The following is a 56,129-nucleotide window of genomic DNA, read 5'->3' as shown; positions in this document are numbered from 1 at the left end:
GGGCGGCGACGGTGACGTCGGTCGTGGCCAGACGACGCCGGGCCTCCAGGGCTATTCGTTCGTCGAGGAATCGTTTGGCGCCGACACCTCTGCTGTCCCGCACCGCGCGATCGATGGTTCGGCTACTCGCGTGGACGATCGGCTCGTAGTCCCGCACATGGTGATGCCGTTGATGGTCGGCCTCCACCGCCGCGGCAAAACGCTCGAAGACCGTCGAACCGCTGCCTGGGACGCCCATGGCCGCTGGGATCAGCGGCCCGAGGGCGAGCCGGAGCGCGTCCCTACCATCTCGTGTCGAAAAGTCAACGGCAAGAAGGAGTTCCAGATGCCGCAGTGCCGCGGCAGCGAGCCGGTCGCGCGGGTCGACGGACCATTGGCTCGGCCGCAGCCCATCCTGGGCGAAGGCGGCGACAGGCGTGCCCGGAGCGAGCGCCGCGGGGGCGAACAGCAGCAGCGCGCCACGCAGACCGGAGTCGCCCAGAATGCGATGCACCTGCCCCGGACGCAACCAGAACACGACGCCCGCACTCAACTCCAGCCGCTGGAAGTCGATGGCATGCAACCCTTTTCCACCGGTGATCACGCCGACGACGTGGAAATCCGGACGGACCGGCCGCCGCCGCACCTGCCCCCGCAGCACATCGGTCTCGGGGAAACGCAGCACCTCGACCGGCAACGAGCCGACGATCTCCCGGGTCGGCGAATATCCGACCCCCAGGACAGTTTGACGTGATTCGACCATGACTGGTTGCCAAACTACCTCGCCACATTCGAATCGACGGACTGGAATGGAGATATTCGACCATTCAGGAGCACGATGTACCCGATCACCACGCACGGTCAGCATTTCCACGTCACCGACAACGGCGCCGCCGGTCCCGCGATCCTCTTCCTGCACGGCAACCTCATGGATTCGACCATGTGGGACGGCGTGGTCGAAGAACTCGCCGAATATCGTTGTCTACGTCTCGATTTCCGACTGCACGGCGGCACCGAGGACGACGGCCTGCCGTACACCTACTGGGATGCCGCCCGTGACACACTGTCCGTCCTCGACGCGCTGGAGATATCCGAAGCCCACTTGGTCGGCCACTCCCAGGGCGGATTCACCGCCCTGCGCGCGGCACTGCTGGCGCCCCACCGCATCACCAGCACGACCCTGATCGACACCTCGGCCGCTGCGTTCCCGGGCCCCGCACTGGAACAGATGGCGCGCATCCGGGACGGGTTCGCCGCCGGAGAGGTAACGGCCACCGCCTCGGCGGTCCTGGACCTACTGCTGGGCGTCGATGCATCGGCAACGCCCCAGTGGCTCAACCGCATTCGACGTCAACCCGCCGAACGCCTGGCCCGCGCGGTCGGAGTACTCATGGGAGCCGACAGCATCGAGGAACGGCTGTCCGAGATCACCGCCCCGGCCCTGGTCGTACACGGCAGCGCCGACCTGCCCATATCACCCGAAGCGGGCGCTCGGATGGCTGCCATGCTCCCGGCCGCCGAGCCCCTCGTCCTGCTCGACGACGTCGCCCACACCCCACCGGTCACCCACCCCGCCCAGATCAGCGCCCTGCTGCGCTCCTTCCTCGGACGCTGAGCGCCGCGACGACGGCCCCGGATACGACATTGGGCCGCCCCGGTTCGGAAACCGGGGCGGCCCAATGGAATTCGCATTACATCTGGGGCAGCTGATCGCCCTGGACGAGTTCGATGTCGAGATCGATCTTCACCGTGGTGCCGACCGCGGCGATACCCGCGCGCACCATGGCGTTGTAGTCGATCGCGAAATCGTTGCGGTGCAACTGCATCTCGGCGTGGAACGCCGCGCGCACACCGCCCCACGGGTCGGGGCCGTAGCCGCCGTAGGTGATGTCCAGCTCGATCGGACGGACCTGGCCGTGCAGGGTCAGCTCGCCCGCCATCACCAGCTTGTCACCGCCGACGCGGCGGAAACCGCTGCCGCTGAACGAGATCACCGGATACTCCTCGGCATCCAGGAAGTCCGGCGACCGCAGGTGGTCGTCGCGCATGCCGATGCCGGTATCGATGCTCGCGGTCTTGATCTCGGCGAAACCCGTCGAATTCTCCAGGGTCTCGGCGATGTTCAGCCGACCGCTCACCTCCGCGAAGCGCGCCTTGATACTGGCGATGCCCAGATGCCGCGCGGTCGCGATGACCGTCGAGTGCACCGGGTCGATGGTCCACGGACCGGCCGGCGGGGCCGGATTGGTCCCCGCCTCCGGAGCCAGGACGATCTGTCCCAGCCGACCGGAGCCGTCCGCGCCGACCCGCGCCACCTGCGCCACCGGCTGGAAGCCCGGCGCGGTGATGATGGCGGTGCACACGCCCGCGGGCAGCGGCTCGGTGGCCACTTCCCCGGTCGCTCCGGCCGTCGCCCGCGCGAGCTGACGGCCGCTCAGATCGGTCACCGTCAGCACCGCGTCCGGTACCGGCCACCCTTCGGTGGTGTGAATACGTGCCGTCAGTCCACTCATGACTGCTTCGTCGCCTCCTCGTAGCCGAGCCGCACATCGTGGTTGATCTCGCCGCCCGCGACGGTGACCTGACTGGTCACCGGCGGGTAGCCGCTGGCCACCACGGTGTACTCGCCCTCGGGCAGATCGGACACCAGGTAGTGGCCGTCCGCATCGGTGCGGGCGGTCGCGACCGGCGTTCCGCTGACATCCAGCACGGTCACCTGCGCATCGGGCACCGCGTGTCCGTTCGCCCAGGCCGCACCGGACAGCACCGTCATCGCCGAGAGTTCGATGTCGTGCCGCAGCAGCCCGCTCTCGGGAACGGTCAGCGTCAGCGCGTTGGGCCGCATGTGGTCGGCGACCGCGACCAGGGTGTAGATACCGGACACCACGCCGTGGCAGACGTACGTGCCGTCCTGTCCGGTGACCGCCGCGCCGACGACCTCGCCGCGCATATCGGTCAGGGTAACCGTCGCCGAGGGCAGCGGCTCACCGCGTCCGGCCGAGCGCACCACGCCCGACAGTTCGCCCGAACCCTGCAGGGCCACGTCCAGCGACTGCGACCCGTTGCCGACGGTCACGTTGACCGCCGACGGCTGGTGTCCGCCCGCCGAGACGATCAGCACATAGCTGCCCGACGTGGGCGCACCGATCGTGTAGCCGCCCTCGGCGTCACCGGTCGCCCGGGACACCTGGTGACCGCGCGTATCGATCAGCGTGAGCGCGGCGCCGGCGACCGGCCGCCCGTCCTCGCGTCTGATCCGACCGCCGATCGTGCGAACCTCGCCGTCCGCCGAGGCGAATCCGGCCGACGAACTCCTTATGGCCATCTGTGACACCGCCGTTCCATTCGTATGCGCAGCCGCGCCGTTACCGTTGCGCTCGATCGCGGCATGCCTGCCCGCGACCGCACCGGCCAGCACCGGCTCCGGCTCGGAGAGTGCCTGTGCCGCACCCTCCCAGACCTGACTTTCCTCCCACGAACCCGTGGTCGCGTCGATCGGCTCGCTCGCCTTCGCCGCCTCGGCCTTGGGGTCCGCCAGGGGGATCTCCTTCATGAACAGCAGCACCAGGCAGGCCACCAGGGCCACCCCGGCAGCGGAGTAGAACACGCCGTGCAGCGAGTTGGTGAAGCCGATCAGGATCGGATCCTTCACCACCGACGGCAGCGAGGCGATGCTGCTGGTATTGCTCTGGATGCTGCCGAGCTTCGAGGTATCGAACCCGGCCGGCAGACGTCCGCCGAACGCGTCGATGATCTTGTGCGGCAACAGGTTGAACATGATCGTCAGGAAGACCGCGACACCCAGGGTGCCGCCCATCTGCCGGAAGAACGTCGCCGACGCGGTGGACACACCCATGTCCGAGCGCGGGCCCGCGTTCTGCGCGGCGATGATCAACGTCTGCATGCAGCAGCCCAGACCCAGGCCGATAATGCCGCTGAACAGCAGCGGCTGCCAGATCGCGGTGTCGTAGTGCACCTGCGAGTACAGCAGCGCGCCGATCGCGATGATGAACGTGCCCACCACCGGCAGCACCTTGTACCGGCCGGTGAACCGGGTGACCTGCCCGGAGATCAGCGAACCGATCATGATGCCCGCCACCAGCGGCAACATCAGCAGACCAGCCGAGGTCGGCGAATATCCGCGCACCACCTGCCAGTACAGCGGGACCATGGAGATCGCCCCGAACATCGCGATACCGACGATGAAGCCGCCCGCGATGACGACGCTGAAGGTCGAGTTCTTGAACAGCCGCAGCGGAATCAGCGCCGCGTCCTTCATCAGGTATTCGATGAAGATGAACAGGATCAGCCCGACCGCGCCGATGGCGTAGCAGATGATCGACTTGCTCTCGCCCCAGCCCCAGCCGCGGCCCTGCTCGGCCACGATCAGCAGCGGCACCACACATATCGCGAGCGCTATCGCGCCCCACCAGTCGACCTTGTGACTCTGTTTTCGATGTGGCACGTTCAGCACTCGCGCCACCACGCCCAGGGCGATGATGCCGATCGGCACGTTCACCAGGAACACCCAGCGCCAGCCCTCGAGGCCCCACAGGTGGTCGAAGCCGGAGAACCAGCCGCCGAGCACCGGCCCGAGCACCGTGGAGATGCCGAACACCATCATGAAGTAGCCCTGGTAGCGCACGCGCTCACGGGCCGGGACGATGTCACCGATGATGGTCATCGCCAGCGACATCAGACCACCGGCGCCCAGGCCCTGGAAGGCACGGAATCCGGCCAGCTCGTACATCGAGGTGGCGAACGTACACGCCGCCGAACCGATGACGAAGATGCCGATCGCGGTGAGGAAGAACGGCTTTCGACCGTAGATGTCGGCCAGCTTGCCGTACAGCGGGGTGCTGATGGTCGCGGTGATCAGATAGGCCGTGGTGGCCCAGGCCTGCTGATCGAATCCGTGCAGGCTGTTGGCGATCCGAACGATCGCCACGCTCACGATGTTCTGATCCAGCGCCGCCAGGAACATGCCCAGCAGCAGTCCCGACAGCACTGTCAGAACCTGGCGGTGGGAGAGGAACGTACTCTCTTCCTCCACTGGTCCGGACCGAGCCACCGGCGCCTCGGTTGTCGAAGTCGTCATAATTGTTCAAACCCTATTTCGGTTCGGCTGTACACAGCGATGGGGTTGTCTCGATATCGGCGTTGAGCCGGTCGAGAAGTGTGATGAGATCGGACCGCTCCGTCGCGGGCCAGTCGGCCAGGATTCCGGCGAGCCAGACGTTCCGTTGCCGGCGGGTCTCTTCGAAGACGCGCACTCCCTCCTCGGTGGCGGCGAGCACGCAGGCGCGGCCGTCGACAGGGTCCGCCCGGCGTTCGATCATGCCGTGCGTGACGAGGGATCGTGTCTGCCTGCTGATGGTGGAGATCTCGGCGTGCAGCTGCTCGGCGATCTTGCCGGTACGCTGCGGGCCGTCGTGGACCAGGCAGAACAGCACCGCGTATGCGAGTCTGTCCAATCCGTCCGGACCGTGCTTGGACATCTGTGTCTTCGCACGGTTCAGTGCCCGCATGAACCGCACCAACTGGGTGCCGAGCCGATCGGCGTCGTCGAGGACGGCACTGCCGGAGCCGGCGGCAGGTACCTCGGGGTCGAGGCCGATAGTGGTCATGGGGATTCACCTTCTCCCATAGATCTGCAGACTTGGTTAGCGCATACAACTAGTTGCCAAAGCCAACTATACATACGCCCAGGCACCCAATCGCAAACTGAATTTTCGGCCTCCGCTCCGCTCCGGCGTGCCGCGGCCCCCAAGGGCCGATTCTTCCCTCCTCCGCTCCTGCGCTTCGCTCCCCCACTCCGTCAGTCCAGACTCGACCCGGGCCGCGGGCTCGGAGTTGGCGTCATCGGGCGTGGATGCACAGTGTGACCTGGGGTTGGCGCCTCGTCGGTCCGGCTACGGCCTGGATGTCGGCGCTGTCCGAGGCGGGTGGAGCTCAGATGATGCCGAATGCGTTGTTGCTGGTTCGGTCGATATGCAATTGTGTCGTTCCCCACTCCGGCGATCCGAGATCGGCGCGCGCCGCAGCCCACCGACACAGGTCATTCGTTACCGGTCGGCAAAAGGATGAACACTTGTCCAACAGCTGCGTGCCATGAATTCATCCCGGCCCGCCGCACCGGGGTGTGGCCCGCTACTGCGCCGGGATCTCCCGGGCCGCCTCGACGACGAACCGGTGGACCAGGGCGAACGGCAGCGGCTGGTCGGTGAAGGCGGTGAACACGAACTCTCCGGAGGCGTCCTGCCCGAACGCCTCGAGCACGATACCGCGACCCGGCGAGGGACCCACGTCCTCGAGTTCCCAGCCCAGGGTGTCCTGCTCACCGCTGTCGGTGACCCGCCACACCACGTAGTAGCGGCCGCCGTACTCCCACCGCGGCGTAACCGCTTGCGATAACGCGGGATCCGACATCGCGACTCAATCCGATCCGGTGCCGCGCAGGAACAACACCCGGTCGCCGTAATCGGCCAGCGCATGCGCCTGCCCGGCCTGCCGGATGCCGCTGGTCGGCAGATTGGTGAGCTTGGAGAACGTCGCGGTGTTGCCGAACGCCGCACGGACCTGGGTCTCCGAGGCGTAGTCCGCGCCGTAGTCGGCCAGGACCGCGAAGTTCAAGGGAGCCAGGGGTTTGTCCAGTGCGGGCTGTCCGGCCGGACGTCCCAGCGCGGCGTACTGCGCGGCGACACCCTCCGCGTACCAGCACAATTCGTAGGACATGTGCTCGGTGGTGTTCACCGTGATCACCGGCCACTTCTGCGAAAGCCGCAGGGCCAGCGGGTTTCTACCGCTGGGAGTGAGCTCCCAGTAGAGACTGGCCACCGAGATCCAGCTACCGCCGCAGCGCTCCACGAGCACCACGTCGTCACCGAGGTTCTCGGTGAGATTCATCTCCGGATCCGGTATGTGCCAATGGGTTTCATGCACACCCTGGAAGGAGGTGCTGGTGGTGGGCTGCACGCCGTCGGCCGCGTAGGCGGCGATCACGGCCGCGCGAACCTGCGCCACCGCATCGGGACTCGCGCAACGCACCGCGATCGCGCCGAAGGAGGTGGCGATCTCCACCGGCTTGGACGGCAGGTCCGGAAGCGCCCCGGCCGCAAGGGGTTTGAGCCCGACCAGGCCGAGCTTCCAGTTGATCTCCTCGATCGTCGACAGATCGCCGGAGGTCTGGTAGAGGATCTGCTGCTGGGTCAGATAACCCGCGCGCTCGAGTGTCTGACACTCCAGCTTCCCCAGTGCGGCAACGGTTTTGCTGGTGAAGTCGAGTTCGGCGATGGGAGTCGCGCGCAACCGGCTCGTCATCGGCTGGCTGGTCCAGGCCGAATACCGTTCGCGGTACATCGCCAGCGCCTGCTTGCGTGAGCGGCCGATCATCAGCGTCCGCAGCAACATGTTCAAGCTCGCCAGATAGTAACGGCCCGACTGGTCGGGGTCGGCCGCGAACAGACCCGCGCGAATGCGCACCGCCTCGGCACTGGCGTCCACCGCCGCGGACGGATCCAACCGGCACAGCCACACACCGCATTTGGACAGCCCGTCGGCACAGACCGCGGCCGCGGCCGGATACTTCTGGGCCACCTGGTGATAGGCGTCGCAGGCCTGCCGAATGGTCGAGGTCGCCAGCTCACGATGACCGATGGTGCGCGCGGCCTCCTCGAACAGCCGCAGCGCCTCCTGCACCTGCCCGGCGAACTCCGCGGTGACCTGTCCCCGGATCAGCCAGCGCAGCCGGATCAGCACCGCCTCCTGCGCCGGTTCCAGCGAGGCCGGGGACCGATCCCGGTCCGAACCGTCCTTCTTCGTCGCGATCAGGGCGCGGGCGAAATCACACAGCGAGGCGGCCAGGCGCAGATCGGCCTCGGCCGAGCGCTCCTGGGTGGCGGCACGCCTGTCCTGCGCCACCTGGCGCTCGATGGTGCTCAGCTCCATCGCAATCCCAACTCCCGCATACCCTTCCACGCACGGTCGTCGAGCGGCCGCATCGTGCGGTGCCGAGTCTGCCACAGATCGCCGCCGGGCATGGACCGGACCGGGGCCTGCGAGCACCTGCCGATGCCCCGGCAGCGGGGCCTGGATCACCTGCCGAGGTCCCGGTGACGAGGGCCCGCGATCACCCGCCGATCTCTCGGCAGCGGCGGCAACCGCGACGGTTCGCGGCGAGTACCCGTCCGGCCACCGGTGATCGACCGGCCCGACAGATCGAAGGAGGGCGAACCCGTGTTAACTTAACCCCGAGATCATCGTTCCGCATCATCGAGAAGGCTGGGTCATGACGGTTGTTCGCAGCGCACTGGTCACCGGCGGCTCACGGGGCATCGGCGCCGAAGTCGCCCGCCGCCTGGCCGGAGAGGGATACGCGGTGACCATCGCCGCGCGCACCGCCGAAACCCTCGAGCAGACCGCGCAGGAGATCCACGCGGAGACCGGCGCGCAGATCCACCCGTTCGCGGCGAACATGGCCGAACAAGCGCGAATCACCGAGCTGGTCGACGCGCACGCCGAGCGGTTCGGCGGCCTGGATCTGCTCGTGCTCAACGCAGGTACCGGCAGCGTGGGCACGGTGGCGGAACTGACCGCCAAGGCGCGCGACCGGATGCTCGACGTCAACTTCCGCGCCCCGCTCGCGCTCATCCAGGCGGCGCTGCCGCTGCTGCGCTCCAGGGCCGAGGCCGACCCGCGGCGCGGGGCCAAGATCGTCGCGCTCGCCTCGATCACGGGTGTCGCCGGGGAGGCCGGCCTGGCCCTCTACGGCGCCACCAAGGCCGCGCTCATCTCGCTGTGCGAAACGGTCTCGCTCGAGGAATCAGCGCGCGGCGTCAGCGCGACGGCCATCTCCCCCGGCTACGTCGACACCGATATGACCGCGTGGAAGCACGGTGAACTAGAGCCCTCCGCCATGCTCCCCACCGCGGACATCGCCGAGATGGTGCTCGCGGTGTCCCGGCTGTCCGCCCGCGCGGTGGTGCCCAACATCGTCATCTCCCGCTCGGGCGATCAGCTCTGGCGCGCCTGAGACTGCGGCGTACCAGGGACATGCGGCGCACGCGAGGCGGCCGCTACTCCGGTTCGACGTCCGGGAACTCCTGCTGACGACGTCCGCCGCGCAGCGTCCCCTCCAGATAGGCCGCCTTGCACGCCCGTCGCGCGATCTTCCCGCTGGACGTGCGGGCGATGGACCCGGCCGGGACCAGCAGCAGATCCCACACCGCCACACCGTGTTTGGCCGCGATCGCCGCCCGGACCACCTCGGCGATCGGCTCGGGCGCCAGTTTCGCCGCGCCGGTGCCGCGCTCGGCGACGACGACCAGGTGTTCCGACCCCGCGGACACCCCGTCCGCACGCATCGCGGCGGGCAACTCCTGCGCCCGCACCGAGAACGCCGCCACGAATCCGGGCCGTAGCGCGTCCGACGCCTCCTGGGCGGTCTGCTCGAGATCCTGCGGATAGTGGTTGCGCCCGTCCACGATCACCAGATCTTTGACCCGGCCGGTGATGTACAACTCGCCGTCGTAGTACGCGCCGAAATCGCCGGTGCGCATCCAATCCGCTTCCGGCACAGTACCTTCCGCGTGACTGTTCGGCTGCCGCGCGGTGAGCCGGTTGCGGAAGGTCGCCGCGCTCTCCTGCTCCCGGCCCCAGTAGCCGATGCCCATGTTGTCCCCGTGCAGCCAGATCTCGCCGACGTGGCCGTCGGGGCGTTCGGCCCCGGTCTCGGGATCCACGATCGTCGCCCACTGCGACAGCGCGACAAAGCCGCACGACACCTGCGCCACCGCGCTGTCCGAGGTCGGATCCACCTCGATCATCCGCCCGGCGTTGAGTTCGGTCCGGTCGACGTGGACGACCATCGCCTCGTCCGCGCGTTTGGTCGCCGAGACGAACAACGTCGCCTCCGCCATGCCGTAACACGGCTTCATCGCAGTCTTGGACAGCCCGTACGGGGTGAACGCGTCGTTGAACTTCGTCATCGAGGTCACCGACACCGGCTCACTGCCGTTGATCAGGCCGATCACGTTGGACAGATCCAGCTCCTCGCCCGGCTTGGGCAGGCCGCGCACCGCCGCGTGCTCGTACGCGAAATTCGGTGCGGCGGCGTAGGTCGACGCGCCGTCCGAGGCCGCGGCCAGTTCCTTGATCCACCGGTACGGGCGGCGCACGAAGGCGCTCGGCGACATGATGGTGATGAATCCGCCGCCGACCACCGGCAGGATCACGCACAACAACCCCATGTCGTGGAACATCGGCAGCCAGGTGACCCCGCGCGCGGTCTCGTCGATGCCGAGAGCGTCGATCATCTGCAGCAGGTTGGTGCCCACTGCGCGATGGGTGATCTCGACACCGGCGGGCGCGCGCGTGGAGCCCGAGGTGTACTGCAGATAGGCCACGTCGTCGATCTTGACGTCCGGGCGGATCCAGCTCTCGCCGACGCTGTCCGGGATCGCGTCGACCGCGATGATGCGGGGACGTTGCGCGGCCGGGAGTTCGCGGAATATCTCGCGCACCCGCGCCGCGGCCGAACTCGCGGTCAGAATCGCCGAGGGTCTGCAGTCGCTCAGCACCGAATGCACGCGACCGGTATGTCCCAATTCTTCCGGATCGAACAATGGCACACCGATATTGCCCGCGTATACCGCCGCGAACATGGCCACCACATAATCCAGTCCCTGGGGTGCGAGAATCGCGACCCGATCGCCGGGGGCGGTCACCTGCTGCAGTCGGGCCGCGACCGCGCGCAGCCGGACGCCGAACTGGCCCCAGGTCAGCTCCAGGTACTCGCCGTCACGCTCGCGCGAATAGTCGATGTAGCGGTAGGCAAGATCGTCGGCGCTTGCCGCACTGTGCTTGTCGACGAAATCGATCATTGTCGCATCGCTGCGGATCGAGATATTGCCCTGCTCATCGAGATAGTCATCAAAGGTCTCGCCGATCATTCCCTATCCTTTTTCACGCACGCCCAGCGGACGTGCGATGACAATCGAACACAGATCGACACCGCGAAGCCCGAACAGTAGCAGGAGCTTCGACGGTTCCGGCTCAGTACCGGCCGAATGCCAGCGACACGTTGTGGCCGCCGAAACCGAAGGAGTTCTTCACCGCGTAATCGATCCGGGTGCTGCGGGCCTGTCCGGTCACGACGTCCAGGTCGATCTCCGGATCCTTGTTGTCGAGATTGAGCGTCGGCGGCACGACGCCGTCGCGGATGCTGAGCACCGTCAGCACCGATTCCAGCGCTCCGACCGCGCCGATCGAATGTCCCAGCGCGGATTTGGGCGCGTAGACCGAGGCGTGATTACCGATCGCGGAGTTGATCGCCAGCGCCTCGGCGGTGTCGCCGACCGAGGTCGCGGTGGCGTGCGCATTCACATGTGTCACATCGTCTTTCGACAAACCGGCCGTCTCGATGGCCCGCTTGATCGCCCGCGCGGCGCCCTTGCCCTCGAGATCCGGGGCGACCAGGTGGAAACCGTCGGAGGTGACTCCCGCACCCATCAGGCGCGCGTGGATCTTCGCGCCGCGAGCGCGGGCGTGCTCCTCGGTCTCGAGCACCATCATCGCCCCGGCCTCGCCGAAGACGAATCCGTCGCGATCCTTGTCGAACGGGCGGGAGGCGCGTTTGGGCTCGTCGTTGCGGGTGCTCATGGCGCGCATCATGGTGAACGCGGCGATCGGGACGGCCTGGATGGAACCTTCCACCCCGCCGGTGACGACCACGTCCGCATCGCCCATCACGATCGTCTTCCAGGCGTTGGCGATCGCCTCCGAACCGGACGAACAGGCCGAAACCACCGTCGACACACCGGCTTTCGCGCCCACCTCCAGTCCCACGACCGCACCCGCGCCGTTCGGCATGATCTGCTGCACGGCCAGCGGCGAGACCTTGCGATAGCCGCCGCGCTGCATCCGGTTGGTCACATCGATGTAGATCTCCGCGCCGCCGATTCCGGTGCCCATCGACACCCCGAGCCGCTGCGGGTCCACCTCGGGACTGCCCGCGTTGCGCCAGACCTCACGCCCCAGCACCAGCGCCATCTGCTCCACGTAGGACAGCCGCCGGGCCTCCTCGCAGCGGAGCGAATCCTCCGGCTTGGCCTTCAGATGGCCGCCGATGCGCACCGGAAGCTCGAACTGCTCGATGAACGCGTCGTCCAGGACATCGATCCCGCTCTCGCCGTTGAGCAGTCCCTTCCAGGTGGAGTCCACGTCACCGGCGATCGACGTGGTCGCCGCCATGCTGGTGACGACCACACTGGGAAAACCCTTACTGCTCACACTCGTCATGCTCGACTCGCTTTCAACGGCAATCCTTTGGCGAATACACCTGGTGAGAAACGCTGGAGCACCGACAACGGCAGGAACGACAGCCGGTTCGGCAGGGCACCGGGGATCGAGTGCAACTTCAGCAGGAGTTTTGTCCTCTTTAACGCGACGCACCCTCCTGCCCTCGAGTGCCCGGCTGGGTCGGACTACATTATCGGGGGCGGAACCGATCGGGGTTGCCATGTGACACGCAGCTATCCGATCGCTATTGCACTCTACCGGTTTCTTCGCGCACCGTCGCACTCGCCGATCCGACTTGGAGGAAGGGCTTCATCGTGGCCAGGAACCTCACACAGCTCGAACTGCTCATGGAGTTGGAACCCGTCGCCGAACAGAACGTCGACCGGCATCTATCCATGGCCAAGGCGTGGCACCCGCACGACTACGTGCCGTGGGACGCCGGGCGCAACTTCGCCGCCATGGACGGGCAGGACTGGGACCCGGCGCAGTCGACACTGAGTGAGGTCGCCAAGGCGGCGATGATCACCAATCTGCTCACCGAGGACAACCTGCCCTCCTACCACCGCGAGATCTCGGAGAACTTCTCCAAGGACGGGGCCTGGGGCACCTGGGTCGGCCGCTGGACCGCGGAGGAGAACCGGCACGGCATCGTCATCCGGGACTATCTCGTGGTCACCCGGGCGGTGGATCCCGTTGCGCTGGAACAGGCTCGGATGGCGCATATGACCCAGGGGTACAACCCGGTGAAGATGATCCGGGAGGGCGGCGGAACCGTCGAGCAGGTCAGCGACAGGGGGTTCCTGCATTCGGTCGCCTATGTGACCTTCCAGGAGCTGGCCACCCGCGTCTCACACCGGAACACCGGCAAGGCGTGCGACGACCCGATCGCCGATCGCATGCTGCAGCGCATCGCCGCGGACGAGAATCTGCACATGATCTTCTACCGCAACATGTGCGGTGCGGCACTGGACCTTTCGCCGGATCAGGCGCTCGAGGCGATCACCGAGATCGTGTGCAACTTCCAGATGCCCGGCGCGGGCATGCCGGACTGGCGGCGCAACGGGGTGCTGATGGCCAAGCACGGCATCTACGATCTGCGCCAGCACCTCGAAGAGGTGGTGATGCCGGTGCTGCGCAAGTGGAATGTGTTCGAGCGCAACGATTTCGGGCCGCGCGGGGATCGGATGCGCAATGAGCTCGGGGAATTCCTGCAGAAGTTGCAGGCCGATTGTCTGCGGTTCGAGGAGCAGCGAGACCGGTCGCTCGCGCGCGAGGCGCGCAAGCGGGACCGGATCCCCGCACAGGTGTGATCGCCGGCCCGCCGGTCAGATGGCGAGGCCGACCAGATGGCCGATCAGGTAGGTACTCGCCATCGCCAGCGCGCCGCCGAGCAGTACCCGCACCGTGGCTCGCAGCACGGGAGCCTGCCCGAGCCGCGCACCCAGCGCCCCGGTGAGCGCGAGCGCCGCCAGTACGGCGACCACCGTCACCGGAACGCGAATCGCCGTCGGGGTGAGGATCGCCAGTAGCGGCAGCAGTGCGCCGAGAGTGAATGACAGTGCCGAGGAGAACGCGGCATGCCGGGGATCGGTCAGATCCGTCGGGTCGATCCCCAGTTCGGCTTCGGCGTGCGCGGTGAAGGCGTCGTTCTCGGTGAGTTCCTCGGCCACCTTCCACGCCGTCGCCGGCGAGAGGCCCTTGCCCTCGTAGATCGCGGCGAGTTCGGCCAGTTCCGCCTCCGGCTGTTCGACGAGTTCGCGCCGCTCCACCTCGAGAATCGCTCGCTCACTGTCGCGCTGGGTGCTCACCGACACGTATTCCCCGAGCGCCATCGATACCGCCCCCGCCGCCAGTCCCGCGATCCCCGCGGTCAGAATTGTCGACCGGGTGGCGGTGGCCGCCGCCACACCCACGACGATCCCCGCCACGGAAACAATTCCGTCATTGGCTCCCAGAACTCCCGCCCGAAGCCAATTCAACCGCGCGGCCAACCCGATACCGTGTGGTTCCGGATGCGCCACCGGCGCAACCACAACCCGCTCGTCCAGCACTGCCTCATCTCTCAGCACGAAATAACGGTAACCATTTCCCGCACTTCGTTCCAGCAATGGAAGGCTAGCCGAAATGAGGTAACCCATTGCACACCAAGGTTTTACAACCCTAACTTCCGACCCCGCCCGAACGGCCACGACCTGCGACAACGCCGCCCGCGAGCGGTATCACGCCAGATTCCTTCTGCCGGAACGGCACACCGCAGTGAATATCCTCACGAACGAGTCCGTATCGGAATACACGATACCGCCGGGAACGACTCGACAATCGCGGTCCGGCGAGAATCCATTCCTTCCGGAATCGAATTCCGCCGAGTCTCCCTCTCCGGGAACTCACCGACCACCTCGACGGCATCCGTGACCGCACCTTCCGCAATCCCCCGGACAACATCATCCGCATCCAGCAATCAGCCTGAGCCGCAACGTGCCGGAGACCTCGGCCATCCTCGCGCGGCGCGTCTTCGACCGCGATCCGGGAAGTACACTGCGTGCAGCGGGATCGGGCCCGCCCGACGGATGGCCGGGAGGAGCGCTAATGGCTGTGCAGTCGATAACACCCGCGTGGATGCACGAGCAGATCACGGTGGAGCAATACGAATCCTGGTCCGAGGAGCAGAGTGCGGGGATCGAGATCGTGGACGGGATGGTCGTCGTGAGCCCCAGCGCTTCCAAACGGCACAATCGCCTGGCCAGGATTCTGGCGAATGCGCTGGACAGCGCCGCTGGACCGGACTGGAACGCCGATACGGACTTCGATGTCCGACTCCAGGACGTGCCGCTGCACAATCGCCGACCGGATGTCGTGGTGTATCGAGCGGACACGATCGATATCACCCCCACCCGTCCCGAACATGTGCTGCTCGTCGCCGAAGTCGTATCCCCGGGTTCGGAAACTACCGACCGGATCGTGAAGGTCGAACAGTATGCCCGAGCGGGCATCGGGTTCTACTGGCGAATCGAACAGGCCGCGACCGGTGTTCCGATCGTCTACACCTACGTGCTGGACCCGGCCACGGGGACATACCGATCAGGGGAAATGTTCACCGGGGTGATCAAGGCGTCCGCACCGTTTCCCGTTGAGATCGATCTGGGCCTGATGTGAGGCCGGTCGTTACACTGGCCGCAGGTTCGAGGGGAAGGTGTGCCGATGGCCAAGGAGTTCTCTCGGCTGGATGACCAACTGCGGCAGTTCATTCGGGCGCAGGCGATGTTCTTCGTGGCCAGCGCGCCGTCGGAAGGCGGGCGAGTCAATCTGTCGCCCAAGGGGTATCAGGACACGTTCGCGATTCTGGACGATCACACGGTCGCGTATCTGGATCTGTTCGGCAGCGGCTCGGAGACCATCGCCCACATCCGGGAGAACGGCCGGATCACCCTGATGTTCTGCTCGTTCACCCGCAACTCCAGGATTCTGCGACTGTTCGGCACGGGCCGGGTCGTTCGGCCCGACGATCCCGAATTCCTGGATTTGCGAACGCATTTCGGCACCGATCATCCCGGCGTGCGCGCGGTCGTGGTGATCCGGGTCGAGCGCATCGCCGATGCGTGCGGATATTCGGTGCCCTACTACGAACTCGTCGGCGAGCGCCCGGTCCTGGACGCGCACCACGCCCGGCAGCCGGACGAGAAGTTCGCCCGCCGCATCGCCGGCGACAATTCGCACAGTATCGACGGACTCCCCGCCCTCGACCCGGACCATCCCCTCCCCTCCGACATCCCCCGCCCCGGCCAGCCGGCATGAGCGCACGCCGACTCGGCGGCTCGCAGGTTCGGCCCGAGTTCAGTAGAGGCTGAACAGCGAGGTCAAGCGATCGGGTTCCGCGCACAACGGCCGTGACGCGGTCAACTCCAGATCCGCCCAGTACGACTGCAACTGCTTCTCGTCCAGCACGGATTCGGCGTACTCGTCGACGATCTCGTAGTAATGCTCGGCCAGGACGCGCGAGGCCGGATCGGTGCGAGTGATCGCGACCAGTCCGGTCGGCGGGCAGTCCAGCACGTGAATCCGCAAGTCCGGGCGATACTTCCGCAGGATCGGCAGCACCTTCCACACGTCACCGGCCCAGAACAGCGCGCTGTGCCCCTCGCTGCGATCACCGGGAACGTACTGCCGCAACGTCATTCGCGGATTCAACGGCAGACAGTCGTGCAGCAGGATCAGCGACCGGGGATGACCGACCGCCTCCGCGTTGATCAGGTCGCGCAGCAGGAATTCGAATCGGTGCATACCGTCGAGGAAGGCGAAATCCACCGGCCGTCCCAACAATCCGGGCACATCCTCGGAGGCGAAGAAGTCGTCGGAGGGCATCTGAAAGAAGAACGTGCGCTTGCGATTTCCGGTAGGGCTGGTGTTCAGCGCGAACTGCGGGTCCACCGCGATCGAATCACACTGCGCGACCGCCAGCGACGCACCGGTCTCCGTCCCGACCTCCAGATAACTGCGCGGCGTCAGATGGGTGTGCAATGCGCCGAGAAATCCCAGGTACGGTTCCCCGGACAACCGGAACGAGCTGGTCGCATCATTGAACTCGAACATTCGGCGGCGGCCTCTCATCGTCTCGACTTGCACTGCGGCGTAGTGGTATTAGAACCCACACCCCAGATGGGCCGCGAGTTCGGCCGACACCTCGCGCACGAGTTCCGCCAATCCGGTGGCCTCGGTGTCATCGGCCCAGCGCGCGAATGCCTCGACGAAGATGGCGATCCCGACCTGGGCCAGCAAACTCGCCTCCGAACTCGACGCACCACGTCGTTCGAGTGCGTCGGCCAGCAGATCGGCCACGGCGGCGAATTTGGTCCGCTCACGTTCCCGCAGTTCGGGGCTGTTCTTGACGATCGCTCGACGTTGCGCGGCAGTCGAGGAGACGCGCTCGGCCAGCAGATCGCCGACCGTCACGAGACCGGCCAGCACGGCATCGAAGGGTGCGAGCGCGGCGTCCGCACCCTGGACCGCCTCGGCCAGGGCCGGGGCCAGCCGGTCGGATCCCGCGAACAGCACATCGCGCTTATCGGCGAAGTAGCGAAAGAAGGTGCGTCGGGTCAGCCCGGCCCGCTCGGTGATCTGCGCGACGGTGACGTTCTCGTATCCGTGCTCGGCATACAACTCCAGCGCGGCCGCACGCAGCCGTTCCTCGGCTCGTGGATCCCATCGCGGCATGACGACCATCCTAACCTGATGACTCAGAGTGTCATCACTGTTACGATGACACTCTGAGTCATCACTTCGCCCGTGCGACATCATCGCCGGAAAGCAGGAGAAACAATGTCCGAATCAACTCTCACCGAGCAGCAGATCGTCGTCATCGGGGGCAGCTCGGGGATGGGACTGGCCACCGCCCATGCCGCGGCGGCGGCCGGTGCGGCGGTCACGATCGCGTCCAGCAGTAAGGAGCGATTGAACACAGCACTGGCCGGACTACCGGACGGCTGCGACGGAGTCGTGACGGACCTGCACAGCGAGGACGACGTCATCGCGCTGTTCGAACACGTCGGCGAGCTGGACCACCTGGTCTTCACCGCCGGTGACGCGGCGCCTCCCGGCAGATTGCAGGACACCCCGCTCGCCGCGGCGCGCGCACTGTTCGACGTCCGCCTCTGGGGCGCGATCACCGCGGTGAAGTACGCGGCGCCCCGGATCCGGCCCGGCGGCTCGATCGCGCTGACCTCCGGGACGATCGGTGTCCGCCCGGCGCCGGGCAGGGCACTCGCGGCCGCCAGTGCGACCGCGGTCGAAGGCCTGGTCCGCGGACTGGCCGTCGAACTCGCGCCGATCCGGGTCAACGCGATCCGGTCGGGTACGGTCCGCACGCCGATGTGGGACGGCATCCCCGAACCGCAGCGCACGGAACTGTTCGCCACCCTCGCGCAGCGCACGCTCACCGGCACGATCGGCGAACCGGAACAGATCGCCGCGGCCCATCTTCATCTGATGCAGAACAGCTTCGTCACGGGAACGATCCTGACCGTCGACGGCGGCCTACTGCTGGCCTGAATGCCACTGCGCGCCGGACGTTCCCGCTCGGCGCGCGACCCGGGCTCAGGCCCGCTGCAGCACCGGTGCGGGACGCACCGGCTCGAGCGTCTTGTCCAGGTTGGTGCGCATCGTGGTGGCCGAATCCAGCAGGTAGTTCTGCCGCACCTTCCACGGGTGGCGGCTGCCCTGACGGGGGAAATCGCCGATGGAACGTTGGATGTAACCGGCGGCCAGGTCCAGGAGAGGATGCTCGTCCAGGTGTCCGTGCGGCTGCGGGACGACGGCCGGATAGCCGCGACGATCCATGTGCGCGAGCACTTTACAGACCAGACGCGAGGTCAGGTCGGCACGCAGCGTCCACGAGGCATTCGTGTAGCCGATGCACACCGCGAAGTTCGGCACGCCGGTGAGCATCGCGCCCTGCCAGACGAACTGCTCGGACAGGTTGATCGGCGTGCCGTCCACGACCAGCGAAATACCGCCGAACGCAAGCAGTTTCAATCCGGTGGCCGAGACCACGACGTCGGCCTCGAGCACCCGGCCGGACTTCAGCCGGATCCCCTCGGGCACGAAGGTGTCGATGTGGTCGGTGACCACCTCGGCCTTGCCCTTGCGCATCGACTTGAAGAAATCGGCGTCCGGCACCGCGCACAGGCGCTGATCCCACGGGTTGTAATTGGGGGTGAAATGTTCGGCCACCAGCGTCTCGTCCTTGAGAATGCGCGTGGTCAGGCCGGTCAGCAATTTGCGCGCCGCCTCTGGGCGACGTCGGCAGTACTGATAGAAACCCACATTGAACAGGATGTTCTTGGTGCGGATCACGCGATGCGCCAGCTGCGGCGGCAGCAGTTCACGGATCTTGTCGGCGTACTTGTCCCGGCCCGGAACCGCGGAGATCCACGTGGGCGAACGCTGCAGCATGGTGACCTGCTCGGCATGCTCGGCCATCGCCGGAACCAGGGTGACGGCCGTCGCGCCGCTGCCGATCACGACCACGCGCTTTCCGGCGTAGTCCAGATCCTCCGGCCAGAACTGCGGGTACACCATCGTGCCCGAAAAACTCTCCACCCCGGGAAATTCCGGAGTGTGTCCCTTGTCGTAGTCGTAGTATCCGGCGCAGCTGTAGAGGAATCCGCAAGTGAGCGTGCGGGTTTCGCCGCCCTGGGTGACGGTGAGCGTCCAGCGCGACTCGTCCGTCGACCACTGTGCACCGATCACCTTGGTGCCGTAGCGAATTCGCTTGTCGATCCCGAATTCCTCGGCGGTCTCCCGGACGTACCGCAGGATCGAGGGCCCGTCGGCGATGGACTTCGCATCACGCCACGGCTTGAACGGATAGCCGAGGGTGAACATGTCCGAGTCCGACCGCACGCCCGGATAACGGAACAGATCCCAGGTTCCGCCGAGCGCTTCGCGGGCCTCGAGCACGGCGTAGCTCTTGTCCGGTAGCTCGGTCTGCAACCGGTAGGCGGCACCGATTCCGGACAGGCCGGCGCCGACGATGACGACATCGAGATGTTCCATATCTCCAGTGTGCTGGGGCACACGCACTCCTTCTTGACTCTGCGCGACAAGTATTTGATTCTGGACGACATGTCGGTGATCAGGTCGGCCGGACTGCGCGGTTTCCGTGCCACGGTAGCCGAGCTGGGCGGGAACGCCGAAGAGTTCGCCGCCGCGGCCGGACTGCCGATCGCCGCCCTGGACGCGGACGATCTGCTGGTCTCCGACGAGGCCATGGCCCTCACGCTGGAGATCGCCGCCGATCGCCTGCATCGCCCCGACCTGGGCCTGCGGATCGGCGCGCGGCAGGATCTGAGCATGCTCGGCCCGCTCGCGCTGGCCATTCGCAACTCACCCACCCTGGCCGACGCACTGGAGTGCACCTCGCGTTATCTGTTCGTGCACGCCAGATCGCTGAGCCTGACCCTCGAGCCCGACCCCTACGGCGACCGCTCGGTCACGGCACTGAACTACGGCGTGCGGGCCGGGCTGCCGCCGCTGGTGCAGGGCACCGATCTCGGACTGGCCTTCCTGCACCGAACGCTGTTGCGGCTGGTCGACGGCCCCTACGGTCTGCGCTCGGTCGAACTGCCGTATCACCCGCCCGCACCGCGCGAGACCTATGAGGAATTCTTCGGTGCGCCAGTGCGATTCGACCGTCCGGTCGCGATGCTGCGGGTCCCCGGCAGCCTGGCCACCCGGGCGGTACCCGGCGGCGACGAACATCTGAACCGGCTGGCCATCGCCTTCCTCGCCGAACAGGCCGCCGACGCGGGCGGATCGATCGTCCCGCAGGTCCGCGCCGCGGTCGAACAACTCCTTCCCACCAGCACGCCCGATATCGCGGCCGTGGCCCGGCTGATGACGCTGCACCCGCGCACCCTGCAACGTCGCCTGGCCGCCGAACGCACCGGATTCGCCGCCATCCTCGACGAGGTGCGCCGGATCGAGGCCCGCCGCTACCTCACCACCACCGACCTGCCGATGAGTCAGATCGCCTCACTGCTCGGCCTGTCCGAACAGTCCACCTTCACCCGCAGCTGCCAACGCTGGTGGGACACGACCCCCTCCGCGATCCGCCGGGATCACTCCCTGGCCCGGCCGTGAGCAGAGCACCGGCACGCCTGTTCCGGACCGCGAACCGATCGCGGATCAGCCCCGATCCGGGGAACGGTCCGCCCAGCGGTTGGCGGTGAGCCGGAAACCCAAGTCCTGCAACGGCATCGATGCTTCGTAGATGCGGTCGTATCCGGTGTGCGCGATATACCAGCGACCGTCGATGCGCCGGTAGCGGTCGTGGTAATAGGCCGCGCCACGGATCATCACGCCGTACTGGGGGACGATCACGGTGTCCTCCAGGCACCATGTGCCACTGGCTGTTTCGCCATCCACCTCGATCACCGGGTGATTGCACACGTGCACGGTGATGATGTCGTTCTCCAGTGCGGAGCGCATATAGCCGACGATGGCGTCCCTGCTGTCGAACTTCAGCGGCCCGCCGCCGGACGGCGATCCGTAGGCCCCGGTGGCGTCCTCGGCGAAAGTTCCGGCGAACTCGTCCCAGTTCTTGAGGTCCAGTGCGCGCAGATAGCGATATTTGAGCGAGCGAATGTCCTCGATAGCGGCCAGATCCGTCACAGAAACCTCCAGATTGTCGATCCGCGACCAGGGTAGAATACGTTTCAGTTTTTTGTCGCGAATTGCCGTGGACGAACTTCCTCCGGCGAGGTCAGGCGTGGGTGCCGCCGTCGATGCGTACCTCGGTTCCGGTGATGAACGCGCCGTCGTCCGAGGCCAGCATGGCCACCACGCCCGCGACCGTGTCCGGCGAGGCGAATCCCTTGCCCAGCATCGGCATCAGCTTCATGAACAGCTGAAGATCCGCGTCCTCCGGCAGGCCCGGACCGCGGCCGTCGGTCATATCGCTGGAGATCGAGCCCGGGGCCACCGCGACCACGCGCAATCCCTGCTTGGCGTACTCCGCGGCCAGCGCGTGCGTCATCGACATGATGCCGCCCTTGGACGCGGCGTACGCGGCCATGTACGGGTGCGCGAAGAAGGTCGAGGTCGAGGCGAAGTTCACGATGACCCCGCGCCCGGTCTCGAGCAACGGGGCCAGCGCCTCGCGAGTCATCAGGAAGGTGCCGGTGAGGTTGGTGGCGATGATCCGATTCCAATCGGCCAGCGACAGCTCGTGCGTGTGTGCCGAGCGAAGGATTCCGGCGGCGTTGACCAGCGCGTCCAGCCCGCCGAGCCGCTCCAGCGCGGTGGCGACCCCGGCCTGCACCGAGGACTCGTCGGAGATATCGATCCGCACCGTGCCGAATCGGTCGGCGGCGCCTCGTTCGGCCGCCAGTGCGGCGGTCTCGGCGAGCCCGGCCTCGTTGACGTCCGCGCCGACGACGGTGCCGCCCTCGGACAGGATGCGAAGCACGGTGGCGCGGCCGATCCCGGATCCGGCGCCGGTGATCAGGACTCGACGGTCGGCGAAACGTTCCATGGGGACTCCTTACCCGATGTGAGATTCTTGATGACACAGTACGCCCGAGTGGCACGTCATGCCAGTATGGCAATCTCCGGTATTATAGGACCGGAAGGAGGTGCCGAGGATGCCCGCAGCACGACCGGCCCCGGCATCGCGACCGAGCCTGTCCGAGCGACGCAAGACACAGACCCGTTTCGAGATCGCCCGCACGGCCGCACGACTGTTCGCCGCGGAAGGCACCGCGACGGTCACCGCCGAGCAGATCGCCACCGAATCCGGCGTCGGCCTGCGCACGTTCTACCGGTATTGCCGCACCAAAGAGGATGCCGTGGAACCGCTGCTGTCGACCGGCGCGTCCCGCTGGCTGGACTCCCTCGCCGGCGGACCCGCGCGCCTGCCCACCCCCGCGGAGTTCGCCGCTGCCGCCGCCCGAGCCCTGACCCCGCGCGACGACGGCACGGAAATGGAGGTCATGCGCGGCCTGCTGCGCGCCATGGAACAGGATCCGGCCCTGCGTGCGGTGTGGCACCGCGTCAACCTCACCGGGGAGCAGTCCCTGCTCACGGTCCTGACCGGCCTGTCCCCCGAAACCGACACCCTCCGGCTGCGTCTCACCGCCGTCGCGGCCGCCGGAGCCATCCGGGTGGCCCTCGAACAATGGGCCACCGGCGACGCACCCGCCACCGGTCCCGGCTCACCGGCCGACCTCGTCACCGGCTGCATGTACAAACTCACCGCAGGTCTCGGCTGACCGCAGGACCGACCACGGCGGGCCCGACGCGAGTGGCCGTACCCTGACGCCGCAACGTCGATGCGTTCATGAACGGGGCACCGCCATAGGGATTTTCGTGACGTTTTCGGTGAATGCTCGCCCCGTGGGCCGTATCGACTCCGCGGGCTGTCGGTGCACGATCCACAGTCGATCATGGACCGAGAGCGGATGCGCCCCGAGACGTCAGTGCCCCGTGAATCGAGGCGGTCGGCGATCCAACATCGCGGCGACGGCCTCATGGTGGTCGGCTGTGTGGTGCGCGACGGACTGCATGACCGCGGCGAGTTCCAGATGGCTGTCCATGCTCTGCTGCGTGCTCTCCCGCAACAGACGCTTGGTCATCCGCAGTACATGGGGCGGATTGGCGGCAACTCGGTCGGCGAGGCGGTGCGCGGCGGCGAGCAGGTCCTGGGGCTCCACGACCTGCGAGACCAGGCCCCAGGCCAGCGCCGTGGTGGCCTCGATCGCCTCACCGGTGAAGGCCATCTCGCACGCGCGGGCCATCCCGACGGCCCGCGGCAGCAGCCACGAACCGCCGTCGCCGGGGATGAGGCCGACCCTGACGAAGCTCTCAGCGAAAATCGCTGTCGCGGAGGCGATCCGCAGATCACACATCAGCGCCAGATCGCATCCGGCGCCGACGGCGGGACCGTTCACCGCGGCGATGGTAGGAATCTCGCAGTGGTACAGAGCTTTCGGGATGCGCTGTATGCCATGCCGATAGCCCTGACGCAGCTCCGCCGGTGTCCCGGCGAACATTCCGGCCCGATCACGCATGTGCTTCACATTGCCGCCGGAGGAGAATGCCGGACCCGCTCCGGTCAGAATCGCAACCCGAACGCCATGGTCGCTGTTCGCCTCCGCCACAGCTGATTCCAGCGCTGTGACGGTGTCCACATCGGAGACGGGGTTGCGGGCCTGCGGATCATTGAGCGTCCACACCACCACGTCTCCGCTGCGCTCTACGAGCACTGGTTCACTCATCGCGGCCTCCACACAGGCTCGGCGACCGCCCCGTCCGGCGGGGCGAAATCGTCCGACAAGACCATGCGGACATCGACCGGCACCACCGCGGACGCCGAGGCGATCACCGGATTGAGGTCGAGTTCGGCGATTTCCGGATGCGCGGCGACCAGGTCGCCGACCCGGACCAGTAGCTGTGCCAGCTGCCGTCGATCGACGACCGGGAGGTTGCGATAGCCATCGAGCATTCGGGACGCGACGGTCTCCTCGAGCATCTCGTGGGCTTCGTGCTCGGTGAACGGGGCTGCCCGGAAGGCGACATCACGCAGCGCCTCGACCATCAGGCCACCGCTGCCGAAGGCGACCACCGGCCCGAAGATGGGATCGCGCGTCGCCCCGACCAGCAGTTCGACCCCGGCATCGGCCATCGGCGTCACGAGAAATCCATCGATCCGTGCCCCCGGGACGGCCGCGGTCACAGCAGCGACGATCTCCCCGATCTGCTCGACTGCGGTCCCGGCCACGACGCCGAGCCGCACACCGCCGACCTCGGACTTGTGAATCACCTGCGGCGAAACAACTTTCACCGCACACGGCCGATCGTAGGCTCGCACCGCAGCGGCGGCCTCGGCCGCGCTGCCGCTCAGGGTCCATGAGCCGAGAGGAATTCCGGCGTCCGCGAGCACCCGGCGCGCCGCCGGTTCATCGAGCGGACCCGCACCCTCGATGACGGTCCCCGGCGGCGGCAAACGCAGCGTCGACCGTGCACCGGAATCGGTCAGGCGGCGCTCGCGCCGGTCCAGTGCCGCCACCGCGCGCACGGCGAGATCGATCGAAGCGATCACCGGAACCCCTCCGGCGCGCAGCCGGTTGTGGTTGGCGAGTTCGACACCGGCATAACTACTTTGGATCACGATCGGCACCCCGTGCTCAGCGGACAGCGCCAGCAGCCGGTCCGCGGCGCGATCCTCGGCTTCGGCGAGGCGGGCATCGAATCGGAGCTGATAGCCGCCGTAGAGGCCGATGATCAGGATCAGGCCGACGTCCGGATCGCGCATCAGGATCCGGACCGCCTCGGCGAAAACCATCGGATCGGCGTCGGTGGCGCCGGCGACGTCGACCGGATCGCCCACCGCGGCCGCCTCGCCGAGCAGTGCCCGCAGCTCGCGGCTGGTGCGGTCGTCGAGTACGGCGAGTTCGACACCGGACGCGGCCAGGGCGTCGCAGGCCAATGCGGCGTGGCCGCCGCCGTCGCTGAGCACGGCCACTCGGCGACCGGGGGCGACCGCCGCGCAGGTGGCGAGGGCGCCGGCGACGACGCCGAGTTCGTCGGAGCGATCGACCACTTCGATTCCGGCCTGCCGCAGCACCGCATCGGCCACGGCGTCCACGCCCGCGATCGAGCCGGTGTGCGAGAGCGCGGTGCGGCGGCCGGCTTCCGAGCGTCCGCCGCGCAGCAGCACGACCGGAGTCCGCGGGACCACCCGCGCCGCAGCGGTCAACAGCGCCCGGCCGTCGGTGAATCCCTCGGAATGCATTGCCACGACCCGTGTTTCGGGATATTCGGCGAGTTCCTCCAGGCATTCGTCATATCGCACATCGGCCTGATTACCGAGCCCGGCACAGATATGGAACCCGGGGCCGGACCGGGCGCGATCATCGTTGATCAACGACAGCAACATATTGCCGCTCTGGGTGATCACGCTGACCGGCCCGGCGGGAACATCCTGTAGGCCGATGAGATTCGCACCCGTCGTCGCATTCAACACGCCGGAGGTGTTGGGCCCGATCACCCGGATTCCGGTCTCCGCGATGACGTCGGCGAGCTCGGCCGCGCGCCGCGATCCGGAATCCCCGATCTCACCGAATCCGTTGGCCAGCACGACCGCTCCGGCGATCCCCGCCGCCGCGCAGGCTCGTAACGTGTCGGGGACCGCGCTGCCGGGCAGGGCGATCAGCGCCACGTCGGCGCCGTGCGGCACTTGATCGATCGCGCCGAACACGTCGAGGCCCAGGATCCGATCCGCCGAAGGGTTGACCGGATAGATCGGATCGGCGTACCCGGACCGCTGCAACGCACGGATGGCCTGGAATCCACGTTTGGCCGGATTGGCCGACGCGCCGACGACGACGATCGAGCGCGGATCGAGCAACCGCGCCAACGCGGTTCGCGGCACAGCGGATGCGGTGCCGACCCCCGCCGGTCCCTCCAGCGCGGAGTCGGCGATGTGTGCCTCGAGGGTCATGGCTATCGCCCCTGGAAGACGGGGCGACGACGTTCAGCGAACGCCGCGACTCCCTCGGCCCAATCACGGGTGGCCATGAGCGCCAGCAACTCTCGCGGTTCCTCGGCCAGCGCGACCTCGAGCGAGTCGTCGCGGCGGAGGGCCGCCTTCATCCGGGACAGCGACAGCGGAGCCTTGGCCGCGAGGACATCGGCGAGTTCATGTGCCGCCGAGAGCAACTGATCACCGGGTACCGCCGCGTACGCCAGACCCCATTCCCGCGCCTGCCGCCCGGTGAAGCGCTCGCCCAGGATCAACAGATCCGTAGCGCGCCGCAATCCGACCAGTCGAGGCAACCGATTGGTCACTCCCCCACCGACATACGTTCCCAGACCTACCTCGGGAAAGCCCATCTGCGCGTCCTGCGCCATGATCAGGAAGTCCGCGCTGACCGCCAGCTCCGCCCCCGCGCCCAGGGCGTAACCGTTCACGGCCGCCACCACCGGCGTATGCATCATCTGAATCTGCTCGCACGCCTGCTGGCCCAACCGCGCGTACCGGGTCAGTTCCTCGGGCGGGCGGAGCCCGGAACGATGCGCCTTCAAGTCCGCGCCGGCGCAGAACGCACGGCCGCCGCCGGTCAGCACGACGCAACGGATCGTCAGCGCCTTCTCGGCGGCGACCAACGCCTCGATCAGCTCCTGGTACAGCTCCTCGCTGACGGCGTTGAGTCGCTCGGGACGGTTGAGCGTCAGTGTCACAACGGATTCGGATCTGCTTTCCAGCAAGGTCGGCATATGTGGTGCCCTCCGCTTTCGGTTCTCGGCCACATCGGTACGCCTCTGGGGCGCGGTTCGATGGTGGCAGACCGCAACTCAATTTGCAATCCGAGCAAATTTGCAATTCCAGTTGCATCGACGGCGTCGAGCGTGTTCCATTGCTGTCTATCGGTTATCTGGGTCACACCCTCACGGCTCGTCGGAAGAAGACCATCGTGTCCACCTCACTCCCGGACTCGGGGAATCTGAAGCCCACCATCAGCACCAGGCAGCTGACCATGATCGGCATCGGCGGCGTCATCGGCGCCGGGCTGTTCGTCGGCAGCGGAAAGGCGATCTCCTCGGCCGGCCCGGGCATCGTGCTGGTCTATCTGATTACCGGCCTCGTGGTAATCCTGGTCATGCGGATGCTCGCCGAATTGGCCACCGCCAGCCCCGAGACGGGCTCGTTCTCCAGCTACGCGTCCCGCGAGCTGGGTAGCTGGGCGGGACTCTCGGTCGGCTGGGTCTACGCATATCACTGGTGCGTCACAGTGGCTTTCGAGTCGATCGCCGGGGCCGCCCTCGCCGAGCAACTCCTGCCGGGGCCACCGACATGGCTGTACGCGCTGATCTTCATGAGCGTGCTTACCGCGGTGAACCTGGCCGCGGTGAGCTCGTTCGCCCGGATCGAATTCTGGTTCGCGATGATCAAGGTCACCGCGATCGTGGTCTTCATCGGCATCGGCATCGTCGCGATCGCCGGACTGTTCGGCGGTCATCCCGCACCGAAGACGACGAATCTGCTGGGGCGGGGCGGGCTGTTCCCGCGCGGCTACTCCGCGATACTCACCGCTGTGCTGACGGTGTTCTTCTCGTACTTCGGCACCGAAATGGTGACCGTCGCCGCCGGCGAGGCGAAGGATCCGGTAGAGGCGGTCCGGGCGAGCATGCGCAGCGTGGCCGGGCGCATTCTGATCTTCTACGTCGGTTCGATCCTCGTCGTCGTCACGCTGTTGCCTTGGAACGCGACACAAGTCACCACCAGTCCGTACACCGCGGTCCTGACCCGCCTCGGCATCCCCGGCGCATCCACGATCATGAACCTGATCGTGCTCACCGCGGTACTTTCCTGCCTGAACTCCGGCCTGTACTCCTCCTCTCGGATGTTGTATTCGCTGGCCCAGCGTGGTGAGGGCCCGCGCGTCCTGAGCCGGACCAACCGCACCGGGGTGCCGGTGGCCGGTGTGCTCGCCGCGTCGAGCGCCGGATTCGTCGCGGTGGTGGCGAATTACTTCCTGCCCACCGGAGCGGTATTCAATTTCCTGCTCAGCTCGTCGGGATCGATCGCGGTCGTGGTCTACCTGTGCATCTGCGCGACGCAGATCCGCGCCGGGCGCGGCCGGACGCCGGAGGAGATCGCGGCGTTGCCGGTGAAGATGTGGGGGGCACCGTATCTGTCCTACGCGGTCGGCCTCGTGCTGGCCGCCATCATCGCCGGTATGGCGTTCACCACCAGCACCCGCGGCCCACTCGCCCTGACCCTCATCGTCACGGGCGTCGCCGTCACCGCCGGGGTGGTGCATCATCGGCGCACCGCCGCGCTGCCCTCGGCAGCGGCCGACTAGCGACGCGGCACGCCCGGCCGACTACTCACCACCGGATTCCGCGACGTACACGCCGAACTCACCGAGCAGATTCTCCTCTTCGAGCAGGGTCGCGCGAACCTGATGTCCCAACAGGTGCGCGACCGCGCCCGACATCGCCTGCACCAGTGCGGTGAACGCGGTCATCGACCGCAGCACACCGGCGCTGGATGCCTCGACACAGAACGTCTCGTGCGCCGATTCGGCCAAGGGCGAGCCGACGGTATCGGTCAGCGCGAGGACGTGCGCGCCACGCTCCCGAGCCCACCGCGCGGCGCGAACGGTGTCGACGCTGTAGCGATGGATCGATATCGCCACGAAACAATCGTCGGCGCGCACCCGGCGCAGCTCATCTGTCAGCGCTCCGGCCGAGCCGTCGACGACCACCACGTCCTCGCGCAGCATCCGCAGCAGATAGCCCAGCAGGTACGCCGGCGCATGGCATTTGCGCAACCCCATCACGTGCACACGCGGCGCGTGCGCCAGCCGATCGACCGAGGCGGTCCACTGTGCCTGATCCACGCGCGCGAAGGTACGGACGATATTGGCCTGATCGAGCGCCGCCGTCTGCTCCAGCAGCCCCGCACCATCGGCGACCAACCGTTCGAGGTTGTCGAATCGACGCAACAGCTGAGCCTGTTCCCGCAACCGCTCCCGGCAGAGTTTGGTCAGCCCCGGATACCCCTTCAATCCCAGCCCGGTCGCGAAGCGCACCACCGTCGCCTCGTTGACGCCGACCGCACCGGCCAGCTCGGAAACCGTCATGAACGCCACCGCCTCGGAATCCGACAAGACCCGTTGCGCGAGCTTGCGATGCGCGGCGGACAGGGTGTTCATCCGCGAGCGGAGCACAACGACCAGGTCATCGAATGTCTCCGGAGCGGTTGCGACCGGATCCTGATCATCGGCAGGCCGAGTACTCATCACAGACTCCTGTCTCATGCCGGTGGACCTCATCGTGCGGCACACACATTGTCCCGAAGCCCAGCCGGGCCATCGAGGCGGGACGGTCCGGCATGGCGGCGAGGCCGCGGTGAGGGTCTCGACATCCGACCGAGCGGAGCGTTCTCCGGCCGGTCGCGCGCTGTTTTCGAATCAGCGGCACGACCGGTCGCTCATCGGATGGTGCCGACCCCTGGGATCAGAGGCAGATCCAGTGCGGTGACCCAGCCCGGCGGGAGGGCGTTGACCGCGGTGACCGCGTTCAGGGCGCGCATCCCGGTGGCCAGGCAGCCCGCGACAGCAGGGGTCCGGCCGGAGCCGTCGGTGAAGCGGAACGAGGTTTCCTGGGAGATGGACGGCGAGCCGAGGATGTCGACGCGGTAGACGTCGTCGCGGGTACCCGCGGGCCAGTCGGGGGCGGCGTCGAGACCGATGCGGTTGACGTGCTCGAGGGTGATGACCTCACGATCCCGGTAGACGCCGTTGATGGTGAAGCGGATCGCGGCGACCGTGCCCGCCGCGACCGTGCCCTTCGCGGAGCGGCGGTCGGTCGGGGTGACCCACTTGTCCCACGTGGTGGTGATGCGGTCCAGTTCGATACCGGCCGCGTGCGCGATCATCGGCACCGTCGCACCCCAGGCCATGATCAGCAGGTCCGGATGTTCCAGCAGCGCAGAGAATTCCGGCGGATGGCCGATGCCCATCTCGAATTCGTAGTCGCCCTCGTAATCGGTGTAGTCGAGCAGTTCCGAGGCGCGCACCGAGGTGACCTCGCCACACAGGCCCATCAACGTCATCGGGAACAGGTCGTTCGCGAAGCCGGGATCGATACCGGTGGTGAAACAGGACGCGCCGCCCGCCGCGCACGCCTCGGCGATCGGATCGCGCCACACGTCCGGCAGCTGCTGCATCGACGGCCACACCCACGGCGTCATGGCCGTGGAGCACACATCTATTCCGGCACGCAGGAATTCACCGATCACCCGGATGTTCTCATCGGCGAACTGCGCGGTGGGGCCGTAGTGCACCACCGCGTCCGGCCGCAGCGCGATCAACTCCTCGACCGAATTCGTGGCCGCCACACCGGTTTTCCCGGCACCGCACAGATCGCCGGCGTCCACGCCGACCTTCTCCGGATTGCTCACGCCCACGCCGACCAGTTCGAACCGCGGGTGCCGCAGAATCTCCGCCAGCACCATCGACCCGACAACGCCGGTGCCCCACAGCACGATTCGCTTCTTCTCGTTGGACACGGGTCCTCCTGATTCAGCGGTGGAATTCGCCGCAGTCGACGGTCAGCATCTGCCCGGTGACGGCGGTGGCCAGATCGCTGGCCAGGAACAGCGCCGCGCGGGCCACCTCTTCGGGCGCGGCCAGCCGCTGCAGATCGGTCGGCGCGGCCTTCTCGCGGTAGATGTCGTCGTGCGTGACGCCGGCCTGCGAGGCGAGCCAGTCGAAGTACGCCTTGTTGATGTCCTCGTACACATAGGACGGCGCGACGCTGTTCACCCGGATCCCGCGCGGCCCCAGCTCGGTGGCCAGCGACGAAGCCAGGTGCGCCAGAGCGCCTTTGGAGAGCTTGTAGCCGGAGTACTCGGGCTGCGAGCTGTAGGACACACACGAGTTGAGCATGATGATCGAGCCCCGGGACTTCGCGAGAGCGTCGGCGAACAGCGCCGACAGCCGCAGCGGCGCAAAGACGTTCGTCTCGTTCGCCACGCGCAGGGCAGCCGGATCGATCTGGCTGATCGGATCCATCGGCGGAATGGCGAAGGCATTGTTGATCAGGCAGTCGATCCGGTCGAATGCGGCCAGGGCGCGTTCGACCAGCGCGACGCGCTGATCCTCGTCGGCGATGTCGGTCGGGACGACCGCCGCGGTGCGACCCAGCGCGCGAATCTCCTCGGCCAGCTTCTCCAGACGCCGCTCGGTCCGGCTGACCAGCACCAGATCCGCACCCATGTGCGCGGCTTCCAGAGCCAGCGAACGCCCCAGACCGGGCCCGACGCCCGAGAGCACGATGACTTTGTCCTGCAGCAGCGGCACCGGGCGATAAGTCTCGGCGGGCGCGGTGACATGCGCGTCGGCGGGCACGACTCCTCCTAGAATTCCAGCAGTTACAGTATGTAACGACTTAGATGTGACAGACTGTAACGACTCTCGTCCGCGCTGACAAGGATGCATTTCGTGACCACACGCCATCGCCTCGGCCCACACCGCGATCCCGCGGTGGACCGCACGGTGCTCGAGGCCGCCCGCAGCCTGCTCGTCGAACGCGGATACGCCGCGACCTCCATCGATGCGATCGCGACCCGCGCCGGCGTGAGCCGTCCGGCGATCTATCGCCGCTGGCCGTCCAAGGCGCATCTGATCGCCAAGGCGGTGTTCCCGGACGTCGGCTCCGAGCAGGTCGCCCCCGATCTGATCGCCGAGATCCGCAAGGTCATCGGGGGCACGATCCAGCTGTTCGGCTCGGCCGAAGCGCGCGCGGCCATGCCCGGCCTGATGACCGATATGCGCGCGGATTCGGGTTTGTATCAGAAACTTTCGGCCCGCCTGGACACTCCCACGCGCGACGAACTGGCCGAGTACCTGCCCGCCGACCCGGCCTCCTCCCGCCCCGGCCTGAACCCGAACACCCTGCTGGACACGATCGCCGGTGCGGCCCTGTTCGCCATGTGCATCCGCGACGTCGAGGATCTGGACGGCTTCGCCGAATCGCTGGAGGACCTGCTGCTGTACGGCATCGTCGGCGCGCGAAACCGCACGGCGACAAGCGACCCCGACTGACCGGGACGCGCCGCGACGCTCCGGACAACCTCTGGCTGTTCGAACATTTGTTCGATACACTCACTGCGCAGCAGTTCCCGGAGCAACCACGACGGGCGTTCACACCGCACCCCGGACGCAGCGACCCGCTGCCTCACCGAACTTGTCGTACCCCTAGGGCACAATAGCCGTATCGGACGCCGATCAGGTTGCACCGCAAAGTAATCCGCAACCCTAGGAAAGGCGTGTCCATGTCCGAGCTCCGCTCGTCGACGTCCGATGACAGTGCCGGCAGCCGTTTGGTCGCCGAGGCACAGCGGCACCGGGAGCTGCTGCGCAAACCCGTCGAGGACTACCGTCGGCGACTGGTCGTGCAGGCGGGGCTTCTCCGCCCGATGCAGCGCTCACCCCTGCTCACCAGGGCCGAGGAGCGTATCGCGGACCTGATGATCGATCCGGTCCGCCATCGCGAGCTCGACCTCGATGCCTATCTGGCCGTGCGCGACGGGCTGCCGACGCGCTGGGATGCGCGCTGGCAGCGGTTCATCGCGCAGAACGGCTCGCGGGAGATTCCGATCGGGCCGCACACCGCCGAACGCCGGCTGGGCATCATCGCCCGGCTGGCCTCGCGCGATGTCGAGATCGAGCAGATCCTGACGGTCGCGGCGGTGGTGATCGCGCACCCCGCAGGCCCGGACGCGGCGGTCGTTCCGCCCGTCCGGGCGACCAGGCGCGCTGAGGCGCTCTCCACCGCCGCGCAGCCGACCGGGACGCACGGATGAGATGAGGTGCGGCCGTGCGCCGCACCTCATCTCCGCCGTCGGTCAGCTCAGCTGTTCGACCACCGGTTCGGCGTCCACCGGCCCGAATCGCTTGTGCACGAAGTACTGCTGCACGAACGTCCAGGTGTTGCTGGTGGCGAAGTACACCAGCACGCCGATCGGCATGACCAGCCCGGCCGCCAGGGTGCCCAGCGGGAACAACCACATGGTCATGAAGTTGATCAGCCGGGTCTGGGTGGTCATCTCGGTCTGCCGGACCACCGAGGCGCGGGCGGTGAAATGCGTGGCCACCGCACCGATCACGACCAGCGGGATCGCCACCGCGGCGACCGGGACCCAGGCCGATCCGGAGGTCAGCAGGGTCGCGGTCAGCGGCGCGCTGAACAACTTGGCGTGCAGGAAGGACTGCACCTGGGCGACGGAGAAGAAGTAGTTCGAGGTCACCGTCTGCGCCGCGGCCGCGTGCACCGGATGCCACAGCAGGTGCACGATCGAACCGGATCCGGTGCGGCCGAACGAACTCAGCACGTGCAGCAGGCCCACGAAGATCACCAGTTGCACGATCACCGGCAGGCAGCCGCTGAACACGTTGAACTGGTGTTGCTGCTGCAGTGTGCGCATCTCGGCGGCGAGACGCTCCTTGTCGCCGGCGTGCCGTTCCTGCAACTCCTTCATCTTGGGCCGCAGCACCGACATGGTGCGCTGGAACCGCACCTGCGCCACGAACGGCTTGTACAGCGCGGCGCGCAGGGTGAGCACGAGGAACATGATCGCCAGCGCCCAGGCCAGGCCACTGGCCGGTCCGAGGAGGGCGGCAAATCCGGTGTGCCACAACCACAACACGCCGGACAGGGGGTAGTACACGAAATCGAGCATGGGCAAACACCTCACTGCGAGGTACCCGCGAACGGGCCTATGGTGAACAGGGTCGGCGAAGAGGCCGACCGCGCAACCGCGCGGTCAGCCGCCGTGTCCCGGCGCCCTGGGCCGCACCCGGCCCGCTGTGTCCGGATTGCTCTGCCGCAGGAACGATCCGCGCCGCCGCCGTTGCGCCGACACCGGCGGACCGGTGCGAACGACGACCGGCAGCAACCGCACCCGAGTGGAATGCGCCGCCACTACGGCCAATGCCACCAGGACCGCGGTGCCCAGGGCCAGCAGGGAATTCGACTCACCCGCCGGAAACAGCAGCGCAGCCCACACGGAGACGACGAACGCGCACACCATCAGTGCAGTCGATCGCATCACCATGGCCACCAGAGTACCGGCCACACGAACCTGCGCACGCCAGGGTTCCCGGCGCGTTGACCGGCCCGTCCGCGGCGCCGGGGCGGCGATCGCGCTGCCCGCGAGGCGATCCGGCGCATTCCGGGCGAACTCGCGCGCCGACTTGGCCCCCGCTGATTCCCGGAAAATCCGTCCGGTGCCGGACGCGCGGGGCCGCCTATTCTGGTCCGATGAGCTTCGGGGAGGAAGGGCAGCCGATGTCCGGTGAGTTGACAGCGGCCGAGTTGACGGTCGACGGCCGGGTGCGAACGTTCGGGCTGCGCGCGCCGCAGCAGGACGGCGCGCCGCTGGTGCTGGCATTACACGGGAATGCCTCGCGATTGCCGTCGGAGCAGCGACGTCCCGGGCTGATGATGGACGAGTGGACCAGTTTCGGTGCGCACGCGCAGGAGTGGGGGATCGCCGTCGCCTATCCCGACGGATGGGATCGCTGCTGGGCGGACGGGCGCGGCGTCACCCTCGCCGACGAGGCCGGTGTCGATGACGTCGCATTTCTTCGTGAGCTGATCCACTGGTGCGCAGCGGAATTCGGCACCCGCCCGGATTGGACCATCCCGGCGGGGATTTCCAACGGCGCGTTCATGGCACATCGCCTCGGACTCGAATCGAGTGATCTGGTGCCCGCATTCGGCGCGGTCGCCGGGGGTCTGCCGGTCGCGCTGGAGCGGATCGAGCCCACGCACGCGGTATCAGCCCTGCTGATCAACGGAACGGCCGACGAGGCGGTGCCGATCACCGGCGGTTACTCCCGTCATCGTGGGCCGGATGGTGAATTGCGGGGCCGCACACTGGGTTTGGCCGAATCCGCCGCTTGGTGGCAGGCTGCGAACCGGTGTTCGGCCGAAGGCGCGACCGTCACCACCGATCGGTCCAGCAGATATGCCGTCGAGGGCGGGGCCGGTGGCAGCCGGGTCACCGCGTGGACGGTGTTCGACGGCGGGCACACCTGGCCGGGCAAACCGACTCCGCCCGAATGGGACAACGGCCCGAACACCGTGACATCCACCGAATTCGATGCGGCCGAGCAGATCTACCAGTTCGCGCGAGCAGCACTCGTACCAGCCGACGCGCGCAAACTCTGAGGCTCCCCCGCCTCTCCGGGACTTCAGCGTGTCGTCGGGTGCCTCGGCCGTTTCGCTTCGGTCCGACGGTGAGGTGGATCGCGCGAGCATCACCGACTGCTGCGCCTGGACCGAGGCCTAGGCTCGGCGACCGATCAGCAGGTGACCGGGCAACGGCTTGCGTTCGAGGGCACGATGTTCGACGGTCAGGCCGACGCGTTCGAGGGCATCGGTCAGCTCCGCGACCGGACGCAGCCGGAATCCGTGCGCCGTGAACGGCAGGGAGGTCATCGCATCGGGATCGCCGATGCCGATCACGACCCGCCCCTGCGGCCGCAGCACCCGCGCCAACTCCGCACACGCGAGGTCGAGTTCGGCGACGAAGTAGACCGTGTTGACGGTGATCACCGCATCCAGACTCGCATCGGCGAGCGGCAGTTCGGCGAGCGAACCCTCGAGCACCCGCAGCCGCCCGGTCCCGATCTCCCGGGTGAACCGAGATCTGGCCCGCGCCAACATGTCCCGGGAAAGCTCCACACCGTGCACCGTGCCGTCCGCACCGACCCGGTCCAGCAGCAGCGAAAGTCCCACGCCGCCACCGAATCCGATATCGGCCGCCGCCTCCCCCGGCGCGACCGCGGCGCCCAGGACGCTCTCCTGGATCACGAATCGGTTGGTGCGGTCGAGAATCCGACCCACCCCTTTGCCCAGCAGCCCGCTCGGATGTCCGAGCTGACCGGCGACGGTGGACATCACGCGTGCGACAAGCGGGTTCACGCCACGGATGCTACCCCCGGATAGGACCCCCGGCCCGAACGTGTCACCACCGCACCCGCCAGCAGCGCGATCGCCACGACGTACAGCAACCGCACGCCCAGTACGAAGGGCTGAAATGCCAAGGGCATCAACGAGATCAGGATCAGACCCAGCACCGCGACCAGCGCCGCGGCCGACCAGAACCGGCGCGGTGCGCGCGCAACGGCCCGCGGCTCACCGTGCCAGGCTCGGATCATTCCCCGACGGCCGATGTAGTAGAACACCCCGATCGCGAGCACCGCGCCACCCACGGTCGATGCCTGTTGCAGCAGATACCACCACGGCCTGCCGAACAATCCCGCATGCAGCAGCACGGGGAATCGGGCCACCGCCCAACCGTGCCCACCCGCCGGATCATGGGTGAATCCGTCCCAGCAGATGTGCGTGATCGCGCCGATCAGAATCGAATACCCCGTCATGTACCACCGATGCCGCACCGCACCGAGTACGCCGTAGGCGGGCAGATCGAATCCTCCGAGCCGCGGCAGATGCGCCGCGATCGACGGCGCGCCCCACCGAATCACCACCGTCCCCACGATCCCCACCGGCAGACACCACCACAGCAACGCCGCCAGCGCATGCGTCTCGGGCATCGAGAAGAACCCCGCCACCGGATACGACGCGTCCGGCACCGCCGACCCCACCACGAGCGCAACCCCGTCCCACCGCCGCGGCCACCGCATCTTCAGCGGAAGCACGGCCAGCGAATGCGAGGGAAAGGTGAGCGGCATCGGCGGAGTGTATCCACCGACCGCCCACCTCCCAGCCCAGAATCTGCTCCCGCGAATGTCGGCATGACCGTTTCCCGGCGAGCGGCCTCCACCACCGGCGCGTGGGGCGACCGTAGGCTGCTCGTCGTGGACAGGACGGTCGAGGGCTTCGGGGACGGGGACGGGGCGCATCCGCACGAACCGCACGGCAACGGGCTGGCTTCGCGGTTGAACTGGTTGCGGGCCGGGGTGCTCGGGGCCAACGACGGCATCGTGTCGACCGCGGGGCTGGTCGTGGGTGTCGCGGCGGCGACCACCACGACCGCGAATATTCTGACCGCGGGTGTCGCCGGGCTCACGGCGGGCGCGATCTCCATGGCCGTGGGCGAGTACATCTCGGTGAGCACGCAGCGCGATTCCGAACGGGCCCTGCTGTCCAAGGAGCGCCGGGAGCTGGCCGAGGAACCCGATTACGAACTGAACGAACTGGCCCAGATCTACGAGGGCAAGGGATTGTCCGAGGAGACCGCCCGCCTGGTCGCGGAGGAACTCACCGCCCACGACGCCTTCACCGCCCACGCCGAGGCGGAACTCCGCCTGGACCCCACCGAGCTGACCAGTCCGTGGCAGGCGGCGATCTCCTCGGCGGTGTCGTTCACCCTCGGCGCGATTCTGCCGATCCTGGCGATCCTGCTGCCGCCGGTGTCGTGGCGGATCCCCGTGACCTTCGCGGCCGTGCTGATCGCCCTGGCCCTGACCGGTTCGATCAGCTCCCGCCTCGGCGGCAGCAATCCGCGTCGCGCGGTCCTGCGCGTGGTCATCGGCGGCGCTCTCGCCATGGCGGTGACCTACGGCATCGGCCAACTGGCGGGCGTTTCCGGTCTCTGAACCGATATTTCAGTCCTGGCCCACTTGCCACCGCGCCCCCGCGGAGGTCAGGAACTCCAGGAAATCCGCGGGGTCGACGGCCTGTGCCGGAGTCAGCGCACCGGCGGGCGCACCCACCTCGACCAGACGCCGCGCGGTCTCCACGGCGATGACCGCGGTCAGACCGTACGCATCGGGTCCGGTGACCCAGCCGTGGATCCGCTCGCCGTGCCCGCCGGTCATCCCGGCGAACATGAGCCATTGCCCAGCCTGTCGCGCCTGCATCGGGACGACCTCCGGAATCGTCTCGGCCACTTCCTCGGTCAGCCCGGTGAACAACGTCGCCACCTCCGTCCGGATCGCGCCGCGCACCCGTTCGGCCGCGACGTGCCGGGGAATCGTGACCACTCCGGGCAATGCGAAGGCGCGCAACGATGCGAGCCGGGTCTGCCCCGGCGGTGTGATCGGATCGAACTCCTCGCCACTGTCCGGATGCCAGCCACCGGCGGCGTACTCGAGCCCCGTACCACCGACGACCGCGAGCATCGATCGGGCCGTTCCGCGCGAAACACCGCCCGGCGCACGGAGGTCCGCGATCAGAACGTCCCGGACGATCGATACCCGCGCGGCGGCCAGATGCGCGATCAGATCTCCGGGGACGCCGTCGTCCGTCACCCCCGGAACGATTGTCATCGCCGATTCCTTTGCTGCCGAATCGAATTCACCGAGCATCCGATGGATGTGCCGCTGCTCGCCGGCGGTGTCGACGTAGTGCCGCCCGGCCGAGATCGCCGCACGAACCACCGGTTCGCCCCATCGCGTGAACGGCCCGGCGCAATTCACGACCGCATCGCATTCGGCGAAAACCACTGCCATTTCCCGGGTTTCGCCCAGCCCCGCGGCACACACCTCGGCGTTCGGCACACCGGCCTCCTCGGCGGCTCTGCGCAACCGCCGGATGTCCCGGCCCACCAGCACCGGTTCGATACCCCGCCGCCGAGCCTCGGCCACCACCAGCGATCCGGTGAATCCGCTGGCCCCGTACACCGCAATCCTCATCGCACACTCCCGAGTGATGATCCCGTGTCGGCCGAATGCCGACACCACGACGTTACGAACGTCGAATGGGATGCTCCATGCCGGAAAGTCCGGAGAAGATGTCCGATCGTCCGGCACATATGCCTTCCGCAGTACCCTGAGACGGTGGACGTACTCAGCGACGCGGTCGGTGCCATGCGCATCGGCCAACCCCATTCCAATCGCACCGAACTGCGCGCCCCCTGGGGTATCCGCTTCGCGGCGCAGCGCGGCGCGGGATTCCACGTCGTCCTGCAGGGCGCGTGCTGGCTGATCCCGATGCAGGGCGATCCGATCCGGCTGGTGGTCGGTGACGTGGCCTTCATTCCGCACGAACTCGGCCACGCCATCGCCGATTCACTCGACACGCCACTGCGCGGGCCGGGCGAATCCGATGATTCTCCGATCGGCGAGCCGACCACCGTATTACTCTGCGGTGCATACCTTCTCGACCAGAACAGGGTGCATCCGCTGCTGGCCGAACTCCCCGAGGTGGTACATCTGCCCGCGCGCGTGGGCCGCCATCCGACCCTGCGCGGAGCGATCGATCTGCTGGGCCGTGAATTGGACGCCGACCCGCTGCCCGGTGCGCCCGGCGTGCTGCCGCCCCTGCTCGAGGTGCTGCTGCTCTACATCCTGCGCGCCTGGCACGAGGAACAGTCGGCCCGCGACGGCACCGGATGGGCTGCGGCCCTGCGTGATCCCGACCTCGCACCGGCCTTGCAGGCGATGCATCACGACCCGGCCTCCCCCTGGACGGTCCAGCGCCTGGCCAGTCTGGCGGGACTGTCCAGATCGGCTTTCGCGCAACGCTTCACCGCAACAGTGGGCATGCCGCCCCAGACCTACCTGACCTGGTGGCGAATGACCTTGGCAGCCCGCATGTTACGCGAGGCCGACCTACCGCTGCGGTCCGTCGCCGCACGCGTCGGTTACGTCTCGGAGTACGCCTTCGCCAAGGCATTCAAACGCGAGTTCGGCACAGCGCCGGGTCATTATCGTTCCGCACCAGAGTAATTCGCGACCGGTGCCGGTAGGGACACTCGAGCCGGGAGCAGGCCGATGGCCTGCTTGGCGGCGGTCACCGTCTCGCCTGCGATCAGCCGGGCCCGGATTGCGCCGTCCTGCAATATCTTCCGTACCGCTTCCGGGTCCTGGCTCAGCTCGGTGTAGCGGTGGCGGATCGGGTCGGTTATGGCGATGACGGCGTCGGCGACCACGCGTTTCAGGTCGGCGTAGCCGCCGGATCGGGCGGCCACGTCGGCGGGGTCCTCGCCGGTGCAGGCCGCCAGGATGGTGAGCAGGTTGGCTGTGCCGGGACGGTTCTCGGGATCGTATTCGACTGCGGAGCCAGGATCGGTCACCGCGCGCATTACCTTGCGGCGCAATGTATCCGGCGAATCGAGCAGCCGTAGCGATCCGGTGGCCGAGGTCGATTTGCTCATCTTGGCCGTGGGGTCGGACAGGTCCATGATGCGCGCGGCGACCGGCGGATTCACCATGCGCGGGACGGTGAACACCCGACCGTAGGCGGTGTTGAAACGTTCGGCGATATCGCGCGCCAACTCGACGTGCTGCCGTTGGTCCTCGCCGACCGGCACCTCCCCGGCCTGGTACAGCAGGATATCGGCGGCCATCAGCACCGGATAGGTCAGCAGCGACACCCGAACCCGGTCGCTGTCCCGCGATTTCTCCTTGAACTGGATCATCCGCCGCACCTCGCCGTAGCCGGTCGCACTCTCCAGCAGATAGTGCAGTTCGGTGTGCTCGGGGACGTGGGACTGCACCAGGAAGATACTGCGCGCCGGATCCGCCCCGGCGGCCAGCAGCACGGTCGCGAATTCCAGTGTGCGCCTGCGCACCGCGGCCGGATCGTGGTCGAGGGTCAGCGCGTGCAGATCGGAGACGAACACGATGCTCCGGTCCGGAATCTGTTGGTCGACAAGGGGTTTGATCGCGCCGAAGTAATTGCCGAGATGCAGCTCGCCCGAGGGGGTGAAGCCGGTGATACGCCGGGACATGATGTTCCGCCTTTCGCGTGGGGCCGCCCGGCCGGACCGCCACCGCGTCACGCAGACGAGAACGGCCGCCCGATTCGGGCGGCCGTGTTGTTCGGAGCATACGGAGCGCGGCCGCCCGTCAGGGCAGCCACCACGCGAGGCGCGCACAATTCCGCATGCGGGCCAGATTACTGCGGCACACAGGCCGAGTCGAGCGAATTATCCGCACCATCCCCCGATCGAATTTCCAGTCCAGTAATCAACGATTGGATCTGTATTACAGGTCCAGTGGTCGGTCAGGCTGTACACCATGCTCTTACGCCGCCTGCTTGCGCTCTACACCGGACTGTGGATGTACGGCTTCTCGATGGCCGTGATGATCCGCGCCGGGCTCGGCCTGGATCCGTGGGATGTGTTCCATCAGGGCGTGGCCCGGCACCTGCCGATCAGCTTCGGCACCGTCACCGCACTGACCGGTGTCGCGGTGCTGCTGGCCTGGATTCCGCTGCGGCAGCGACCCGGACTCGGCACGGTGAGCAATGTCGTGGTGATCGCCGTCTCGGTCGACAACGCCCTGCACTGGCTGCCGCATCCGCACCTGTTGGCGGTGCAGATCACCACGATGATCGCGGCCGTGGCGCTCAACGCCGTCGCCACCGTGCTCTACATCGGCGCGGGGATGGGACCGGGCCCGCGCGATGGACTGATGACTGGACTGGTTGCCCGCACCGGCTGGTCCGTCTGGCCGATCCGCACCGGAATCGAAGCGACCGTCCTGGCGACCGGCTGGCTGCTCGGCGGCAGCGTGGGTGTGGGCACCGTGGTGTACGCATTCGGTATCGGCCCGCTGATCCACCTGCTGATCCCGCTGGCGCGCCGCGGGCTTCCGGGATTCCCCGTCCCGCAGCGGGAACCGACGCCCGAGCCAGAATCAGTTGTCGCGCACCGTGATCCCGGCCGCACGAGCGAAGGCGGGGGCCAGGTCCAGCAACTGCGGAGTGCTCACCGTTGCGCCGCGGAGTGAATCGATTCCGGCGGTGAGATCCAGCGTCGTCGCGCCGCGCAGGTCGACATCGTGCAGGCTCGAGCCGTGCAGGGTGATCCCGTCGAGCCTGGTCCCCGGAAAACTCACCCGCCGCAGTGTCGCCTCACCGAAGTCGGTGTCCCGCAGGACGCAATCGCTGAACGTCACATCCTGCAGCGAGGCATTGCGCAGATTCACCGAATCGAATTTGCAGCCCTCGAAGCGGATTCGGCGCAACCCCGCACCGACGGCCTCCACACCGGACAGCGCGCACTCCACGAGTTCGGAATTCAACCAACCGCTCTGGCCCAGATTGGTGCCGATCCAGCGCACCGCGCGCAACCAGACATCGTCGAATCGGCCGTACCGGAACGTGCCGCCGGTGAACTGAACCGTGGTCAGCGCGGATTGGGTGAACCGCACGCCCCGCGCGTCGAGTTCACGGAAGTCGAGCCCGTCCACGTGCACACTCTCGTAATCCGCATCGGGCTCGAGTTCCGTCTCGAACGCTTCCAGGAAACGAGCGTACGACAGGTCGGCGAGTTCACGAGGCACTCCAGCACCCTAATACCCCGACCGGACCGTTCGCGCCGTCGTAGCCACACTTCCCTGGTCACAGCCCGGCTATCGCCGACCGCACGCCGGATCAGCGCGGTGGCGGAGGCAGCGGGAACGGAATCTGCGGCAGCTGGAACGGCAGTTTCGGCAGCGCCGGTGGAGGAGCTGGTGCGGGACGCGGCGCAGGAGCGGGGGCAGGAGCGGGAGCGGGCGGCTGGGTGATGACCGGAGCCGGAGCCGGTTCGGGCGGGGGCACATGAACCGGGGCCTGCTGCACCGGAGCCTGCTGAACCGGGGCCTGCTGAACAGTGTGCGGACGCGTCGGCGCAACTGGTGCGGGAGCTGGGGCCTCGGTCGTCACCCGGCGCTGGGTCTGGCACAACCACGCAGGTCCCGGGCCCACCACCCACTGAGCGACCAGGTCGCCGTGCGAGCAGTCCTCACCCTCGTGGTGGATCGAACTCATGATTCCCGGTGGCGCACACACCCACCGGCCATCGCGCTGCTGCCAGCGCGCCGCGATGAAGTCGTGCGTGCAGTCGTCGCCCTCCCGATGCGGCTTCCCCGCGCCCGGCACCCCCTCGGTGCGAACCACGGGCTCCTCGCTGACCGTGACCGTGGTGGCGGTTGAGGTGGACCGAACACCCTGCTCCGATCGAACGGCGAGCACGCCGACCACGACCGCCACCGCGAGGACCGCGACCGCGGCCACCGCCATGTACTTCCCGCCGCCGCGTTCGCCGTCCGGCGGCTCGTTCTCCTGTCCGATCTCGGGTGAAGCCATAGCCGGAACCTTTCGTCCACCAGTCGAACCGCTGATCCGAAAGCCCACTCACCAGGCACGTTAACGAAGATCACGGCACAGGGGACGGTCTGATCCGTATTTAGTTCGGATTGAGACCTACGCGCGGTCGGCGTCCAGGTCGACGCGCACGGTCAGCAGATCGGTGCCGACTGCGCCCACGACGGCGCTGTTGTACTTCGGCAACTCCCGCATGCGGGCCTTGGCGTCGTCCTCGGGCAGCAGGTGCGCGGTCCCGCTGTACCAGCGCCCGTGCAACCGCACCCGCACTCGGTCGTGCGCCTGGATGTTGCGGATGTACTGGGATCGCTCACCGAATTCGGAGACGAACCAGAACGAATCTCCGCGACGCGCCCCGCCGATCGGCGTGTGCCGAGCCTGCCCGCTGACGCGGCCCGTGGTCTCCAACAGAGTCTGACTCGGCAGACGACGCAGAATCGGATTACCGAGATTGCGCTGGAAGGCGGTCACCCAGCGGTGTTGCAGGTCGGCGTTCACCATCTCGTCCTCATTTCACCGGTACGAAATCCGAGGCCCCGTCATCGGTCAGCGAATAGATCCCGCTGCCGAGATCGAGTGCCAGAACTGTCCGAGCGGCGGCCTCGTCGACGTGGATGCGCGGCGAGTCCGGAAGCGCGGCGCCATCCGGGTAATACGTTCCGGGACCGTAGAATTGGCCGTAGCGCAACACCACGCCGCTCAGGCCGAGTACCGAGGACTCCAGGAATTCCTTGGCGGCCTGGCCCTCCCCGGACATCTCCCACGCAACACTCTGCGCCAGAAAGCGTTTCGCGCCCGCGGCCTGCGCCGCCGCGATCAGATTGGCGGTGCCCTCCTTGCGCATCCGCGCATTGGCCGCGCGCCCGGCGGCCAGATCCTCGGCGCTGTCGGGCAGGTCGGTGAGCTGGTGCATCACCAGATCGGGCGCGTAGGCCCGCACCGCCTGCTCGAGCGCGGCGGCGTCGAAGACGTCGCACACCACCGGCTCGGCGCCGAGTTCGGCGAGCATCTCGGCCTTCTCCGGTGACCGGGTCATCCCCGCCACCTGGCATCCGGTCGCAATCAACAACGGAGTCAATCGGCTACCGAGCACACCGCTCGCCCCTGCCAGGAAGATCTTCACCCACCCCAGCCTAGCCACCGCCCGGGCATCGCGGCATAGCTCCGATATACCCCGTGGTGGACCGGCCGGGTCACCGTTGCGCGATTCCCCCGAGGGAATGGCAACGCGGCAGCGCGGGGTCGATCATGGGGACCATGACCACAGTTCTGGCCGCGCCCGCCTTCGGTCGCGAGCTGCGCCGGTGGCGTGGCCTGCGGCGATGGAGTCAGCTCGATCTCGCGATCCGCGCCGACACCACCCAGCGTCATCTGAGCTTCCTCGAGCAGGGCCGCTCGCAGCCGGGCCGGGCGATGGTGGTGCGGCTGGCCGAATCGCTCGGCCTGTCACTGCGCGAGCGCAACGGGCTGCTGGCCGCGGCCGGCTATGCGCCGATCTTCAGCGAATCCAATATGGAGACAACGGAATTGGAGCCGGTCCGCACGGCACTGCGGCAGATCCTGGACGGTCACATGCCCTATCCGGCACTGATCGTGGATCGCCACAGCACCCTGATCGAGTCCAATGCCGCGTTCGATCTGTTCTTCGAGGGCTGCTCCCCCGAACTGCTGCGCGCACCGGTCAACGTGCGACGGCTGGCCCTGCATCCCGACGGACTCGCGCAGCATGTGCTCAACCTGCCCGAATGGGGCCGCCACGTCACCGAGGCCCTGCGCAACCGACTCCGGGCCAGCCCCGATCCCGACCTGGAGGCACTGGCTGCAGAGCTGGAGAGCTACCTGCCACCCACCGATCCCGGACCGGACTACCTCGGATTCGCCGTCCCGCTGCGGCTGCGCACCGCCGCCGGCGAGCTGCGACTGATCACCACCCTGACCTCGTTCGCCACCGCCACCGACATCACCCTGTCCGAACTGCAACTCGAGGCATTCCTGCCCGCCGACGAGGCCACCGCACGGATCCTGCGCGAGCGCGCCCGAACCTGATCATCCACCGTCGACCACTCACCAGCTACGGCCCGCTGCGAGCAGGGCTCGGCGTACGGCGTCGACGTCCGGGAGGGCGGGTGCGCCGATGCGGCGGGCGAGGAACGCGGTGTTGATCGGCGGGTCTTCGGGGTCCAGCAGGGCGACCAGCTCACCCGACTTCAGTTGTGCGGCAACCAGATAACGTGGCAGAACGCTGATTCCCGCGCCCGCGGCGACCAGGGCGGTCAAGGCGCGCAGGTCCGCGGCGACGACGGCCGGTTCGGCATCGAGCCGGGTGTGGAAAACGTGTCGCCAGAACCGACGCAGAATCGGCAGGTCCGCGGCATAGCTCAATAGCGGGACCGTTGCCAGCGCGGTGGGATCCGCCGACCGCAGCCGCCGGGTATCGATGCCCGAGGCCACCGCGGGCGCGGCGACCAGGACGAATTCCTCGTCCATCAGAACCTCGGCGTGCACCGTGCGCCCGCGCGGGCGGATCACCGAGATCACCAGGTCGTACTGTCCGGTGCGCAGTCCGGCCAGCAGGTCCTCGGCCAGTCCGGCGGTCACCGTGAGCCGCACGTCCCGGGCCACCAGCGCAGCCAGCGCGGGCAGGGCCAGGACGGCCAGCATCTCCGCCGGACCGGCCAGTCGCACCGGCGGTTGCGCGGCCGGCGCCTGCGCCCCGCCCCCGGCGATCGCCTCGAGCGCATCCATCGGCCCGGCCAGGCGCGCGGCCAGTTCCTCGGCCGCCGCCGTGGGCACGACCCCGCGCGGCAGACGTTCGAAAAGCTGTCTCCCCAAACACTTTTCGAGCATCTGCAACTGCGTGGTCACGGTGGGCTGGGACAGCCCGATCAACCGCGCCGCCGCGGTCACCGAACCCGCCCGGTAGACCGCGAGAAAGGTCCGTAGCTGAATCAGATCCAGCCCGCCCTCCGCGTTGCGCTCCACCACATCCGTCACCTCGCCCCGTCGCACCGCACCGATCGCACAGCACTGCCGGATTCGCAGTCTATTGAGCCGCGCGAGCCCGGCGCGGCAGGCGATCTACCCGTGGGCGGCACCAAGTCGACTCCATTACTTGCGTACGAATACTCGCCGACGTATATTCGTAGACGAGCAATGGAAGGGAGTCCCGATGAAACGGCGGAAGGTCGGCAATCTGCTGGCGTTGGCTGTACTGGCCACGCTGGTCGAGGGCCCCATGCACCGGTACGAGATCGCGGCCAAGATGCGCAATCGCGGTAAGGAACGCGATATGGATGTCAAATGGGGCTCGCTCTACACCGTGGTGCAGAACCTGGAGAAGCACGGCTTCCTGGAGATCGTCGGCAGCGAACGCGACGGGGCCCGCCCCGAACGCACCATCTACGCGCTCACCCCCGCCGGTCGCGCCGAGACCGAGGATTGGACGCGAGAGTTGCTCAGCACCCCGGCGCCCGTACATCATCCGTTCGTCTCCGGCCTGTCCGTCGCCGCCATCATCCCTCCCGACGACGTCATCGCCCTGCTCGAACAGCGCAGCGAGCGGCTGACCCGCCGGATCGCCGAAGATCGCGCCGAGATGGACAAGGTTCGTGGCGCGGTCCCGCGACTGTTCCTGGTCGAGAACGAATTCACCGTCGCGATGCTCGAGGCCGAGGTCGCCTGGGTGGACGCGCTGCGCGAGGAGATCGCGAGCGGCGCCTTCCCGGACGTCGGCTGGTGGCGCCGAATGCATGCCGAGAACATGGACCCGCAGGAGGTCGCGGGCATGGTGGAGAGGGGGGATTTCACGCAGTCCACCGAAACAACCCAGCAGTAGCAGAAAACGAGCCCGGTCAGGTGCGGCAACACCTTCCCGAGCCCGATTCCCTTTACCGTCCCGAACCGCATCCGCGCAGGCGAACCCGGCCCAAGAGTGGCAACTACAGGATAACTGGGCTCCCCGCGCACGAATCGGATCGGGCATCCACACCCATCCACAGGGAGAACACTCATGTCCGCAATTCGTTCCGCACTGATCATCGGCGGCGGCATCGCCGGACCGGTCACCGCCACCGCACTGCGCATGGCCGGCATCGAGGGCCGCGTCTTCGAGGCGTACCCGGGCCCGGCCCACAACATCGGCAGCACCCTCGGCTTCGCCGCCAACGGCCTTGCCGCACTGGACATCATCGGCGCCGGCGACGCGGTGCGCAAGGTCGCACAGCCGATCCGGCACCAGGTGATGTCGTTGGGCCACAAACACATCGAGATGCCCAGCCTCCAGGACGTCGAGCCGCTGCAGATCGTCGAACGCAGCGATCTGCACCGGGCGCTGCACGATCACGCCGTCGCCGCCGGAGTGGATTTCAGCTACGACAAGCGCCTGATCTCCGTCGACGAGCACGCCGGTGGCGTCACCGCGCACTTCGCCGACGGCACCAGCGCCACCGCCGACATCCTGATCGGCACCGACGGCATCAAATCGAAGGTCCGCACGCTCATCGACCCGAACGCGCCCACGGCGAACTACACCGGCCTGCTGGGCTTCGGCGCATCCGTCGAATGCTCGGTGGCCGTCCCGTCGGACACGATGTACTTCGCCTTCGGCAAGAACGCCTACTACCTCTACAGCGCGATGCCCGACGGCCGGATCGGGTGGGGCGCGAATCTGCCGAACGCGGAGTACATGAGCATGTCCCAGGCCCGCGCGATCCCCAACGAGCAGTGGTTGCGCACCCTGCGGGAGACCTACGGCCAGGACACCCCCGGCGGCGAGTTCGCCCGCAACACCGCACCGGAGGATCTGGTCGTCATCGGCGGCCTGCACATCATGCCGCCGGTGCCGAACTGGTATCGCGGCCGGATGGTCCTGGTCGGCGATGCGGTGCACGCACCCTCGAACAGCACCGGTCAGGGCGCCTCGCAGGCCGTCGAGTCGGCGGTGCAGCTGGCCCGCTGCCTGCGCGACTTCGATGATCCGGCAACGGCTTTCGCGACCTACGAGCGGATCCGCCGCCCGCGGGTGGAGCGGATCGCCGAGCGCGGGGCGAAGATCAACCACGGCAAGACCATGGGTCCGGTGATGCGCCGGATGATGCCGGTGGTCATGCCGCTGGCGGCCAAGGCGATGAAGCTCGAGGAGACCATGCGCCGCGAGCAGAGTTACGTGATCGACTGGGACGCACCGGTGAACGAGCGATCCGAACTGGTCTGGGCCTGAATCGTCCAGTGCGACGGGCGGTTCCGGGCAGCGGGAGATCCCGCTGCCCGGAACCGCTCAGACTCGTGCGGTGAGCAACTCCGGACGATCGGACTCGTCGAGAAGTTTGGTGGCGATGTTGTCCAGCGCCTTGTCGAACAACGCCCGGTCGTTCGGATTCGCGCAGTCCCAGTCATCGATCCGGCCGCACACCCAACTGCGCCAGGCGGCCCTGATCCGATCCGACTCGGCGAGTCCGGCCTCGGTGAGTTGCATTCGCGGACCGTCGAATTCGATGATCCCGAGCTGAACGGCCTTGTCGTACACCGGTTCCAGGACCTCGGGAGGCATCCAGTGCGCGCGGGCGATGGCGTCCAGGGTGGCCTCCCCGCGCGCTCTGCGCAACATCTGCACCTGCCCGATCGCCCAGGCCTGATCCCTGGTCAGCGAGGTGCCCGAGGCCGCCAGGATCATCGGATCGGGCAGTTCGTCCTCGCGCAGCCTGCGCATCAGACTGGCCAGCGCATACTCCAGGCGCACCACCGAATCCGAAGACTCCGGCACCGAGAATCCACCGCCGACGTCCGAAGCCTCCGCACGCATGCTGTCGCGCAACGGAACCTCCTTCAGCAGCCAGGCGACCAGGAATCCCAGGATCGCCACCGGCACCACCCAGCGGAAGACGTGATCGATCGAGGCGGCGTACGCGTCGATGATCGGATTCGCCTGTGCCTCGGGCAATTTGCGCAACAACTGTGGAGTCTGCGCGGTCGTCGGCGACACCCCGGGCGTACGGGCCAGCGCCTCGGCCAGCCTGGTCCCGATCTGATTGTTGTACAGGGTGCCGAAGATCGCGGTGCCGAAAGTGCTTCCGAGAGTGCGGAAGAAGGTCACCCCGGAAGTGGCGGTACCCAGATCCGCATAGGGCACCGTGTTCTGCACGACGATGGTGAGCACCTGCATGGTCAACCCGATGCCCAGCCCCAGTATCAGCATGTACAGCGATTCGAGCCAGATACCGGTGCTGCGCCCCATCGTCGACATCAGATACAGCCCCACCGCCATGACCGCGGTCCCGGCGATCGGGAAGTATCTGTATCGGCCGGTCCGCCCGACCACCTGACCGGACATGATCGAGGTGGTGAACAGGCCCACGACCAGCGGTAACGTGCGCAGGCCGGACGCGGTGGCCGAGATCCCGTCCACATATTGCAGATAGACCGGCAGATACGTCATCGCACCGAGCATCGCGAACCCGACGATGAACGACAGGATCGAGCAGACGGTGAAGACGTTGCTGCGGAACAGATGCATCGGCAACATCGGCTCGGCCGCACGCAGTTCCACGAACACGAACGCGGTCAACAGGATCGCCGCCGCGATGAACAGCCCGATGATCGTGGTCGATCCCCACGCGTACTGCTGACCACCCCATTCCAGGCCGAGGATCAGACAGCTCACGCCGATCGCGACCAGCGCGATGCCCGCGTAGTCGATGATCGGCCGGATCACCGTGCGCACCTGCGGAATCGCCCGTGCCGCAACGATGATCATGATGATCGCGAGCGGGACGTTGACGTAGAAGCACCACCGCCAGCTCGCGTGATCGGTGAACAGTCCGCCCAGGGTCGGGCCGACGACGGTGGTGACGCCGAACACCGCGCCCAGTGCGCCTTGATATTTGCCGCGTTCGCGCAGCGGGATGACATCGGCGATCAACGCCATCGAGGTCACCATCAGCCCGCCCGCGCCGACCCCCTGGATGGCTCGCGCGATGATCAGCAGCAGCATGCCGTTGGACAGTCCGGCGACCATCGAGCCGACGATGAAGATCAGCGCGCTGAGCTGGAAGACCAGTTTGCGGCCGAACAGGTCGCCGAATTTGCCGGCGAGCGCGGTCGCCACGGCCTCGGCCAGCAGATAGGACGTGACCACCCAGGCCATATGCCCCGAACCACCCAGGTCCGCCACGATCGTGGGCAGCGCGGTGGACACGATGGTCTGATCGAGCGCGGCCATGAGCATGCCGAGCACGACTGTGATGAATACGACATTGGCGCGGGTGTGGCTCACGGGAGCCGGCACGTCGGCGACTGCTGCGGGGGCACCGGTCATTAGCTCAGTATGTGCCGGGAACACCGGTTCTACGGGCAGGACACGAAAGACAGCCAGGACCAAGGTCATCTGAGCAAATAATTAGCAAATACGAACACACCGCACAGGAGCCTTCCGCCAGAACTTACTCCTAAGTAAGATTGCTGGCGGGCAGCAGGGCGCTGCCCGGACGACCACACCAGCAAAGGTCCGCGCAATGGCCTGGAAGCCCAGCGAAATTCCCGATCTGACCGGCCGCACCTTCGTCATCACCGGCGCGAACGGCGGCATCGGCAAGCACACCACGGCCGCGCTGGCCGGCAAGGGGGCCAGAGTGATCATGGCCTGCCGCAACACCGCCACTGCCCAGCAGGTCGCCGACGGAATCGACGGCGAGGTCACGGTCGCGGCGCTGGATCTGGCCGATCTGTCCTCGGTCCGCGAATTCGCCGAGCACAGCGGCGAATTCGACGTGCTGATCAACAACGCCGGACTGATGAACATCCCGTTCTCGCGCACCAAGGACGGTTTCGAAACCCAGTGGGGCGTCAACCATCTCGGCCATTTCGCGCTGACCGGACTGCTGCTGGACCGCGTGCGCGATCGGGTGGTGACCCTGGCCAGCATCGCGCATCGCCAGACACCCAAGCTCTGGATCGACGACCTGAACTACGAGCACCGGCGCTATCAGCGCAATCTCGCCTACGCCCAGTCCAAGCTGTCGAACCTGATGTTCGCCCGCGAACTGCAGCGACGCCTGACCGAGGCCGGATCGACCAAACGTTCCTACGCGGTGCATCCCGGCGTCTCGGCGACCGATCTGTTCACCCGGACCGAGACCCTGGTGGACAAGGTGGCCAAACCGGCGATCGCGGTGATCGGGCACTCCCCCGCCCGCGCCGCGCACTCGAGTCTGTTCGCCGCCACCATGCCCGATGCCGATCCGAACCGGTACTGGGGCCCGACTCGGCTGTTCGGTAGTCAAGGGCCCGTGCGGGTATCGCCGTCGAGCAAACTGTCCGAGGACCGCGAGCTGCAGCGCCGACTGTGGGACGAGTCCGAGCGGCTCACCGGCGTGCACTACACGTTCTGATCTCCTCGCGGACCCGGCCCCTGTCGTAGCCCCGGTCACGGGTGCTCGATCGGGGTGACGGTAATCGCTCCCCCGGAGTGGACCTGCCCCTACGGAACGTGTAGTAGACGAGTACCGTGGTAGCCGTGTCCGCTCCGCACCGCCGTCCCGCACTGATCATCCTGGTGATCGTCGCGGCGCTGACCTGCCTCGCTTTGGGCTGGTGGCAGTGGGGACGATTCCAATCCGGGACCGGGACCGGGCAGAACCTCGGCTACGCACTGCAATGGCCGCTGTTCGCGGGCTTCGTGGTGTTCGCCTACGTGCGGTTCGTCCGGCTCGAACGCGAGGCCGACGCCCCCGAGTCCGAACCGCCCGAGATCGTGAAACCCGCTGTGCAGCGCGAGATTCCGGCGGGCATCCTGCCCGAGCGGCCGACCGTGCAGCGCACGCAGGATCCGGTACTCGCCGAATACAACAGGTACCTGGCCGATCTGCACGCCCAGGACCTGCACGAGCAGATGCGTGCCGCCGGGCTCGATGCCCGCGAGACCGAGAGGAGCGCCGGTTGAGCGCCAGCGAGAACATCGAAACCGCCGAAGTGAGCGCACCCGCGGCCGCCCCGGCCCCGGATGCCCCGGCCGCGCCCGCCCGCGGCGCGTCGTCCGCCAAGGTTCGACCGGCATTCCTGCGCTATCGCGTCCTGGCCTGGGCCACCGGTACCTGGCTGCTGTTGCTGTGCGCCGAGATGATCGCCAAGTACGGCTTCGACGTGCACACCCCCAACTGGATCGCCGTGGTCCACGGCTGGGTGTACTTCGTCTACCTGATCGTCACCGCCGACCTCGCCGTCAAGGTCCGCTGGCCCGTCGGCCGCACCATCGGCACCCTCCTGGCAGGCACCATCCCCCTGCTGTCCTTCTTCGTCGAACACACCAACGCCAAACAGGTCAAGCAGGCGTACAACTTCTAACCCGGCGCGCGACAACTGATTTCGAAAGAACATAGGTAACTCGCCGGGTACGCCCAGAAGGTGACCACCTGCTCAACCATCGGCCCGACACCCGGGTTCCCGCGCACCCAACGACCCGCTGAAGTCCCGGGGAGGCGGAACTGCTACTCGGCGAGAGCTGCCAGGGCGGGGAGCAGAGCGCGCAGGGCGCGGCCGCGGTGGGAGGCGGCGTCCTTCTCGGCCGGGGTGAGTTCGGCGGCGGAGACGGTGCCGCCGTCGGGGACGAAGAGGGGGTCGTAGCCGAAGCCGCCGTCGCCGGCGGGTTTGCGGGCTATGTGACCGGGCCATTCGCCGATCTCGACGACCTCGCGACCGTCGGCGACCAGGGCGCAGGCGGAGACGAACTGTGCGCCGCGACGCTCGTCGGGAACGTCGGAGAGCTGGCCCAGCAGCAGGTCGTTGTTGGCCGGATCGTCGCCGTGGCGGCCGGACCATCGCGCGGACAGCACGCCCGGCATTCCGTTCAGGGCGTCCACCGCGATGCCGGAATCGTCCGCGACACAGGCCAATCCGGTGGCCGCAGCACCGTCGCGGGCCTTGGCCAGGGCGTTCTCCTCGAAGGTCGCGCCGGTTTCGGGAGCCTCCTCGTACGGGGGCACCTCGTCGAGTCCGACGATCTCGAGCCCCTCGACGCCGGCCTCGGCCAGAATCCGGCGCAGCTCGCCGAGCTTCTTGGCGTTGCGGCTGGCGACCAGTACCCGGCGCGCCACTACTTCTTCTTCTCCGGCCCGGGCAGCACACCCGGATACGGCTGCTCCAGCGCCGCCTTCTGGACGGCGAACAGCTGCTCGCATCCGGCCAGCGCGGAATCCAGCATTTTGTCCAGGGTGGAGCGCGGGAACGTCGCCCCCTCGCCGGTGCCCTGGATCTCGACCAGAGTTCCGGTGTCGGTGGCGACCACGTTCATATCGACCTCGGCGCGCGAATCCTCCTCGTACGGCAGGTCCAGGCGCACCCGTCCGTCGACCACGCCGACGCTCACCGCGGCGATCATGCACGAGATGGGCTGCGGGTCGGCCAGGCGTCCGGCCGCCCCCAGATAGGTCACCGCATCGGCCAGCGCGACGTACGCACCGGTGATCGCGGCGGTACGGGTGCCGCCGTCGGCCTGCAACACGTCGCAGTCGATGGCGATGGTGTTCTCTCCGATCGCGGCCAGGTCGATGCAGGCGCGCAGCGAGCGCCCGACCAACCGGCTGATCTCCTGGGTGCGACCGCCGACCTTGCCCTTCACCGACTCACGCCCGCTGCGGGTGTGCGTGGCCGCGGGCAACATCGCGTATTCGGCTGTGAGCCAGCCCAATCCGGAGTCCCGGCGCCACGGGGGAACCCCATCGGTGACGCTCGCGGTGCACATCACCCGCGTCTGCCCGAACTCCACCAGCACCGACCCTGCGGGATGAGTGGTGAATCCTCGGGTGATGCGGACCTCGCGGAGCTCATCGTCCGCCCTGCCATCGGCTCGTCTCGACACAGCCAGCAGCCTAGTGGTAGCCGATCACCAAATCCGCGCTCCCCCCGAATCTCTCCTGCCGAGAGCCCGGACGGCGCCGCACACGGGGCGAGTCCTAGATATCGAAGACCTCACCGGGCGAAACCGCGTGCACCGGACCGGTGAACTGCTCCTTCGCCTCGGCGATGACGTCCTCGCGCGAGGTCCACGGCGGAATGTGGGTCAGCAGCAACTCACCCACCCCGGCCTGGGCGGCGACCATCCCGGCCTCGGTGCCGGACAGGTGGATGCCCTCGGGACGATTGCCCGGATCGTGCGTCCAGGACGCCTCGGCGAGCAGGACGTCCGCGCCCTGCGCGAGTTCGAACACCGCCGGGCACAGCGCGGTGTCCCCGGTGTAGACCAGGGTGCGCCCGGCAGCGGTGGTGATCCGCAGGCCGTAGGACTCCGGCGGGTGATACATCCGGCGCGCGGTGACGGTGTGCCCGGGACCGAAGCCGATCGACTCGCCTTCTTTCCAGGCGCGCATATCGATCACATCGGACCAGTCGTCGCATTCCCCGCCGACCTCGGCCGAGGCGTTGCCGATCCGCAGCGGTGCGTCCGAGGGACCGCGCACGATCGCGCGCCCGCTCGGCGGATTCGGGTGGTATCGCCGCCACACCAGCAGACCCGGCATATCCAGGCAGTGGTCGGCGTGCAGGTGGGTCAGGAAGATGTCGACCTCACCCGGATCCAGATGACGTTGCAATGCGCCCAGCACGCCGGGGCCGAAGTCGATCACCGTCGGAGTCATCTCCGGGCCGGTCAGCAGATATCCGGAGGCGGGGGAATCCGGGCCGGACACGCTGCCCGAGCACCCGATGACGGTAAGGCGCATTCCCCCATGCTCCCACGCTGCACTACTGGTCAAGAGGGGATCCCCCAACTCGTCGGCCGGGGTCCACAGCCGTCACGGCGAGGCGGGGCGGCCGACACTATCCCCGCGACGATGACGACGTTCATTACCGGAGAGTACCCAACCGGCTATCAGTCCACCCAACGCGCCGAAAAGATGTGCTTGCCACGAGATTCCGGCCTGTCCAGGCAGTGCGCCCCACAGAATTCCGCCGTACAGCAGCCCGACGATCACGCCCAGCAGGACCTGCCAGACGTTGCGCGCGAACAACCCCCGCGAGATCAGATACAGCAGCCAGCCGAACACCAGACCCGACGCACCGACCGTGGTCGTCCCGGAAGCGCTGATCAGCCAGGCGCCCAGGCCGCTGACCACCCAGATGATCGCGGTCGCACTCAACCCGCGGCCGATCCCGGTCAGCATGGTCAGCAGTCCGAGCACGATCACCGGCAGCGTATTGCCCATCAGATGCGCCCAGTTCGCGTGCAGCAGCGGCGCGAACGCCACCCCCTCGAGCCCCGCCGCACTCCGCGGCCGGATCCCGGCCTGGTCGAGGTGGTGTCCGGCGAGTACGTCGATCCCCTCGATGACGTACAGCAGCGCCACGAACCCGAGCGTGATCGCGATCGCCCGCGCCCACAACTGTTTCGCCGCCGCCCGCGACACGCCCCCGGACGTCTTGTCCAATTGCGCGCGCACAGACGCGATCCGATCCGGATCGAACGACGATCCCATCCCCGCGGTCATCGGACCTCACCTCCTCGCAAGGTCCGCACACCCGCCGATTCGGAAATCCGGACCCCACCCCTACGAGAATACTGGCCGCACTCCACCCGTCACCCACACACCGAAACCATCGGCCCAGATCCCCCATCAACCCCGACGCCGCTGGCGCGCCCTACTCGAGAGAGGAGGGCATCTCGGCACCCGACCACCTCGCGAAGCACCCAGCGGCGAAGCGTCTCCGTCTCGCTGGAAGTCGCCCGCGAAGCGAAAGGCTCAACAAGGCCAACTCCAAGTTTTTCGGCGCGGGCCCTCCGTCTGCCCCCCCCCGGC

The 56,129-nt window shown here is 67.5% G+C and carries 57 protein-coding genes (1 of these 57 running past the window's edge); 21 read left to right on the top strand and 36 right to left on the bottom strand.

The features are described from left to right. Nucleotides 1-742: the 5' portion of an AraC family transcriptional regulator gene (locus K7711_RS40065; RefSeq protein ID WP_222976915.1), read on the bottom strand. It extends 89 nt beyond the left edge of the window; only the first 742 of its 831 coding nucleotides appear in the window; the start codon lies at nt 740-742; the stop codon falls past the left edge of the window. Between the two features lie 75 nt (nt 743-817). Here K7711_RS40065 and K7711_RS40060 point away from each other — a divergent pair, with 75 nt between their 5' ends. Further along, nucleotides 818-1,594: an alpha/beta fold hydrolase gene (locus K7711_RS40060; protein ID WP_222976908.1), complete on the top strand. Its 777-nt coding sequence runs from the start codon at nt 818-820 to the stop codon at nt 1,592-1,594. Nucleotides 1,595-1,670: 76 nt separating this feature from the next. On the opposite strand, the gene K7711_RS40055 is transcribed toward K7711_RS40060, so the two are convergent. The 5 genes from K7711_RS40055 to K7711_RS40035 form a co-directional block, all read right to left on the bottom strand. Beyond that, nucleotides 1,671-2,492 (bottom strand): YceI family protein, encoded by an 822-nt coding sequence (locus K7711_RS40055; protein ID WP_040832474.1) that lies wholly within the window; start codon nt 2,490-2,492, stop codon nt 1,671-1,673. Then, the gene (locus tag K7711_RS40050; protein WP_222976906.1) at nt 2,489-5,077 is read right to left on the bottom strand and encodes an MFS transporter; all 2,589 of its coding nucleotides are present in this window, start codon (nt 5,075-5,077) and stop codon (nt 2,489-2,491) included. The genes K7711_RS40055 and K7711_RS40050 overlap by 4 nt, the downstream gene beginning before the upstream one ends. A gap of 13 nt (nt 5,078-5,090) precedes the next feature. Then, nucleotides 5,091-5,606 carry a MarR family winged helix-turn-helix transcriptional regulator gene (locus K7711_RS40045; RefSeq protein ID WP_222976898.1) on the bottom strand — a complete coding sequence of 172 codons (516 nt, stop codon included), beginning with the start codon at nt 5,604-5,606 and terminating at the stop codon, nt 5,091-5,093. A gap of 523 nt (nt 5,607-6,129) precedes the next feature. Continuing rightward, the gene (locus K7711_RS40040; protein ID WP_040832471.1) at nt 6,130-6,408 is read right to left on the bottom strand and encodes a hypothetical protein; all 279 of its coding nucleotides are present in this window, start codon (nt 6,406-6,408) and stop codon (nt 6,130-6,132) included. Nucleotides 6,409-6,414: 6 nt separating this feature from the next. Beyond that, nucleotides 6,415-7,926: a hypothetical protein gene (locus K7711_RS40035; protein WP_222976896.1), complete on the bottom strand. Its 1,512-nt coding sequence runs from the start codon at nt 7,924-7,926 to the stop codon at nt 6,415-6,417. A gap of 340 nt (nt 7,927-8,266) precedes the next feature. Between K7711_RS40035 and K7711_RS40030 the strand changes: the two genes are divergently transcribed. Then, nucleotides 8,267-9,010 carry an SDR family oxidoreductase gene (locus K7711_RS40030; protein ID WP_222976887.1) on the top strand — a complete coding sequence of 248 codons (744 nt, stop codon included), beginning with the start codon at nt 8,267-8,269 and terminating at the stop codon, nt 9,008-9,010. 43 nt (nt 9,011-9,053) lie between these two features. Here K7711_RS40030 and fadD32 read toward each other — a convergent pair whose 3' ends face one another. Beyond that, on the bottom strand, nt 9,054-10,928 hold the full coding sequence (gene fadD32 / locus K7711_RS40025; RefSeq protein ID WP_222976885.1) for a long-chain-fatty-acid--AMP ligase FadD32: 1,875 nt from the start codon (nt 10,926-10,928) through the stop codon (nt 9,054-9,056). A gap of 103 nt (nt 10,929-11,031) precedes the next feature. Then, nucleotides 11,032-12,276: a KasA/KasB family beta-ketoacyl-ACP synthase gene (locus K7711_RS40020; RefSeq protein ID WP_222976883.1), complete on the bottom strand. Its 1,245-nt coding sequence runs from the start codon at nt 12,274-12,276 to the stop codon at nt 11,032-11,034. A 314-nt stretch (nt 12,277-12,590) separates the two neighbouring features. Here K7711_RS40020 and K7711_RS40015 point away from each other — a divergent pair, with 314 nt between their 5' ends. Continuing rightward, entirely contained in the window at nt 12,591-13,586 is a 996-nt protein-coding gene (locus K7711_RS40015) for an acyl-ACP desaturase (RefSeq protein ID WP_222976881.1), read from the top strand. Between the two features lie 15 nt (nt 13,587-13,601). On the opposite strand, the gene K7711_RS40010 is transcribed toward K7711_RS40015, so the two are convergent. Beyond that, nucleotides 13,602-14,345, bottom strand: coding sequence for a VIT1/CCC1 transporter family protein (locus tag K7711_RS40010; protein ID WP_308015166.1), 744 nt, complete (start codon nt 14,343-14,345; stop codon nt 13,602-13,604). Between the two features lie 517 nt (nt 14,346-14,862). Between K7711_RS40010 and K7711_RS40005 the strand changes: the two genes are divergently transcribed. Further along, the gene (locus tag K7711_RS40005) at nt 14,863-15,429 is read left to right on the top strand and encodes a Uma2 family endonuclease (protein WP_222976877.1); all 567 of its coding nucleotides are present in this window, start codon (nt 14,863-14,865) and stop codon (nt 15,427-15,429) included. A 45-nt stretch (nt 15,430-15,474) separates the two neighbouring features. Further along, complete coding sequence (locus K7711_RS40000; protein ID WP_222976875.1) at nt 15,475-16,068, top strand: pyridoxamine 5'-phosphate oxidase family protein; 594 nt, start codon at nt 15,475-15,477, stop codon at nt 16,066-16,068. A 39-nt stretch (nt 16,069-16,107) separates the two neighbouring features. Here K7711_RS40000 and K7711_RS39995 read toward each other — a convergent pair whose 3' ends face one another. Continuing rightward, nucleotides 16,108-16,863, bottom strand: a complete 756-nt coding sequence (locus K7711_RS39995) for a class I SAM-dependent methyltransferase (protein WP_222976873.1) — start codon at nt 16,861-16,863, stop codon at nt 16,108-16,110. Nucleotides 16,864-16,911: 48 nt separating this feature from the next. Beyond that, the gene (locus tag K7711_RS39990) at nt 16,912-17,484 is read right to left on the bottom strand and encodes a TetR family transcriptional regulator (RefSeq protein WP_222976871.1); all 573 of its coding nucleotides are present in this window, start codon (nt 17,482-17,484) and stop codon (nt 16,912-16,914) included. Between the two features lie 105 nt (nt 17,485-17,589). On the opposite strand from K7711_RS39990, the gene K7711_RS39985 reads away from it, so the two are divergent. Then, entirely contained in the window at nt 17,590-18,318 is a 729-nt protein-coding gene (locus K7711_RS39985; RefSeq protein ID WP_222976869.1) for an SDR family oxidoreductase, read from the top strand. Between the two features lie 45 nt (nt 18,319-18,363). Here K7711_RS39985 and K7711_RS39980 read toward each other — a convergent pair whose 3' ends face one another. Continuing rightward, complete coding sequence (locus K7711_RS39980; RefSeq protein WP_222976867.1) at nt 18,364-19,824, bottom strand: flavin-containing monooxygenase; 1,461 nt, start codon at nt 19,822-19,824, stop codon at nt 18,364-18,366. Here K7711_RS39980 and K7711_RS39975 point away from each other — a divergent pair. Next, entirely contained in the window at nt 19,816-20,910 is a 1,095-nt protein-coding gene (locus tag K7711_RS39975; RefSeq protein ID WP_235748525.1) for an AraC family transcriptional regulator, read from the top strand. The genes K7711_RS39980 and K7711_RS39975 overlap by 9 nt on opposite strands. A 45-nt stretch (nt 20,911-20,955) precedes the next feature. On the opposite strand, the gene K7711_RS39970 is transcribed toward K7711_RS39975, so the two are convergent. Together K7711_RS39970 and K7711_RS39965 are read right to left on the bottom strand one after the other, a co-directional pair. Beyond that, the gene (locus K7711_RS39970) at nt 20,956-21,441 is read right to left on the bottom strand and encodes a nuclear transport factor 2 family protein (protein WP_222976849.1); all 486 of its coding nucleotides are present in this window, start codon (nt 21,439-21,441) and stop codon (nt 20,956-20,958) included. A gap of 91 nt (nt 21,442-21,532) precedes the next feature. Continuing rightward, complete coding sequence (locus tag K7711_RS39965; protein ID WP_222976847.1) at nt 21,533-22,303, bottom strand: SDR family NAD(P)-dependent oxidoreductase; 771 nt, start codon at nt 22,301-22,303, stop codon at nt 21,533-21,535. A gap of 109 nt (nt 22,304-22,412) precedes the next feature. Between K7711_RS39965 and K7711_RS39960 the strand changes: the two genes are divergently transcribed. Further along, entirely contained in the window at nt 22,413-23,039 is a 627-nt protein-coding gene (locus K7711_RS39960; RefSeq protein ID WP_222976845.1) for a TetR/AcrR family transcriptional regulator, read from the top strand. Between the two features lie 204 nt (nt 23,040-23,243). Here the strand turns inward: K7711_RS39960 and K7711_RS39955 are convergent, their stop codons facing one another. Genes K7711_RS39955 through K7711_RS39945 form a run of 3 tightly spaced genes read right to left on the bottom strand, consistent with a single transcriptional unit; the run spans nt 23,244 to nt 27,045 of the window. Continuing rightward, nucleotides 23,244-24,044 (bottom strand): crotonase/enoyl-CoA hydratase family protein, encoded by an 801-nt coding sequence (locus K7711_RS39955; RefSeq protein WP_222976843.1) that lies wholly within the window; start codon nt 24,042-24,044, stop codon nt 23,244-23,246. Continuing rightward, nucleotides 24,041-26,269 (bottom strand): acetate--CoA ligase family protein, encoded by a 2,229-nt coding sequence (locus K7711_RS39950; RefSeq protein ID WP_222976841.1) that lies wholly within the window; start codon nt 26,267-26,269, stop codon nt 24,041-24,043. The genes K7711_RS39955 and K7711_RS39950 overlap by 4 nt, the downstream gene beginning before the upstream one ends. Before the next feature lie 2 nt (nt 26,270-26,271). Then, nucleotides 26,272-27,045, bottom strand: coding sequence for an enoyl-CoA hydratase/isomerase family protein (locus K7711_RS39945; protein ID WP_222976839.1), 774 nt, complete (start codon nt 27,043-27,045; stop codon nt 26,272-26,274). 197 nt (nt 27,046-27,242) lie between these two features. On the opposite strand from K7711_RS39945, the gene K7711_RS39940 reads away from it, so the two are divergent. After that, the gene (locus K7711_RS39940; RefSeq protein WP_308015165.1) at nt 27,243-28,634 is read left to right on the top strand and encodes an amino acid permease; all 1,392 of its coding nucleotides are present in this window, start codon (nt 27,243-27,245) and stop codon (nt 28,632-28,634) included. A gap of 21 nt (nt 28,635-28,655) precedes the next feature. Here K7711_RS39940 and K7711_RS39935 read toward each other — a convergent pair whose 3' ends face one another. The 3 genes from K7711_RS39935 to K7711_RS39925 form a co-directional block, all read right to left on the bottom strand. Then, a complete protein-coding gene (locus tag K7711_RS39935; protein WP_222976837.1) occupies nt 28,656-29,576 on the bottom strand; it encodes a MurR/RpiR family transcriptional regulator in 921 nt (306 codons plus the stop codon). 191 nt (nt 29,577-29,767) lie between these two features. Next, the gene (locus K7711_RS39930; protein ID WP_308015164.1) at nt 29,768-30,847 is read right to left on the bottom strand and encodes an NAD(P)H-dependent amine dehydrogenase family protein; all 1,080 of its coding nucleotides are present in this window, start codon (nt 30,845-30,847) and stop codon (nt 29,768-29,770) included. Nucleotides 30,848-30,860: 13 nt separating this feature from the next. Beyond that, nucleotides 30,861-31,688, bottom strand: coding sequence for an SDR family oxidoreductase (locus K7711_RS39925; RefSeq protein WP_308015163.1), 828 nt, complete (start codon nt 31,686-31,688; stop codon nt 30,861-30,863). A 93-nt stretch (nt 31,689-31,781) separates the two neighbouring features. Between K7711_RS39925 and K7711_RS39920 the strand changes: the two genes are divergently transcribed. Together K7711_RS39920 and K7711_RS39915 are read left to right on the top strand one after the other, a co-directional pair. Next, complete coding sequence (locus tag K7711_RS39920; RefSeq protein WP_308015162.1) at nt 31,782-32,384, top strand: helix-turn-helix domain-containing protein; 603 nt, start codon at nt 31,782-31,784, stop codon at nt 32,382-32,384. Nucleotides 32,385-32,614: 230 nt separating this feature from the next. After that, on the top strand, nt 32,615-33,145 hold the full coding sequence (locus tag K7711_RS39915; RefSeq protein ID WP_222976831.1) for a hypothetical protein: 531 nt from the start codon (nt 32,615-32,617) through the stop codon (nt 33,143-33,145). 42 nt (nt 33,146-33,187) lie between these two features. Here the strand turns inward: K7711_RS39915 and yidC are convergent, their stop codons facing one another. Further along, nucleotides 33,188-34,021 carry a membrane protein insertase YidC gene (gene yidC / locus K7711_RS39910; protein WP_222976829.1) on the bottom strand — a complete coding sequence of 278 codons (834 nt, stop codon included), beginning with the start codon at nt 34,019-34,021 and terminating at the stop codon, nt 33,188-33,190. Nucleotides 34,022-34,105: 84 nt separating this feature from the next. Further along, nucleotides 34,106-34,396 (bottom strand): DUF6412 domain-containing protein, encoded by a 291-nt coding sequence (locus tag K7711_RS39905; RefSeq protein WP_222976827.1) that lies wholly within the window; start codon nt 34,394-34,396, stop codon nt 34,106-34,108. Nucleotides 34,397-34,602: 206 nt separating this feature from the next. Between K7711_RS39905 and K7711_RS39900 the strand changes: the two genes are divergently transcribed. Beyond that, nucleotides 34,603-35,514 carry a CE1 family esterase gene (locus K7711_RS39900; RefSeq protein ID WP_222976825.1) on the top strand — a complete coding sequence of 304 codons (912 nt, stop codon included), beginning with the start codon at nt 34,603-34,605 and terminating at the stop codon, nt 35,512-35,514. Nucleotides 35,515-35,631: 117 nt separating this feature from the next. On the opposite strand, the gene K7711_RS39895 is transcribed toward K7711_RS39900, so the two are convergent. Both K7711_RS39895 and K7711_RS39890 read right to left on the bottom strand, forming a co-directional pair. Next, nucleotides 35,632-36,246: a class I SAM-dependent methyltransferase gene (locus tag K7711_RS39895; protein ID WP_222977295.1), complete on the bottom strand. Its 615-nt coding sequence runs from the start codon at nt 36,244-36,246 to the stop codon at nt 35,632-35,634. 20 nt (nt 36,247-36,266) lie between these two features. Beyond that, nucleotides 36,267-37,040 (bottom strand): DUF4184 family protein, encoded by a 774-nt coding sequence (locus tag K7711_RS39890; RefSeq protein ID WP_222976823.1) that lies wholly within the window; start codon nt 37,038-37,040, stop codon nt 36,267-36,269. A gap of 63 nt (nt 37,041-37,103) precedes the next feature. On the opposite strand from K7711_RS39890, the gene K7711_RS39885 reads away from it, so the two are divergent. Continuing rightward, nucleotides 37,104-37,907, top strand: coding sequence for a VIT1/CCC1 transporter family protein (locus K7711_RS39885; RefSeq protein ID WP_222976822.1), 804 nt, complete (start codon nt 37,104-37,106; stop codon nt 37,905-37,907). A 9-nt stretch (nt 37,908-37,916) separates the two neighbouring features. On the opposite strand, the gene K7711_RS39880 is transcribed toward K7711_RS39885, so the two are convergent. Beyond that, nucleotides 37,917-38,945, bottom strand: coding sequence for a saccharopine dehydrogenase family protein (locus K7711_RS39880; protein WP_222976820.1), 1,029 nt, complete (start codon nt 38,943-38,945; stop codon nt 37,917-37,919). 144 nt (nt 38,946-39,089) lie between these two features. Here K7711_RS39880 and K7711_RS49135 point away from each other — a divergent pair, with 144 nt between their 5' ends. Next, nucleotides 39,090-39,980 (top strand): AraC family transcriptional regulator, encoded by an 891-nt coding sequence (locus tag K7711_RS49135; protein WP_222976818.1) that lies wholly within the window; start codon nt 39,090-39,092, stop codon nt 39,978-39,980. On the opposite strand, the gene trpS is transcribed toward K7711_RS49135, so the two are convergent. Continuing rightward, on the bottom strand, nt 39,959-40,984 hold the full coding sequence (gene trpS / locus K7711_RS39870; protein WP_222976816.1) for a tryptophan--tRNA ligase: 1,026 nt from the start codon (nt 40,982-40,984) through the stop codon (nt 39,959-39,961). The two genes, K7711_RS49135 and trpS, sit on opposite strands and share 22 nt — an antisense overlap. A gap of 289 nt (nt 40,985-41,273) precedes the next feature. Between trpS and yczE the strand changes: the two genes are divergently transcribed. After that, the gene (yczE, locus tag K7711_RS39865) at nt 41,274-41,987 is read left to right on the top strand and encodes a membrane protein YczE (RefSeq protein WP_235748524.1); all 714 of its coding nucleotides are present in this window, start codon (nt 41,274-41,276) and stop codon (nt 41,985-41,987) included. Here the strand turns inward: yczE and K7711_RS39860 are convergent. The 4 genes from K7711_RS39860 to K7711_RS39845 all read right to left on the bottom strand — a co-directional run bounded on the left by K7711_RS39860 (nt 41,895) and on the right by K7711_RS39845 (nt 44,470). After that, entirely contained in the window at nt 41,895-42,542 is a 648-nt protein-coding gene (locus K7711_RS39860; protein WP_222976813.1) for a pentapeptide repeat-containing protein, read from the bottom strand. The two genes, yczE and K7711_RS39860, sit on opposite strands and share 93 nt — an antisense overlap. Nucleotides 42,543-42,633: 91 nt before the next feature. After that, a complete protein-coding gene (locus K7711_RS39855) occupies nt 42,634-43,329 on the bottom strand; it encodes a hypothetical protein (RefSeq protein ID WP_222976811.1) in 696 nt (231 codons plus the stop codon). Between the two features lie 117 nt (nt 43,330-43,446). Beyond that, a complete protein-coding gene (locus tag K7711_RS39850) occupies nt 43,447-43,848 on the bottom strand; it encodes a nitroreductase/quinone reductase family protein (RefSeq protein WP_222976809.1) in 402 nt (133 codons plus the stop codon). A 7-nt stretch (nt 43,849-43,855) separates the two neighbouring features. Next, the gene (locus K7711_RS39845; RefSeq protein WP_222976807.1) at nt 43,856-44,470 is read right to left on the bottom strand and encodes an NAD-dependent epimerase/dehydratase family protein; all 615 of its coding nucleotides are present in this window, start codon (nt 44,468-44,470) and stop codon (nt 43,856-43,858) included. A 134-nt stretch (nt 44,471-44,604) separates the two neighbouring features. Between K7711_RS39845 and K7711_RS39840 the strand changes: the two genes are divergently transcribed. Next, nucleotides 44,605-45,393 (top strand): helix-turn-helix domain-containing protein, encoded by a 789-nt coding sequence (locus tag K7711_RS39840; protein WP_222976805.1) that lies wholly within the window; start codon nt 44,605-44,607, stop codon nt 45,391-45,393. An 18-nt stretch (nt 45,394-45,411) separates the two neighbouring features. Here K7711_RS39840 and K7711_RS39835 read toward each other — a convergent pair whose 3' ends face one another. Continuing rightward, nucleotides 45,412-46,332 (bottom strand): LysR family transcriptional regulator, encoded by a 921-nt coding sequence (locus tag K7711_RS39835; protein WP_222976803.1) that lies wholly within the window; start codon nt 46,330-46,332, stop codon nt 45,412-45,414. A 184-nt stretch (nt 46,333-46,516) separates the two neighbouring features. On the opposite strand from K7711_RS39835, the gene K7711_RS39830 reads away from it, so the two are divergent. After that, complete coding sequence (locus K7711_RS39830) at nt 46,517-47,182, top strand: PadR family transcriptional regulator (protein WP_222976801.1); 666 nt, start codon at nt 46,517-46,519, stop codon at nt 47,180-47,182. 174 nt (nt 47,183-47,356) lie between these two features. Next, nucleotides 47,357-48,565: an FAD-dependent monooxygenase gene (locus K7711_RS39825; protein ID WP_222976799.1), complete on the top strand. Its 1,209-nt coding sequence runs from the start codon at nt 47,357-47,359 to the stop codon at nt 48,563-48,565. Nucleotides 48,566-48,622: 57 nt separating this feature from the next. Here the strand turns inward: K7711_RS39825 and K7711_RS39820 are convergent, their stop codons facing one another. Next, on the bottom strand, nt 48,623-50,659 hold the full coding sequence (locus K7711_RS39820) for an MDR family MFS transporter (RefSeq protein WP_222976797.1): 2,037 nt from the start codon (nt 50,657-50,659) through the stop codon (nt 48,623-48,625). A gap of 196 nt (nt 50,660-50,855) precedes the next feature. Here K7711_RS39820 and K7711_RS39815 point away from each other — a divergent pair, with 196 nt between their 5' ends. From K7711_RS39815 to K7711_RS39805, 3 genes are all read left to right on the top strand, one after another. After that, nucleotides 50,856-51,731, top strand: coding sequence for an oxidoreductase (locus tag K7711_RS39815; protein WP_222976794.1), 876 nt, complete (start codon nt 50,856-50,858; stop codon nt 51,729-51,731). Between the two features lie 125 nt (nt 51,732-51,856). Next, nucleotides 51,857-52,282 (top strand): transcriptional regulator, encoded by a 426-nt coding sequence (locus K7711_RS39810; protein WP_222976792.1) that lies wholly within the window; start codon nt 51,857-51,859, stop codon nt 52,280-52,282. Nucleotides 52,283-52,311: 29 nt separating this feature from the next. Continuing rightward, nucleotides 52,312-52,683 (top strand): DUF3817 domain-containing protein, encoded by a 372-nt coding sequence (locus K7711_RS39805; RefSeq protein ID WP_372460241.1) that lies wholly within the window; start codon nt 52,312-52,314, stop codon nt 52,681-52,683. Between the two features lie 143 nt (nt 52,684-52,826). Here K7711_RS39805 and K7711_RS39800 read toward each other — a convergent pair whose 3' ends face one another. The 4 genes from K7711_RS39800 to K7711_RS39785 all read right to left on the bottom strand — a co-directional run bounded on the left by K7711_RS39800 (nt 52,827) and on the right by K7711_RS39785 (nt 55,820). Beyond that, the gene (locus K7711_RS39800) at nt 52,827-53,432 is read right to left on the bottom strand and encodes a non-canonical purine NTP pyrophosphatase (protein ID WP_222976788.1); all 606 of its coding nucleotides are present in this window, start codon (nt 53,430-53,432) and stop codon (nt 52,827-52,829) included. Continuing rightward, entirely contained in the window at nt 53,432-54,196 is a 765-nt protein-coding gene (gene rph, locus K7711_RS39795) for a ribonuclease PH (protein WP_222976786.1), read from the bottom strand. The genes K7711_RS39800 and rph overlap by 1 nt, the downstream gene beginning before the upstream one ends. Before the next feature lie 94 nt (nt 54,197-54,290). Continuing rightward, nucleotides 54,291-55,055, bottom strand: coding sequence for a cyclic nucleotide-degrading phosphodiesterase (locus tag K7711_RS39790; RefSeq protein WP_222976784.1), 765 nt, complete (start codon nt 55,053-55,055; stop codon nt 54,291-54,293). A gap of 72 nt (nt 55,056-55,127) precedes the next feature. Next, nucleotides 55,128-55,820 (bottom strand): rhomboid family intramembrane serine protease, encoded by a 693-nt coding sequence (locus K7711_RS39785; RefSeq protein ID WP_235748523.1) that lies wholly within the window; start codon nt 55,818-55,820, stop codon nt 55,128-55,130. Between the last annotated feature and the right edge of the window lie 309 nt (nt 55,821-56,129).

Origin of the sequence: Nocardia coffeae, from assembly GCF_019890715.1 — a bacterium.
In the GTDB taxonomy this organism is placed as follows: domain Bacteria; phylum Actinomycetota; class Actinomycetes; order Mycobacteriales; family Mycobacteriaceae; genus Nocardia; species Nocardia jiangxiensis.
This window is presented reverse-complemented; position numbering and strand designations above follow the sequence as displayed.

What these genes read in the sequence shown, in the direction of transcription:
- K7711_RS39960 (WP_222976845.1), top strand. Translation starts at nt 22,413, where the DNA reads ATGCCCGCAGCACGACCGGCCCCGGCATCGCGACCGAGCCTGTCCGAG.
- K7711_RS40000 (WP_222976875.1), top strand. Translation starts at nt 15,475, where the DNA reads ATGGCCAAGGAGTTCTCTCGGCTGGATGACCAACTGCGGCAGTTCATT.
- K7711_RS40035 (WP_222976896.1), bottom strand. Translation starts at nt 7,926, where the DNA reads ATGGAGCTGAGCACCATCGAGCGCCAGGTGGCGCAGGACAGGCGTGCC.
- K7711_RS39885 (WP_222976822.1), top strand. Translation starts at nt 37,104, where the DNA reads ATGACCGTTTCCCGGCGAGCGGCCTCCACCACCGGCGCGTGGGGCGAC.
- K7711_RS39830 (WP_222976801.1), top strand. Translation starts at nt 46,517, where the DNA reads ATGAAACGGCGGAAGGTCGGCAATCTGCTGGCGTTGGCTGTACTGGCC.
- K7711_RS40005 (WP_222976877.1), top strand. Translation starts at nt 14,863, where the DNA reads ATGGCTGTGCAGTCGATAACACCCGCGTGGATGCACGAGCAGATCACG.
- K7711_RS39815 (WP_222976794.1), top strand. Translation starts at nt 50,856, where the DNA reads ATGGCCTGGAAGCCCAGCGAAATTCCCGATCTGACCGGCCGCACCTTC.
- K7711_RS39980 (WP_222976867.1), bottom strand. Translation starts at nt 19,824, where the DNA reads ATGGAACATCTCGATGTCGTCATCGTCGGCGCCGGCCTGTCCGGAATC.
- trpS (WP_222976816.1), bottom strand. Translation starts at nt 40,984, where the DNA reads ATGTCCCGGCGTATCACCGGCTTCACCCCCTCGGGCGAGCTGCATCTC.
- K7711_RS39790 (WP_222976784.1), bottom strand. Translation starts at nt 55,055, where the DNA reads ATGCGCCTTACCGTCATCGGGTGCTCGGGCAGCGTGTCCGGCCCGGAT.
- K7711_RS40040 (WP_040832471.1), bottom strand. Translation starts at nt 6,408, where the DNA reads ATGTCGGATCCCGCGTTATCGCAAGCGGTTACGCCGCGGTGGGAGTAC.
- K7711_RS39935 (WP_222976837.1), bottom strand. Translation starts at nt 29,576, where the DNA reads ATGAGTACTCGGCCTGCCGATGATCAGGATCCGGTCGCAACCGCTCCG.
- K7711_RS39985 (WP_222976869.1), top strand. Translation starts at nt 17,590, where the DNA reads ATGTCCGAATCAACTCTCACCGAGCAGCAGATCGTCGTCATCGGGGGC.
- yczE (WP_235748524.1), top strand. Translation starts at nt 41,274, where the DNA reads ATGCTCTTACGCCGCCTGCTTGCGCTCTACACCGGACTGTGGATGTAC.
- K7711_RS39785 (WP_235748523.1), bottom strand. Translation starts at nt 55,820, where the DNA reads ATGACCGCGGGGATGGGATCGTCGTTCGATCCGGATCGGATCGCGTCT.
- K7711_RS39900 (WP_222976825.1), top strand. Translation starts at nt 34,603, where the DNA reads ATGAGCTTCGGGGAGGAAGGGCAGCCGATGTCCGGTGAGTTGACAGCG.
- K7711_RS40060 (WP_222976908.1), top strand. Translation starts at nt 818, where the DNA reads ATGTACCCGATCACCACGCACGGTCAGCATTTCCACGTCACCGACAAC.
- K7711_RS39880 (WP_222976820.1), bottom strand. Translation starts at nt 38,945, where the DNA reads ATGAGGATTGCGGTGTACGGGGCCAGCGGATTCACCGGATCGCTGGTG.
- K7711_RS40055 (WP_040832474.1), bottom strand. Translation starts at nt 2,492, where the DNA reads ATGAGTGGACTGACGGCACGTATTCACACCACCGAAGGGTGGCCGGTA.
- K7711_RS40045 (WP_222976898.1), bottom strand. Translation starts at nt 5,606, where the DNA reads ATGACCACTATCGGCCTCGACCCCGAGGTACCTGCCGCCGGCTCCGGC.
- yidC (WP_222976829.1), bottom strand. Translation starts at nt 34,021, where the DNA reads ATGCTCGATTTCGTGTACTACCCCCTGTCCGGCGTGTTGTGGTTGTGG.
- K7711_RS39820 (WP_222976797.1), bottom strand. Translation starts at nt 50,659, where the DNA reads ATGACCGGTGCCCCCGCAGCAGTCGCCGACGTGCCGGCTCCCGTGAGC.
- K7711_RS39975 (WP_235748525.1), top strand. Translation starts at nt 19,816, where the DNA reads ATGTTCCATATCTCCAGTGTGCTGGGGCACACGCACTCCTTCTTGACT.
- K7711_RS39995 (WP_222976873.1), bottom strand. Translation starts at nt 16,863, where the DNA reads ATGTTCGAGTTCAATGATGCGACCAGCTCGTTCCGGTTGTCCGGGGAA.
- K7711_RS39840 (WP_222976805.1), top strand. Translation starts at nt 44,605, where the DNA reads ATGACCACAGTTCTGGCCGCGCCCGCCTTCGGTCGCGAGCTGCGCCGG.
- K7711_RS39895 (WP_222977295.1), bottom strand. Translation starts at nt 36,246, where the DNA reads ATGTCCACCGTCGCCGGTCAGCTCGGACATCCGAGCGGGCTGCTGGGC.
- K7711_RS40020 (WP_222976883.1), bottom strand. Translation starts at nt 12,276, where the DNA reads ATGACGAGTGTGAGCAGTAAGGGTTTTCCCAGTGTGGTCGTCACCAGC.
- K7711_RS39990 (WP_222976871.1), bottom strand. Translation starts at nt 17,484, where the DNA reads ATGCCGCGATGGGATCCACGAGCCGAGGAACGGCTGCGTGCGGCCGCG.
- K7711_RS39855 (WP_222976811.1), bottom strand. Translation starts at nt 43,329, where the DNA reads ATGGCTTCACCCGAGATCGGACAGGAGAACGAGCCGCCGGACGGCGAA.
- K7711_RS39905 (WP_222976827.1), bottom strand. Translation starts at nt 34,396, where the DNA reads ATGGTGATGCGATCGACTGCACTGATGGTGTGCGCGTTCGTCGTCTCC.
- K7711_RS39950 (WP_222976841.1), bottom strand. Translation starts at nt 26,269, where the DNA reads ATGACCCTCGAGGCACACATCGCCGACTCCGCGCTGGAGGGACCGGCG.
- K7711_RS39890 (WP_222976823.1), bottom strand. Translation starts at nt 37,040, where the DNA reads ATGCCGCTCACCTTTCCCTCGCATTCGCTGGCCGTGCTTCCGCTGAAG.
- K7711_RS40030 (WP_222976887.1), top strand. Translation starts at nt 8,267, where the DNA reads ATGACGGTTGTTCGCAGCGCACTGGTCACCGGCGGCTCACGGGGCATC.
- K7711_RS39850 (WP_222976809.1), bottom strand. Translation starts at nt 43,848, where the DNA reads ATGGTGAACGCCGACCTGCAACACCGCTGGGTGACCGCCTTCCAGCGC.
- K7711_RS39945 (WP_222976839.1), bottom strand. Translation starts at nt 27,045, where the DNA reads ATGCCGACCTTGCTGGAAAGCAGATCCGAATCCGTTGTGACACTGACG.
- K7711_RS39965 (WP_222976847.1), bottom strand. Translation starts at nt 22,303, where the DNA reads ATGGAACGTTTCGCCGACCGTCGAGTCCTGATCACCGGCGCCGGATCC.
- fadD32 (WP_222976885.1), bottom strand. Translation starts at nt 10,928, where the DNA reads ATGATCGGCGAGACCTTTGATGACTATCTCGATGAGCAGGGCAATATC.
- K7711_RS39955 (WP_222976843.1), bottom strand. Translation starts at nt 24,044, where the DNA reads ATGAGTGAACCAGTGCTCGTAGAGCGCAGCGGAGACGTGGTGGTGTGG.
- K7711_RS40050 (WP_222976906.1), bottom strand. Translation starts at nt 5,077, where the DNA reads ATGACGACTTCGACAACCGAGGCGCCGGTGGCTCGGTCCGGACCAGTG.
- K7711_RS39825 (WP_222976799.1), top strand. Translation starts at nt 47,357, where the DNA reads ATGTCCGCAATTCGTTCCGCACTGATCATCGGCGGCGGCATCGCCGGA.
- K7711_RS39915 (WP_222976831.1), top strand. Translation starts at nt 32,615, where the DNA reads ATGTCCGAGCTCCGCTCGTCGACGTCCGATGACAGTGCCGGCAGCCGT.